At 37.3% G+C, this 57671-nt stretch carries 31 protein-coding genes (2 of these 31 only partly in view); all 31 read right to left on the bottom strand.

The features are described 5' to 3' along the window. On the bottom strand, positions 1–1468 hold the 5' portion of the coding sequence (locus CYTFE_RS0104125) for a sulfatase (protein ID WP_027470782.1). Its footprint begins 182 nt before the window's first position; 1468 of the gene's 1650 nt are visible here — the first part of the coding sequence; its start codon is at positions 1466–1468; the stop codon falls past the left edge of the window. 618 nt (positions 1469–2086) lie between these two features. Continuing rightward, positions 2087–2536 (bottom strand): hypothetical protein, encoded by a 450-nt coding sequence (locus CYTFE_RS0104120; RefSeq protein WP_027470781.1) that lies wholly within the window; start codon positions 2534–2536, stop codon positions 2087–2089. A 109-nt stretch (positions 2537–2645) separates the two neighbouring features. Further along, on the bottom strand, positions 2646–4307 hold the full coding sequence (locus tag CYTFE_RS0104115; protein ID WP_027470780.1) for a hypothetical protein: 1662 nt from the start codon (positions 4305–4307) through the stop codon (positions 2646–2648). Between the two features lie 22 nt (positions 4308–4329). Then, positions 4330–6081 (bottom strand): RagB/SusD family nutrient uptake outer membrane protein, encoded by a 1752-nt coding sequence (locus tag CYTFE_RS0104110; protein ID WP_044212230.1) that lies wholly within the window; start codon positions 6079–6081, stop codon positions 4330–4332. A gap of 11 nt (positions 6082–6092) precedes the next feature. Then, positions 6093–9233 (bottom strand): SusC/RagA family TonB-linked outer membrane protein, encoded by a 3141-nt coding sequence (locus CYTFE_RS0104105; RefSeq protein WP_200871228.1) that lies wholly within the window; start codon positions 9231–9233, stop codon positions 6093–6095. Positions 9234–9394: 161 nt separating this feature from the next. Next, positions 9395–11287: an alpha-1,3-galactosidase-related protein gene (locus CYTFE_RS0104100; RefSeq protein ID WP_027470777.1), complete on the bottom strand. Its 1893-nt coding sequence runs from the start codon at positions 11285–11287 to the stop codon at positions 9395–9397. Positions 11288–11643: 356 nt separating this feature from the next. Continuing rightward, complete coding sequence (locus tag CYTFE_RS0104095; RefSeq protein WP_027470776.1) at positions 11644–13929, bottom strand: beta-galactosidase; 2286 nt, start codon at positions 13927–13929, stop codon at positions 11644–11646. Between the two features lie 213 nt (positions 13930–14142). Beyond that, positions 14143–16068 (bottom strand): FAD-dependent oxidoreductase, encoded by a 1926-nt coding sequence (locus CYTFE_RS0104090; protein WP_027470775.1) that lies wholly within the window; start codon positions 16066–16068, stop codon positions 14143–14145. Positions 16069–16143: 75 nt separating this feature from the next. Beyond that, positions 16144–17790 (bottom strand): sulfatase, encoded by a 1647-nt coding sequence (locus tag CYTFE_RS0104085; protein WP_044212247.1) that lies wholly within the window; start codon positions 17788–17790, stop codon positions 16144–16146. A gap of 11 nt (positions 17791–17801) precedes the next feature. Continuing rightward, positions 17802–19811: a glycoside hydrolase family 127 protein gene (locus CYTFE_RS0104080; protein WP_027470773.1), complete on the bottom strand. Its 2010-nt coding sequence runs from the start codon at positions 19809–19811 to the stop codon at positions 17802–17804. Positions 19812–19860: 49 nt separating this feature from the next. Next, positions 19861–21879 (bottom strand): glycoside hydrolase family 127 protein, encoded by a 2019-nt coding sequence (locus CYTFE_RS0104075; protein WP_081735905.1) that lies wholly within the window; start codon positions 21877–21879, stop codon positions 19861–19863. Positions 21880–22556: 677 nt separating this feature from the next. Then, positions 22557–24272 carry a RagB/SusD family nutrient uptake outer membrane protein gene (locus tag CYTFE_RS0104070; protein WP_027470771.1) on the bottom strand — a complete coding sequence of 572 codons (1716 nt, stop codon included), beginning with the start codon at positions 24270–24272 and terminating at the stop codon, positions 22557–22559. Between the two features lie 28 nt (positions 24273–24300). Beyond that, complete coding sequence (locus tag CYTFE_RS0104065) at positions 24301–27387, bottom strand: SusC/RagA family TonB-linked outer membrane protein (protein WP_211238148.1); 3087 nt, start codon at positions 27385–27387, stop codon at positions 24301–24303. Between the two features lie 530 nt (positions 27388–27917). Then, the gene (locus CYTFE_RS0104060) at positions 27918–28775 is read right to left on the bottom strand and encodes an AraC family transcriptional regulator (RefSeq protein WP_027470769.1); all 858 of its coding nucleotides are present in this window, start codon (positions 28773–28775) and stop codon (positions 27918–27920) included. 372 nt (positions 28776–29147) lie between these two features. Further along, positions 29148–32372: a glycoside hydrolase family 2 TIM barrel-domain containing protein gene (locus CYTFE_RS0104055; RefSeq protein ID WP_027470768.1), complete on the bottom strand. Its 3225-nt coding sequence runs from the start codon at positions 32370–32372 to the stop codon at positions 29148–29150. A gap of 22 nt (positions 32373–32394) precedes the next feature. Beyond that, the gene (locus tag CYTFE_RS0104050; protein ID WP_027470767.1) at positions 32395–33486 is read right to left on the bottom strand and encodes a sugar kinase; all 1092 of its coding nucleotides are present in this window, start codon (positions 33484–33486) and stop codon (positions 32395–32397) included. A 242-nt stretch (positions 33487–33728) separates the two neighbouring features. Beyond that, positions 33729–34403 (bottom strand): bifunctional 4-hydroxy-2-oxoglutarate aldolase/2-dehydro-3-deoxy-phosphogluconate aldolase, encoded by a 675-nt coding sequence (locus tag CYTFE_RS24905; protein WP_200871227.1) that lies wholly within the window; start codon positions 34401–34403, stop codon positions 33729–33731. A 129-nt stretch (positions 34404–34532) separates the two neighbouring features. Then, positions 34533–35969, bottom strand: a complete 1437-nt coding sequence (locus CYTFE_RS0104035) for an aldehyde dehydrogenase family protein (protein ID WP_027470766.1) — start codon at positions 35967–35969, stop codon at positions 34533–34535. 4 nt (positions 35970–35973) lie between these two features. Beyond that, positions 35974–37107 (bottom strand): mandelate racemase/muconate lactonizing enzyme family protein, encoded by a 1134-nt coding sequence (locus CYTFE_RS0104030; RefSeq protein ID WP_027470765.1) that lies wholly within the window; start codon positions 37105–37107, stop codon positions 35974–35976. Positions 37108–37181: 74 nt separating this feature from the next. After that, positions 37182–38192 (bottom strand): L-rhamnose/proton symporter RhaT, encoded by a 1011-nt coding sequence (locus CYTFE_RS0104025; RefSeq protein WP_027470764.1) that lies wholly within the window; start codon positions 38190–38192, stop codon positions 37182–37184. Positions 38193–38326: 134 nt separating this feature from the next. After that, positions 38327–39217, bottom strand: coding sequence for a sialate O-acetylesterase (locus CYTFE_RS0104020; protein ID WP_161636221.1), 891 nt, complete (start codon positions 39215–39217; stop codon positions 38327–38329). Positions 39218–39332: 115 nt separating this feature from the next. Then, entirely contained in the window at positions 39333–40478 is a 1146-nt protein-coding gene (locus CYTFE_RS0104015) for a hypothetical protein (protein ID WP_154665617.1), read from the bottom strand. Further along, positions 40466–42382 (bottom strand): FAD-dependent oxidoreductase, encoded by a 1917-nt coding sequence (locus CYTFE_RS0104010; RefSeq protein ID WP_027470761.1) that lies wholly within the window; start codon positions 42380–42382, stop codon positions 40466–40468. The genes CYTFE_RS0104015 and CYTFE_RS0104010 overlap by 13 nt, the downstream gene beginning before the upstream one ends. A 592-nt stretch (positions 42383–42974) precedes the next feature. After that, complete coding sequence (locus CYTFE_RS0104005; RefSeq protein ID WP_027470760.1) at positions 42975–44288, bottom strand: family 16 glycosylhydrolase; 1314 nt, start codon at positions 44286–44288, stop codon at positions 42975–42977. A 489-nt stretch (positions 44289–44777) separates the two neighbouring features. Further along, entirely contained in the window at positions 44778–47810 is a 3033-nt protein-coding gene (locus CYTFE_RS0104000; RefSeq protein WP_027470759.1) for a glycoside hydrolase family 2 TIM barrel-domain containing protein, read from the bottom strand. Between the two features lie 37 nt (positions 47811–47847). Further along, positions 47848–49305, bottom strand: coding sequence for an arylsulfatase (locus CYTFE_RS0103995; protein ID WP_044212227.1), 1458 nt, complete (start codon positions 49303–49305; stop codon positions 47848–47850). 49 nt (positions 49306–49354) lie between these two features. After that, positions 49355–50632 carry a glycosyl hydrolase family 28-related protein gene (locus tag CYTFE_RS24900; RefSeq protein WP_052342978.1) on the bottom strand — a complete coding sequence of 426 codons (1278 nt, stop codon included), beginning with the start codon at positions 50630–50632 and terminating at the stop codon, positions 49355–49357. Positions 50633–50733: 101 nt separating this feature from the next. Further along, positions 50734–52182 (bottom strand): sulfatase family protein, encoded by a 1449-nt coding sequence (locus tag CYTFE_RS24895; protein ID WP_161636220.1) that lies wholly within the window; start codon positions 52180–52182, stop codon positions 50734–50736. A 73-nt stretch (positions 52183–52255) separates the two neighbouring features. Continuing rightward, complete coding sequence (gene galB / locus CYTFE_RS0103980) at positions 52256–54709, bottom strand: beta-galactosidase GalB (protein WP_027470757.1); 2454 nt, start codon at positions 54707–54709, stop codon at positions 52256–52258. A gap of 259 nt (positions 54710–54968) precedes the next feature. Next, positions 54969–56420, bottom strand: coding sequence for a sulfatase family protein (locus tag CYTFE_RS24890; protein WP_044212240.1), 1452 nt, complete (start codon positions 56418–56420; stop codon positions 54969–54971). Between the two features lie 60 nt (positions 56421–56480). Beyond that, a protein-coding gene (locus tag CYTFE_RS0103970; RefSeq protein WP_152541675.1) for a sialate O-acetylesterase crosses the window boundary here: on the bottom strand, positions 56481–57671 show its 3' portion. The gene runs 129 nt beyond the window's last position; only the last 1191 of its 1320 coding nucleotides appear in the window; its start codon lies off the right edge, out of view; the stop codon is at positions 56481–56483.

Below are 57671 nucleotides of genomic sequence, written 5' to 3'. Positions count from 1 at the left end.
GATATTTTTTTGTACGCATTCCATATCCCATCAAACGATTTTCAAATAGATTTCGATTCCATCTACTCCCTTGTTGAACAATAATACGATCTTCAACTTGATTTATTAATGGACCAAAATAAGTTTCGCGCATTCCTTTAGAAAGTGGATTTGCAGCCCATTCCCTTAGTGCGGGTGTAGGAAACTGACTAAATACAGCTTTCTTCCAATCGTGGGTAGGATTTGTCAATAGAGGAGCGAAGCTTTGTCCCTCCAGGTGACTTGGCTTATCTACGCCTGCTAACTCACAAAGCGTTGGATACATGTCCACCAACTCCACTAAGGCACCGGTTTTTACACCCCTAATTTCATCAGGCATATTAGGCGCAGAAATTATCATCGGTACACGTGTAGCAATTTCATAATTAGTGGCTTTTCCCCACACTCCCATTTCTCCAAGATGCCAACCATGATCGCCCCATAAAATAACAATTGTATTGTCTCTAACGCCAGCCTCCTCCAACGCCTGCATTACCTTACCAACCTGGGCATCGGCATAACTCACACAAGCTAAATAACCATGCTTTAATACACGAGCTAAAGAATCACTAATACTTCCGAACTTAGGAATACCTGCCCTAGCTCTCATTTCAAAAGAAGGGTGTAATCCCATGGCAGCACCATTAATTGGTGCCTCTGTATATGAAGACAATGAGATATCTTCACGATCATATAAATCCCAATATCTTTTAGGTGCCACAAAATTCAAATGGGGTTTTTTAATACCAAACCCAAGAAAAAAAGGTTTTTCTGGATTTTTAGCCAACATATCTTTTAGTGTTGCAATTGCGGCAACAGTATTATAACCATCTTCATAGGTCTCATCTGGCACATCAGCACATTCAAATGCAGGCCCTTGAGCTAAACCATTTTTAGTAGCATCTGGACCATATTTAGCCACCATTTTATCACGATCCCTTTTCCAAAACTCTTGATTTTCTTTCAATGCGAACCCCCCTTTAGTAGGTAGTCGCTTGATGCTTGGTTTAAGCGGCAACCTACTCCATGAAAAATCAGGGTCATTATATTTACCATGAAAAACTTTCCCCAAACAAACTGCTTCATAACCAAACTTAATAAACTGTTGAGGTAAAGTAACAATATCCGGGTTTACATCACGAAAGTCTGTGTAATTTTCAATCACTCCAATAGATTCAGGCCGGGCACCAGTCATTAAACTGGCACGTGAAGGACTACAAATAGCTTGTTGACAATAGGCGTTCTCAAACAGTAAGCCCTGCTCAGCCAATTGATCAATATTAGGCGTAATAGCAATGGGTGAACCATAACATCCTAACTCCGGTCGAAGATCGTCAATGGCAATAAAAAGTATATTAGGTTTCTTTCCTTTACTCTCATGTTGTACTGATTTAACATTGCAAGCAAATAGTGTCACTACTGCTAATAAAAATACAGGTATCCTTTTCATGTGTTTAAATTTAATTTTCAATGGCCACATGAAACTCGCCATATTATTCATAATTCTATGTGTGAAGTTTTTTATCATGGCTCGTTTCACATATCCTAATATTTCAACATATAAATACGTCATATGCAACGAACAAATTAACACTCTTTATACAGTTCCGACATCATCAAAATTAACCCATTATAATAAGATTTTAACTACTTTATTAATAGCATCACAACCAACATCATCTATGATGCAAAGAAGGAGTAATCCTATCTTTAGGTAACAAGCATAAATAGTGTCGATGAACCTTTTATTTCAACACGTAATAAAAAATAATATACCTTGCACAACACTTCGAACAAAAAAAAGACCGCCTACAGGCAGCCTCCTTTTAACCAGAAAAATGCATTAGAAAATCTATTATGAAGTTCTAATGCATCTTGCAGGGTTTAATAATTTTTTTTGTGTACACGCTAAATTAGTCATTGCCAGAAAAAACAGTCGTTTTCTAGCTTTGATAAGAAAGCTTCAAAGACAAGGCTTTCGATATTTTTGAAACCAAGGAGTTTACTGATGGTAAGCGACTGTTTCAAAAATGAGAATAACGCAGTATTTGGAGTTTTCTTGCAAAGACTAATTATAAACTTGTTTTTCTTCTATAGTAGTATAAAATTCACTATAGGTAGTATCCACAGAAATAGCCACTCCATACCAAAGGGTATCAGGTTTCAAATCATTTTTCAGACCAAATAACCTATAAACATTTGTTATTAAAGTATCCTTACCAGCATCTGTAATAGCTGGTCGTTGAATAGCATAGCTCAAGTCAAAACGAGTCGATGAAGATTTATCTACAAAATCGTAATAACTAAAACTATTGAGTATATTGGCATTAACATATTCAATCAACAATGGCTTTTCTTGATATATTTCTAAGGCGAAGGGCGCACCCTCACCATCTATATCCGTTGCTGAATACACAGGAACTAGTTTAACGCTAGATTCGGGCCATTCCGATTCATCACATCCTCCTAATAACATTACAAAACCAACCACGGTCAATATATTTAGTAAATTTTTCATACGTTATAATTTTCATTTGTTTATAATTTATTTTTAAGGCCATCTGAACCAAGCCAATAGCAAAGAGTATAAATAAACTACCAGCATCATTAAATCACTAATTTTTGAATTAAGGCCTCATTTCTAATTTAGTAAACTCAATATCATCAATATACATAATAGCGTTATCGCCAAGCACATCCGCCTTGTTAATTTGAAATATAAATTTACTATGATCCCCCAAAGAAATTTGCTGAGTTAGTCTTACCCATTTACCTTTTTCAATAGAAGATAAATCCCATGTCAAAGGTAACCAATCGGGAGTAGATAGGTTAGTACGTAAAAACGCAATATTTGAACTTTCTTCCATCCATACCTCGAGACTCATTAGATATTCACCTTCCTCTACACCAAAAACATTCGGTGCAGTGCTTTGAATTTTAGCATTATTTCCAGGACTACTAGCTGTGTCATAAACATATTTAAAACCATAACTCCCTGAAGAAGACTTTTCGGTATTAATAAACCATTGATTGGCATGCTGAATAAACCAACCATCACCTCCGGCTTCTGCTCCATAAAAATCAACATCCGCAAAATTTTGAGTATACATATCTACCCCAACTGGGCCAAAGTTCTCTAATATTTTATCATCAGCACGCAAAATAGCACCCTTCGTATTATCATAAGAAACATATACTTGATCAGAATTATAGATCGCCTCACTAAGCTTTAGTTTAATAGATGTAGCATCTTCGGGATTTACTTCTGCTTTAGCCGCTGCTATATTTTCTTCAAAGCCAGATGCAGCATTCAACACATGCACCGTAAAAGCATCTTCAACACCTGAAAAAGATTTCATTTCACCAGACACATTCATGATGATAGATTCATCTTCATTCTCCTTAATATTACCAGTATATACAAAAGGTTTAGCAGATGCTATCACATTAACATTAAAAGGTATCACTTTTACAGCTGAGGCACTTGGCAATTCATCATCACTCACCCTTTCTGCTTTAATAGATCCAACCCCCTTGGCTGTTGTATACCCCAATGTATTAAAATAAACAATTGCTACAGAGTCATTTGACGTAGTCGATTTTTGCTGGTTAAATACAGTCCAAATCCTACCTGTAGGTCTATCTTTAGTGGTTAAATCTACAAATTTAAGACGTCCTCCCATTTCCACATCTATACTTGGCCAAGTCTCAGCTTTATCTGCATCTGGCATATCCGTTTCAGTAATACTACAAACCTCTTTTTCCTCAATAATATTACCATCATAGTCTTCCACTAATTGATAAACTTTAAAAGCTGGCAAGACATCACCATATACATCAACCAAAAAAGTAGTATCAATCACCCAAACACCGTCTTTATTCACTACCTCAAAAGGTTCAGATCCGTTAAAAACAACTTTTTGATTAAAAGTATTATACAAACGCACCTTATTAATTCCCGCTTTATTAAAGAGAATATGAACAGTAGCATCGTCAGTAACAAATCCTTTTTCTTGATCAATAAACAAAGGCAAAGAATCATACTGACTAAAACCTGCCTTCAAAAAGTAGTTCCCAGTTTCAATACTCCATTCATGACTTTCATAACCTTGAGATAAATCCACAAAAGACATATAATCGCCCTGATTTAACTTATAATCTCCATTATTTTTTTCGCTGGTGTACCAAGCAACATCGGTAACCGTACCTGGTGCTACATAATCATCTTCATCGCATGCTACCACAAATAACAAGGCAAAAAGCGGTAATAATATGTTTAATTTTTTCATTGAATTATGCTTTAATTATCTATTATTTGTATAAATTCGGATTGCTCACTTCCTCAGTTGCAGGAATAGGTAACCAGGCATGTAATTCATAGTTGAAATTCATGGCTGCCTGCTCATAATCCTTATATACCTGTCTATTACTATCTCCTGGATCGATTGCGGTAAGCGTACTGTTCCATTTTGTTTTTGTTTGATCTTTAGGTGTATAATGATCAGACCAATATACTTCGTTTGCTTTCTTTTTAAAGTTTTCCTCTAATTTCCCCCATCGTCTAAGATCAAACCATCGGATGGCATGCCCTTCAACTGATGTTTCCAGCGGCTTTTCAATATTCATTAATCGCTCCATCAACGATTGCGCATCATAAGAAACCTCATTATATTCATGCTCCGTATCACCATTACTCAATCCTATAAGTTGAAGGCCCCACCTGCTACGTACAGCGTTTATCAAATCTAAAGCGCTTTTTACATCATCTTTTTTAATGTAACATTCGGCCAACATCAGATAAACATCTCCCAAACGGTTAACCGTTACGTTTTTCCCTGAGTGGTTTCGTCCTCCGGGATTATCATTTTCATCTGTTAACAGGTCATGATTCGTGTATTTTTTATAACGTGCGAATCCATTTTGTATGTTAAAAGTTGCTTTCTCCCATACTTTCTTGCCGTAATAAGACGACTGCTCATCTTGAATTAAAGCGATCATAGAAGAAGCTCTTAGTGGCACATCACGTAAAGTCTCACTAGCCGGATCTTCAGGATCGGAGAGATAATAATTCCGACTATCTTTACTGTCCATTGGTTCATTTAAATACTCCCACGTAATCCAACAAGAAGGAAAAAAAGAAGACGATGTATTTGCATAGCTATCGGCTGCCAGTCGGTTAGTAGTACGATCTTCCACCCAAGTATTATATTCTGGACTAAACTCATTAGAATAAGCTATTTCAAAAATAGACTCCTTATTAAATTCACCAGCAGTTGTAAATAAAAGCGAAGGGTCTTGAACCAATTCATATCCATATTTTGCAGACACATTATTCACCACATCCTCAAATTTAACGATCGCAGAGTCAATTTCATTTTCATATAAAAAACTAGTTCCCAAGATGGTTGCTGCGGCACCTTTGGTAGCTCTACCTATCTCTCCCTCATCTGCCCAACTCACTGGCAAATGTTCATATGCATAACGTAAATCAGACCTGAAAAATGCGATTACCTCGGCCGAAGCTGATACAGGAATATTATACTCAGCTGTGGTTTTCGGCACAAAGTCCCTGATAATTATATTTCCCTTATTAAATGACGAATGCAAGTAAAAATGGAAAAGCCCTCTTAAAAAGCGAGCTTGTGCCATTTGCTCCTCCCATTCCTCATTATCAACCGATCCCTCTAGTCCTTTTAGACCATCAATAACCTGATTAGCCCGAAAAATACCAAGGTAAAGCGATTCCCACTTTTTAGTGATATACGTATTGGTATTGGTATAAATTTGATTATACCAAACAACGCCATCACCACTATATGAGGGGCGTCCGTAGCCTGGAAAACCCATATCTGAACGCCAAGCTTCTTCACGAATATTTAACACTCCATGATTAAATAAACTACCATAAGTTGCAATTAAAGTACCATCTGTTTGTGTCAAATTTTTCCAGTACGAATCACTATCAGACTGATTCGGATTTGTTTCTTCTAACCAATCGTTGCACGACACTGTAAGAGCAAGAACAACAACGAGTGCTAAATATTTAAATAATTTATATGTCATGATAAATAGATTTAGAAGTTAAGATTTACGCCAACAGTATACAGAGAAGTAACCGGGTAGTTTCCTTTATCCACACCCCTACTCTTCACATTACCACCCACTTCCGGATCATACCCAGAATAATCAGTAAACGTAAGTGGATTTTGAGCCGTTACATAAAACCGACATTTATCAATTCCCCAGCCACGTGTTGATACTTGTGGCAAGGTATATCCCAGGGTAATTTCTTTAAGACGCAAATACGTTCCATCCTCCAGCCACAAATCGCTATGTCCTTCATAATTGAAATGTTTATTAGGCTCTCCCTTATAAGAAGGAATCGATGAGGTTGGGTTTGCTTCTGACCACTGATAAAGCAAATCTTTATGTCGTCCCCAACCATAAGCAGTAGCCTTGGCACCATTCATAATTTCATGCCCTATGGCCGAATACCACTGCATTGAGAAATCAAAACCTTTAAAGCTGGCCTGTGCATTCAAGCCCACCTCGTATTCTACCAATCCACTTCCGCTGTATACCCTATCTAAATCAGATATTAAGCCATCTCCATTGGTATCTTTATAAATTAAATCACCCATTCGCGCATCCGGTCTAATATTTTGATATTCAGCCAATTTCTCATGTGAATCTACGATTCCATTTGTTGGCCTTAAGAAAAAAGCACCCGCTTCATAACCTTCAGCAATAGCAGTTACCTGAGACACTGATTTTTTTCCAGAGATAAGTCCTCCATCATCCAGCAATGTAAACCCTCCCATACCATTAACCTTTGTTACTTCATTTTTGTTAGTACTGAAAGTTCCATTAACACCCCAGCTTACACGACCTGTTTTAGTTCGGTATCCCATCGCAAACTCTAAGCCTTGGTTGGTCATATCACCCACATTCAACACCACCACCGAAGATTTAGGATTGTGCATATTTACATTGGGAATATTACCTGTTGAACCCGGCAATTGAATCGGCATTAACATATCTTTTTTGTTGGTATTGTAGTATTCCGCAGTAAACGTGAGTTTATTATTAAAAAAAGCGATATCCATACCAATATTAGTCTGAATCGAGGTCTCCCATTTAACATCTCCATTGGCAAACTCAGTTTGCACATAACCATTAACTAAGCTATTATTTTGCCCTCCATCTGCATTTTGAGAGGTGAAAATATAATTGATTCCAGGTGTAATACCGGCCGAATAGGTATATGGATCAAAGCTTTGGTTACCAACAGTACCATAACTCGCTCTTAACTTAAAATTATTAGCCACCTCTTTTATACCTTGCCAAAAGCCTTCATCAGATACATTCCACCCCAATGAAGCAGATGGGAAAATACCCCAACGATTATCACTTCCAAATTTTGAAGATCCATCACGCCGAATACTTGCACTTAGCAAATATTTACTTTTATAATCATATTGAATTCTTCCGATAGAGCCGATTAACTTATTAACGTAATCATTATCCATCGAGCTTGCATAAGGATTAGATACCGCTCCATCCAAGCGATCTATTTCATTATTTGAAACAGCTGTTTTTTTTGCTTCAAAACTATCGTAAACATACTTTTCAACCGATTGACCTAAGAATACGGTTAATTTGTGCTTATCAAACTTTTTTTGATAAGTTAAACCCGCATCCAAAGTCAATGCGGTTCTTCTGCTACTAAGATCCCATACATAACTATTAGTAGAAGGATCTCCAACAAGCTCCCCATCTACATCGTACACTTCCTGATATGGACTAAATCTATGACGGTAATCATTGGTAAACGAGTTTCCAATACGTGTAGACAAATTAAGATCCTTAATTAGCTCTAAGTTGATATTAAAATTAGCAAAAGCTGATGTGCGATGATTTACATCTGTATTTCTAAAACTATCCATCACCCAATTCACACGATTGGATTCAAACGAATGACTGGTATTCAAAGCCTCATCGCTATCCACATCTATCATATTCATTGTAGGGTGATACTTAATTGTTTGGGTAATTATCCCACCAGGAGAACTCTTCTTTTTTTCTTGTGTTAGACCTACATTGGCATTAATACGCCATTTACCATGACGATAAGTTGTATTAGCCCGGGTATTAAATCGTTCAAAACCTGAATTAACAATTACACCTTCCTTATTAAAATAGCCAGCAATTACATTATAAGAAATATCCTTGGTTCCCCCCGAAACATTAATACTATGCTCCTGCACGGGTGCATAATCAATAAACACCAAAGATCCGAGATCTGTATTATTCTGAAAACTCTCTGAAGTACGCAGAGTACTTAGATTTATATCAGTATAGTTCGTTCCGTTCAGGTTTCGATGATATAGAAAGTCTGCATAAGTCTGTTCAACAGCATTCATCACAGGGGTACCCGATCTAATATCTTCAACTCCGTAACTACTATTAACACGCACTCTTAGGGATCCTGCCTCACCTTGTTTAGTAGTAATAAGAATAACTCCTGCTGCACCACGCGTACCATAAATAGCTGCCGAAGCCGCATCTTTAAGAATATCGATGGTTTCTATTTCATTGGTACTCAATCGAGGATCACCTTCCTGAGGAACGCCATCCACAACAAAAAGTGGGGTATTACTACCACTAATAGAGCTTACACCTCGAATAAGAATATTAGAATTTTCTCCTGGGGCACCAGAATTAGCGGTCACATTTACACCTGCCACTAACCCTTGCAGTGCAGCCCCAAAGTCAGAGGTAACCACACGCGAAATATCTTCAGATTTAACCTGCGCAACAGCACCTGTAAGCTCCTTCTTTTTTACACTTCCATAACCAATAGCAACCACCTCATCCAAGCTCACTACATCTGGTTTCATCGAAACATCCACTATTTTTCCCCTCACTTCTTTTTCGGTCGACTCCATACCAATAAAACTAAATTGGAACACATCTCCCATTTCTGCTTTGAGAGAATAATTTCCATCCATATCAGTAATTGTTCCCAACATTGTTCCTTTAATTACGACACTTACACCTGGTATCCCCAAACCATCGGCCGAAGATACGACAGTCCCGGTAACCATCATATTTTTTTCCTGTGCTTGAATACTCCAAGTCATCATCAATATTATAGTCAAAAACAGGTATCGAGCCATCGTTTGACTAAATTTCAACATCTTGTATTGTTTCATTATTAATTAGATTTTAGATTTAAAGTGCATTTTATTGTTCTCCATTTGATTTAAGTTTGCTCAACACTGTCTACATTCATCCTCACAACAGATAAAACTCTCCAATAAAAATGAGTTACCCACCTGTATCCCATTCTGATGAATCAAAACACCCTACTCATTCATTTAAATTCAATATCTCCAGACGATTCATCCGTTACAATCAATTGCTTTGCCTTGCCACCATAGGTATTATTTTCAAACACCACATTTTTAGACACATCAACCGTAAAAGCTGGTGCATCGGGAAATAACTGAGGAAATGTTCCTGAATTTGATATTGTATTTCCAATAAATTTAAAACCATCTACATTGGCTATCTGTACAATCATGTTGTCAAATTGATTAAAAATATTATTAGATATTTCAATATTCCGGAATGCCAGATTCGTATTGTCATCATCTGTATCTAAACGAATTACGCCACGTTTATAACCACTATGCTGACAATCTTGAAATGTATTATTCTGAATAAGTACATTTGAAGCACTACCGGACTCATACCAATGGCTGCTCTCTACAGGAATCAGTATGGCTTCCATCTCAGTACTGAAATAATTATCTTCAATAATTGTTTTTTTAGGTGTAGAAATAAGCAATCCGCGAGCTCGATTATTAGCTATATTACAATTTTGCACCCACACCTCAGGATAGGCGGATAGGTTTTCAATCAGATCACCTTTCTGTATACCTTGAGGTAACTTTTGATGAAAGGTAATAATCTGATATCGTCCATTGAGATACTGAATGTCTTTTACGGTAAGTTGGTCATATGGATCAAAAGAATCACTTAACCTGACCAAACCAATGGTATCAGAAGGAACACCAATAACAAAACCCTTTTGTTGATGATGTCCCATACGCACTCCTATACGATATTCATCTAATACATCCTCTACAATTTGATAAGTACCGTGTATATTTGCTGCATCGTCTAACTGATTATTAAAAGTACAATTTCTTAAAATCACTTTCCCTCGGCATCCAACAAAATGCGTAGCATCAGCCGTAGTAGAAACCATCCGACCTTTAGAAGGCGTGATATTAAAATTATCAAGTGTTAAGTTAGCTGAGTTTTCTGCAATAATACCCATTCCTCCTGCATGATGTACATTGACATTTTGAGCATTAAAACCATCTGTTGTTGTTACTCTAAAAGCAGGAGCTACCCTATTAAACCCTTGCTCCCCTTTCATGGTAAGAATTAATCCAACCTGAGGAAGTAACTTTCCATGATTATGCACACGCACAAGTCCCTTTTTAATTTCCTCGACAAACAACCTATCTTCTTTACCAAGCTTCTTATATTCCGGAGCCCTGAAATCAAAATCATACTTGTATTTTATATTAGAAAGATACCTACTTGTTTCTGCTTTTTTTATAGTGGTTAAGTTCGTATAAGCTTCTGTATTAAAAGCGATGGCAGAACGTTGAGGATCATACAAAATAGATTGTCCAATATTATGTTCATAATATTCCTTCACAAAATACAATTGATGATTTCGTATTTCATAAGGATACGCTTCGGATATTTGCATATCAAAAGTTCGATTTTTTTCATCACGAGCCACAATCAGTCCTTCACTATGGAATGGATTATACCAATCGATCGATAAATTCTTTACCGTTATATTATGACTTGCTTGCACTAAAAACGGCACCATGATGCCATGAAAAATAAATGTTGAACCCTGGCCGTCAATGGTTAAATTTTTAAAATTTTTAATGGGAAAAGCTGTACTTACCATTACATCACAATGATTAGAAATATGACAATATTCTTCTAATCCCTTATCTGGGTAAAAATGATATATTCCTTTTTCAAACTTGATTTTTGATATATTTTGATTCGAGTTTAATATTTGGGCTAACACATCTGGTGTAGCGTCGTCAGAAATTTCTGTACCAAAGCTGAGAATCATAGAATTATCAATCGTCTTTGAACAACCATATTGAAAAAAAACAAGCATTATCCATACAATCCATTGCCTATTAACTAGTATTGTTTTTACCATAAGTAATGTATCTTTTTATATTTCTTAATTTATTATTTACAAAATTTCACTTTTAAAAAATCTATATTTAACTTATGGGTAATAACGTTGTACTCATGGGTTAATATGTACAAATAAAAAGCAAGTTCAAAGACTAAAAAATACACAACAACACACTGATTAATAGCACATTGTTCATTATTTTTACAAAACATACTTAACCTAATTTAATTATGAATTGTAATAATAGGTAGCCCCAAAGTATATAGAAGAATCAAAACTGTTTAGGTTTGGAATCAATCATTAACGCATAAACCAGGTTCAACAAACACACCAATATACGATCATATTTTTATGCTAGATCGTTATACTCTGCACTATCTTGGCATCAATTGAGACTCTATTTGAATAAATGCAACACCATATTTTTCTAAAGAGATCTCCGACATCACCTTTCTGCCTGTGAATAAATCCGTACCAGTTACATCCGAACCATCTTTCCTGTAGGACACATGAATTTTAGTTTGATCTTTTCCTAAGTTTACTACAGATAAAAAAAGCTTACCATCTTTATCTTTCACACACTTCCATGCGCACACCTTCTTAGAGCTCTCCTTTAATTCTTTCACCTCAATTTCAGGAAGCCCACCATTATCATCTAATAGCGCAAACGCTTTATTTTTATATTCATCGATCGATGAAGCTTTTTGCACATGCTTACCTATTAATCCCGGCATAGCAATCCCATACTCATTCTTCTTCAAGCTTTCATCATCCACAATAACGGTTCCTCCTTGATCTGCATAAGCCTGAAGAGCATCTAATTCCGTTTGAGTAACAAATTCTGTGTTTCGAACAAGTATCATATCCCAATCGTTATGATTTTGTTTGTTAATAATATTTTCTGTAGCAAACCCTATGGGAACCCCTTCAAAAAAAACATGTTCATAAAGAGCAAATAGACCATCCATATAATCAGACTTATTAATAGCCGATGTTTCAGAATAAAAAATACGTATTGGCTTACGTTGGCGTTGCATAAGCACAATCTCTTCACTAAAAGAATTCAAATCCATTAAAGTGGAAGTTACTTCATTTAAAACACGAGGCTGTTGATTATTAGAACCGCCATAGCCTTTACCCGGGTTTCTATTCAATGATCCATCCGTTTTTCGAGGCCAATACCAAATTTGACTGGCACTAAGCCCCTGAACATGTGCTTGCCAAAATGTTGCTCGTGCATATTGAGGGTTCATATATAAATCTCTCGAACGTCCGGTTGATAAGTAATGTGCTTCAGAATTAAAAATAATTTTATCAGGACTAACAGACTTTAGAAAATCATAGCTCATACACATTTCACGCCAGTCAAATGAGTAATCATGTTCCCAATCCTGAGTTGGTCCCCACATTTTATTATAAGCAGCGCCTGCATCATTACCTATGATCTGACTCATATTAGTCAAGGCCTCCAAATCAATACCATGTCCACGTTTATTATCAGACCAGAGGTTAGGCATTATCTTAAGATGAACTTTTGCACTAGGATCATATCGAAGTATTTCAGACTTAAGCCAACTATACCATTGTGTAACACGATCATTATTAAATAAGATCCAGTCATACCATTGAGCCGTTCCTTGCAAACGGATATCTATTGGAATAGATATTTTAAGTTCATCAAACGAAGCAAAGTCTGTTTTCCAAAGTGAATTAAGAACCGCTATAGTTTGATGTTTTTTCTTCAACCATTTTTTAAACTTAGCAATGGTAAATTCGGATACTGGACCACTTGCCCAATCAAGTTTATCGCCATTTGTGGTTGTATAAAAATGAGGTTCATTGCAAAGCATATAGCCAAGTTCGCTATATTTTTTCCCTGCCATATAAGGTACCGTACCCTTTATCAAAGCACCCATCATTTTACGAGCACCAGGATTATCAATATCATAATTGGTATAAGTATCTTCACGCATCTTAAAACCCGGACCATAAGCTTTCTCTGCCCAGTCAGGCACATTTTTATTGTTAATAAAAATAAATCCCAGACGCCCATCAGGCTTATTTCTCAACTCAGTTAATTTTGCAGGATTTATATCACCTTTTTTATTGATGACATATGAAGGCGTCAGAAAAAAACCATCTTGTGCGCCATAATACTCCATCCAGTTACTATCCTCCTGTTTCCAGGTATAATCAGCTACAAAAACCGGGCGCCCATTGAAAGTAAGCAAATCTCCCTCATGCTTCACCCTGGCCCAATCGATCTTTGGTGTTTCTTTTCGTACAATTTCACCACGCAGTACCTTTTGAACAGTTATGATGGAGCTATCTAACATTTTAATCACATCATTACGCTCCCAATCCGCTAATTTCTGAGCCATTTCTTCAGCTTGATCCTTATAAATAGAAACAAGTTTAAAGTACTTCGTATTGGCAACCACGTTTTCCTCATCCCAATCGGCAAATGTTAAATAAGTTTGTGCCGTACAAAGCGTCATTTTTTCTCGCTCTACGGGCAAGCCTTTTTTTTCAGCCTTAGCAACTTGCTCTTTTAATAATTTTATTTTTTGCTCAGCTTGCGAATTTAGACTTTGGGAAAAAACACTCAAGCTAAAACAAAACACCATAGCTGTACTTAGTAACAATCTATAAACCTTCATGATTTTTTAGTAATAATTAGTTATGTAGAATATATATATTCTAAAGGCAATATTCATATATTCAGTTCCACATATGTGCCTCTCAATAAATTTCTTGGTTGCTGGAATAAAAAAAGGCGAGAGATTAAATAAATCCCTCACCTCTAGGTAATAAAAATGAAATAAATAAAACTATTTAGATTTTAGATTTTTTTTTTTAACACACAAGAACAATTAACGATAGCATCGAATCTCAAACAATTTGGCATTTCTTACTCCATAAGTATCATTTAATATAATTCGAACAGCAGTAACTTTTACTGTATCAAAATTAAATTTAATCAATCGTTTCATATTTTTATTGAGAGATCCAACACGTATCCATTCTCCACTAACTCGTACCACGAGTTCAAGCGATTTAATAAGTTCTTTGGGAATATCATTCCAAAAAGAATCGCTCACTTTAGAATCTTTACGCATCATTATATTACGTCTCAAATTGGTATCACATTTAATTTCTACAGTTGAAATAGTAACTGGATTTTTCCATTCCAATTGAACCTCTGCTGGTAGCCCATCAGATTGCCAGTGATGCACCTCATTATTAAAATCACGCGATATTCCATCCAATAATAAGCTCACATCTCCTGATGACGTAGAAGAAGCAAAAACTAGCGCAGATTTTTTGGCCAAATCATTAATATCTCTAGCAGGCCGATTGGGGATAAATGCATCCTCTCTTAATAGTTTTTCCTGTAGTTCATTCATATATTGGTGTGTTATATCGCGCGGAAAAATATTTTTTTGCACACACATAGCTGCTGCAATACCCACCGCATGCCCCATCAAAGCACAAGTAGCCATTACTCTTGTGGAAGATAAGGCAATATGTGTTTGACTGATATTTCTACCAGCAAAAAACAGGTTTGAAATATTTTTAGAATATAGGCTTCGGTAAGGAATCTCATATACTTCTGAAAACCTTTCATGAAAATAACTAGGAGGTTCCTTCAAGTTTTCAATTCCACCGGGATTATGTTCATCTAACGACCATCCCCCATAAGCCACTGCATCTGAAAAATGTGTATGCCCAAGCAAATCCTTTTCTGACAGAATATAATCACCAATAAACCTTCTGGATTCACGCATACCTGGGATGGAACCTACCCAATCCAATGCTAAATTCTCTGCTTCAGGAAACTTACCAGAATTTTTAATATAATCCCAAACGCCATACATATATCCCATTAATTTATGTCGAATAATTTCTCGCTCACCAATGATATCATCATCACTACCTACCTCTACCCACCATATTCCATCTTGATAAGCTTTAAAGTTACGCTTGGGGTGCGATTTTTCGGCATCATACTTTATAGTATAGGAAGGGGGGTCAAAAAAAACTGGTTTACCCATATCTTTTGATAACATCAGAAGAGTTGCCCCCATTTGCCAGCCGTCGGCCACTTTGGGAGCATATTTCTCCCCAAATTCAGAGGATGCCTCCCTACCTGTTCGATACAATGCTCCAGCCGAAGCTGCCAGCAAGCCATCCCCGGAACAATCAATAAATTGTTTCGCATGTATAATATATTCTGTTTCCGTGGTAATTTGCCAACAATGCGCCGACGCAATTTTATCACCTGACATAATGGCTCTTGTTGCTTGCGTATTCAGCATTAGATCAATATTATCTTCCTGATAAATAAAGTCATATAACACATGATCCCATACGGCAAAAGATTCCTGTGGATTAAAAAAACGATTATGAAGCAATATTTCCTCAATGATCCCGGTTTCACGTTCTGGGAAATTGTCTGGTTTTAAGTGAGTAACTCCATTAACATGTACCCTCATTTCACTAGATGCATTTCCTCCAAGCACTGGCCGATCTTGTACCAAGACAACTTTTGCTCCATTCCTAGCGGCTGCCACAGCTGCACACATTCCTGCTAATCCACCACCCAATACTGCCACACCATAAGTCACCTCTTTCTTTCTTGTGGGTTCTCTCATTTCTCCAGTACCCATACTCAGCCAATTATCAATTGTTCTATCAGGCTTTATAGGTCCAAGCCCTGCTGCATTCACAACGCTTGGCACAAGGCTAGCTCCCAAAGCACTAGCTGCACTTTTTCTGAAAAAATCTCTACGTTTCATCTTTTACTATTTTAGTTCCATCATTCAATCTACGATGGAATAATATGTAACAACCAGGTAATAGGCATAGAAAAGTCAATGGGACATTGCAGACTTCTCATTCCACCCTCCTTTAGATTCATTTATCAACCTTTGAACCAGTTGTGGTTCACGATCCGCAATATTTTTAGTTTCCAAAGGATCCTTGCAATGATCATATAATTCTACAAACACGGGTGGTGCATCCTGTTTTCTGCGATCTTTCCATAAAATCATACGATACCTATCAGTACGCATAGCATACCCCATCATATAATTTTCAAATAATTCACGATCCCACTGAACACCTACTTGTTCTTTTATGCGCTTTTCAACTTTAGAAATCAGGGGGCCAAAAAAGGTTTCTCTCATTCCAGGTCGTAACGGAATGGCTCCCCATTCTCGTAAAGCAGGCGTTGGAAACTGACTAAATACTGCATTTTTCCATTTCAGGTCTGGTTCCTTTAATAACGGAACATAACTCTGCCCATCCAGATGTGTAGGCAAATCCAGCCCTGCCAGCTCACAAAGAGTAGGGTAAACATCAACCAATTCTACAAGTGCATTCGTTGATTTACCACGTACTTTATCTGACATTTCAGGCACACATATAATCATAGGCACCCGGGTTGCTATTTCATAATTCGTTGCCTTACCCCAAATACCCATATCTCCCAAATGCCAACCATGATCTCCCCACAATATAATAATAGTATTTTCACGAACACCAGCCTCTTCAATGGCTTTGACCATACGACCAATCTGGGCATCTATATAACTAACACAGGCCAGATAAGCATGTGTACATTTACTAGACAAAGCAGCTCCTAGTTCCCCCTCTTTAGGAATACCAGATCGAACACGTAACTCAAAAGAAGCATGCAATCCCATAGCGGCACTTCCTTGGGGCGCTTTGGTTTGCATTGCATTAACAATATCCACCGTATCATACATGTCCCAATACTTTTGAGGAGCCACCCAATTTAAATGAGGTTTTTTCATTCCTAAACCTAAAAAAAAGGGTTTATCCGGATTTTTAGCCAACATATCCTTTAAAGTAGCTATAGCCAAATCAGTATTATACCCATCATGATAGGTTTGATCAGGCACATCTGCAGATTCGAAAGCCGGGCCACTTGCCAATCCATATTTGGCTTGCTCACCATACTTAGCAAACATTACTTTTCTGTCTGCCTTTTGTATTTCAATATCTTCCTTCAATGCAAAGGTAACCGGTTTAGGTAATTTTTTCACAGCCGGAGCATCTCTAGCTGGTTCTCTGCTCCACGACAAAGTATCCAAAGCATCATCACCATGAAAAATTTTCCCACAATAAACCGTTTCATAACCATTATTACGAAAATACTGTGGAAGAGTAATGACATTGGGCATATCACTCTGACGCAATAAGGTATAGTTATGCAAAACGCCTAATGATTCAGGACGCACTCCCGACATTAGACTGGCACGCGAAGGACCGCAAATAGCCTGTTGACAAAAGGCTCTTTTAAACAATAAACCTTCACTAGCCAATCTATCTATATTAGGAGACCGAGCAACAGGCGAACCATAACAACCTAGTTCTGGGCGTAAATCATCCACCGCCAAAAATAAAATATTAGGTTTTTTCTTATCTTCTTGCTTTACTTGAACGCATGCAAAAAGCACAAAAATTAAAAAAAGGCTTGCTATTTGTAACTTCATTACTCTTTTCTTTATTCCCAAATGATAGGTAACCATACAGACATTTCGGAAGTTCCACGATTACTCCAAGAAAAATAAGGAATTAACTGCGTTTTCACAGTCTCCCACTCAGGTGAGACCAACTGACGATACATTCCCTGTTTTTTATCCTTACGTAACTTTAAATGTGTTTGAATAGTGGTTAAACCCCCTAAGAAATCAGATTTATATTCTGGAACAAAATCATTATCCCGCGGCAAGTACACATCAAGAATTTCTGTATCTTCTGGTAAGTCGGGCGATTCAATACAATAGACCACGGGTCCACGTTTTACAGCAACCTGATTACGCACCTCTTCTATTCGTGGATTTCCCTCCATAAGTTGAACATTCATAGGCATCGAAACAGTTACAACATCACCTTTTTTCCAATTCCGTTCCAACTTTAAATAAGTACCTGGATTTACTTTCTTATCAATATACTTTCCGTTCACCTGTATTTTTGAACCTTTGGCCCATCCTGGTATCCTTAACAATATCTGAAAAGCTTCTTTTTTACATTGATCAACCGTTATCTTTACATCACCATTCCAAGGATATTGCGTTTCTTGCCTTAATTGAATTTTTGAACCATCTAGCAATCGAGTATTCAACCTATTACCTCCATAAAGATTAACAGCTAAACCATTATCACATAAACTATAGGCCCACCCCGATAGTTTAGCAATTGTACGAACAAGATTTGGAGGACAGCAAAAGCATTCGATATATGGCTCACGGTTCGCAGATTCTGTAGACGAATAATCTGTATGGTAATGCGTTTTTCGTAATGGATTCGTATAAAAATAATCTTTTCCCTCAATGCTAATACCAGAAAGAGCACTATTATACATAACTAGCTCCATAATATCCGCATACTTAGCCTGACCATGGACTCCCAGCATACGATAGCTAAACATGGCATTACAAATATTAGCACAAGTTTCGTTGTAAGCTGTAGCATTGGGCATCATATATTCATTAATAAAACCTTCATGCACCATGTCTACACGCGAAGACACTCCATGATGCGTTTGTCCGCATGCACCTGTTATATACATCTTTTTATTCACTACATTTTCCCATAATCGATCCAACGCATCAATCAATTCCCTCTCACCTGTCTCGGCATACACATCTGCAGCTCCAGCATAATAGTAAAGAGCTAAAACAGCATGTCCCACCGCTTCTGTTTCTTTTCGTAAGGGCCTTCGTTCCTGAACCATATCACCAATATGCTTATAATTAGCATGTTCATCAGGTTTTACTTTTGATTTACCCCTCATATTAATAAACAATTCCGCCAATTCGAGATACCTTTTATCATGTGTGGTGCGATACAACTCTACCAATCCCATGATTTGAGTTTGATTAAAACCAAAACGCTTTAAGCTATCTGGTTGCGGCATAAATAATTTATATAAATAGTCTGCATTTTTCACCGCAATATCCAAAAAGTTTGTTTGGCCTGTTACGCGATGATGAATACAAGCACTTGTATATAAATGTCCAGCATTGTATAATTCATGATATTGACGGTTACCGAATCTCTTCAAACCCTTTACTTCAACCTGAGTTTGTAGATAACCATCACTTTGTTGAGCCTTGCCTATTATGTCGATATATTCATCCAATTGTTTCAGAATAGCTGCATCCTTGTTATGGGCATAAATGTACATAGCAGCTTCCATCCATTTATAAAAATCCCCATCATGCCAGTTCATGCCCTGGTGGTCTCCGTCCAGTATTCCTGCAGCAATTTTAAAATTATTAAGAGCATGCCCTACATCTCCAGTCAAAATATCACCCATATGAGGAACCATGGTTTCCTCACAGACTTTAAATTTGTCGGCCCAAAAACCACTGGTCCATTGGCAATCGGATATATTGATGCTTTTAAATTGCACATAAGGACTGTCTCCATTATTTATGATGCCCTGCTTTTGAGCTATAGTGCTCCCCATAAAAATAAAAGCACCCATAGCCATCCATATTTTTTTCATTTTTAAGATTTTAACCATACTACAATGTATTCAAAAACTATATTAAATCTTACCATACAACAGGCATAAACACAGTCATTTCTGACCGTCCTCTATTGCTCCATGAAAAATAGGGTACCAGCCTTGTTTTATATGATTCAAAAACCGGTTTGCGAACTGTTTTGTACATCTTTTCTTTATTACTATCCTTTCTCAATAATAGCGCAGCTTCAACGGTTGTAACACCCCCAAGTAGATCACTATTAAAAACTGCTTTTTGAGGTACTTCACCATTTAAATAAACATCTACAATATCCGTTCCTTGGGGAAGGTCGGGAGATTCTATACAATAAACTATCGGTCCACGTTTAATAGCTACTTGATTGCGTACCTCTTCTATACGAGAGTGGCCTTCAACAAGGTTTATATTCATAGGCATATCGATTACTACCTCGTCGCCTTTTTTCCAAGCTCTATTGACAACAGCAAATTTTCCTTCTTTCACATCAATACCTGCATCCATATTATTTACCGTAATACGTGTTCCACGCGCCCAATTAGGAATTCGTAGCGTAATATCGAATGCACCTTTTTTACATTTATCAATCGTTAATTTAATACGACCTTCCCATGGATATTTAGTAACTTGTGTAATCTTTAATTCAGAACCATCTAATAACTTCGTATTCAACTTATTTCCTCCATATAAATTAACAGCAATACCATTGGCCGTTTTACTATAGGCCCAACCGGATAATTTACTTACAGTACGAACTAAATTTGGAGGGCAACAGAAACATTCTAAATAAGGCTGACGTTCAGGGAATTCAGTATTCATTTTACTATAATCTCTTGCTCCATCAATAACGCGTAAAGGGTTCGCATAATAATAATTTTTACCGTCAAGACTTATACCAGAAAGACCGCTATTATACATTACGAGTTCCATAATATCGGCATATTTTGACTCTCCATGAATATCCAACATACGCTTACTAAACATAGAATTACAAATATTAGCACACGTTTCATTGTAAGCTGTCATATTGGGCATCATATATTCATCAATAAAACCTTCCTCTATCATCTGTCGGTTTGTTGAGGCACCATAGTGAGTTTGTCCAACAGCACCAGTTACATACATTTTTTTATCTGTGACATTTTCCCATAAACGATCCAAAGCGTCTAGCAACGCTTTCTCACCTGTTTCGGAATAAACATCAGCAGCTCCGGCATAAAAGTACAAAGCCAAAACTGCGTGCCCTACTGCTTCATCCTCTTTGCGCAAAGGTGTATATTCCTGCACCATATCACCAATAGGATATCCTTCTGTAGCTGGTGTTTCTTCTACTCTATACTTACCTCGATTATTAATAAATTTTTCTGCTAATTTCAAATATCTTTGATCTCCCACCGTACGATACAACTCAACAAGTCCCATAATTTGCGTTTGATTAAAACCAAAACGACCATATTTCTTATCCTCAGGCATAAAAATAGTATATAGATAGTCAGCATGTTTTATGGCTATATCTAAGAAATTACGCTGACCAGTGACACGATAATGAATACAAGCACTTGTTAACAGATGCCCGGTATTATACATTTCATGATACTTACGATTATCGTAACGATCTACTTCGGGATTTAACTGAATCTGTGTCTGTAAATATCCATCCTCTTCCTGAGCCTTACCAATAATACGTATATATTCATCCAACTCCTTCAGTAATTTTTTATCTTTTGTTTGCGCATATACATACGACACCGCTTCCATATATTTATAAAAATCACCATCGTGCCATCGCATTCCATGGTGATGACCTTCTTTTTCACCAGCTGCAATTTTAAAATTATTTAAAGCATGTCCTGTATCTCCACACAATACTTCGCCCATATATGGAACCATACTTTCTGTTGCGGCTTTAAATTTATCTGCCCAAAAACCTTCGGTCCAGATACAATCGCCCATGTCAATACTTTTTAATTTTACATAAGGACTATTTGCATTATTAACAATCCCTTTTTGTTGCGCCGATGCAGCATGAAGAACAACTAGGCTTAACACCAATAACATTATTTTATCCATTATTCTAATTTAGATTAATTTACAAACTTATTTTAAACTATAAAGAAAATACCCACCAGCGATACATTAGTACTCCTATGTAAATAACGATATCACCTCAATACAAAAGATCATTTTATTGCGAAACCTCAAAACAAAGGATGCTCTTAGTATCTGTTAAAAAATTTAGGCATGAGTCTTATTCATCCATTTTAAAACACTTGATGCAAATATGAAGAAGTTACACCGTTTAGCATAAATAAATATTAACCTAATATTACAATATTTTACCTTGTTCGTGAAGTTGAATCACTATTATATGATCATCGCAAAATCGAGTAGGTAAAGGAATTACCCCCTCGCCCTGTTGAGACCACACGAAATAAGATAATATTCTTTCGTTGCGTACTGCCTGATTTACTTTATGGTATTACGGTTAATATTTGGGCGTTCCCATTCTATGGCTCGGTTGCCCCACCAAGTAAGCCTTATATCAGATTTCTGTGCGCCAATACTTCAACTTTACTAATGGCTTCTTTCAGATTTGTAGTGCTCACAACGCCCTAGCCAATCGCTAGCGCTTTCTTTCAACTCGGCGCACACAAAGACTTACATCTCGCCAGACTATTACCATGCCCAGCATACCAAAAAAGGCCGTTTCATAAGAAACAGCCTCCTTTAAGTATATCAGACTGATATTAATAATCGTAGTTCTGCAATAAAGAAGGAGCTTTTTCAAGCTCTACAGAGGGAATTGGTAAATAATAATGCTTGTTATACCATGGCCTTGTAACTACTGTTTCTTCAACAAAGGTCAAAGACCCATCATCAGTTTTCGTCCATTTTAAACCTTTTATATCAAATCCTAAGTGGTCGTCTTCCATCCACCGTCTTTCATCAAAAAAATTATGACCTTCAAAACAAAGCTCTACTCTTCTTTCTCTTTTAATAGCTTCCAGAAGCTCGTCCCCACTAGCTGTAATCTCAGGTTGCAGAGCTCTTGTAGAAACCTTATTAAGATACTCTCTGGCGACTACTTCCTGGCCTGGAATATGGTATAAAGCTTCAGCATAATTTAAATAAATTTCGGCCAAACGATATAAAATATATGGACGTTGAGGTGAAATACCTCCTGCTACATCAACACTTTCATCTTGAAATTTACGGATATTATAACCTGTTTTTGACGAGTGCGAGGTATTACCTATACCTTCAGGAGAGTCTAAGCCATGAGGGAATTTATTCACGTCATCTGATAAATAATACTGAACATCACGACCTCTAAATTGAGCTCCATTAAAAAGTAGGTTTGCGTAATACCTCATTTCACGATTTGCATTGGGATTTAATGGGTCAAACGCAGCACTCGTTGTTCCACTCCCATCCTGCATATTAAATTGCAAAGCAAAGTTATGTGTAGGTGAAGATAAGCCCCAACCACCGTAACCATTGGGTGATTGTGTTTGATCCCACAATGAATTTGCATCTGTACCAAAATCATAATATGCAGATCCATAAGGTCTAGCAAACAAAATGTCCTGGTTGGGAGATAAGAACAACTTCTGATATTCCTCTGCATCCGCTACAGCAATCAGATCACGTCCTTCCACTATGTCTACAATTTCTTTCGCAGCATCTGCAGCATCTTGCCATTTAGATGATTTTGTATAAACATATAAAGGATCATTTGCGGGTGCAGATGAAGGATCGTGCAGCTTACTGGCTGCATACAATAATATACGTGACTTCACTGCTAAAGCCGACAATTTAGTCGCTCTACCAAACTCTGTTTCGGGACGTGTTTCCGGAAGAATGGCAGCCACTTCATCTAATTCACTGACAATAAAGTCCACACATTCTTCATAACTATTACGCTCCAAATTAAAATCATCTTGTAAACCTAATGCCCGGTTCATAATAGGTACACCCCCATAATAATTTATTAATTTGGCATACAAATTTGCTCGCAAAAATTTCATTTCCGCTTTCAGCACATTGACTCTTTCAGCATCCACACTCATTGCCACACTGTTGTCTATTCTATCCAAGAATTCGTTACAAGAACGAACATAATCCCAATAATTACTCCATTTTTGCAACCACACGCCCATACTGCTGGGTGTAATCCCTACGCTCCGTAATTTAAAAAGATCCAAATTATTAAAATTAAATTTTGCTTCAAAAGAAGCTGCTTCAATATTAAATCTCCTACTCCACCACTGAAAACGGTTTACCCCCCAACCCTCGGTACTATTGTAAGCTGTATAAACTAAGCGTTCCACTTGGTCAGGGTCTTCGTATATTAAATCTTCGGCAAAAGCATCCTTTGCATTGGTTTCTAAAACGTCTTCGCAACTGTAACTTACCAGCAATACGAATAGTATCAATAAATATGTTAATTTTATATTTTTCATGTTTATTCCTTTTAAGTGCTCAAATAGATTAAAAATTAAAATTCAGCCCAACTGTATATGTTTTCAAAGAAGGATATTTACTTTTCCTAAAGTCAACATACCCTGTTGCTTCGGGATCAAGACCCAGATCATAAATATCAGAAAACATGGTAAGCAAGTTATTTCCTCTTACATATACCTTTAGAGTACCAATTTTAATTTTATCCTGTGCAAAAGTATACCCCAGCTCCAATTCCTTCAATCGTAAAAAAGAAGCATCACGCAACCATAAATCGGCTCCTTGAAAATTATCTGCTGTATTCAAATTACCACTATATGCATCTCCTTTAAGAAAGGCCCTTGGGTATCTCGAATTACGGTTTTCAGGTGTCCATCTATTCTTGTATATAAAGTCAGGCAAGGCCCCTTTTTCTTCAAAATATACGATCATCTTTGCCTTGGCTTGTCCTTGGAATAAGAAATTAAGGTTAAACCCTTTATACGCTGCACCTCCATAAATACCAAACTGAATTTCAGGTACGTCCGAGGCATACGAACGAATACGGTCATTTGAATCAATCTTTTTATTTCCATCGGTATCCAAATAGATGGGTTCACCTGCTACAGTACCTGGTAATTTCACCTCAGTGGCATCCACTTGTTCCTGATCATAAAAAATACCTGCCGTTGGATAAATGATATAAGAGTCCATTGGATGTCCTTCACGTTTACGCCACTCCGGGACATCAGCAGGCTCATCCAAATACACTACTTCATTTTTTGCCTGGGTAAGATTTGCGCCCAGGTTATAATTAAAATCATCCATTTTATCATTCCAGGCCAACTCAAATTCCCATCCAAAATTATCCACTTTTCCCAAGTTCTCCTGTGGCAAGGTTAACCCAGCAACATCTGGAATCGAAGCATTCCTTGTAATAAGTATGTCTTCACGTTTCTGATAAAAATAATTGATATCTCCCGACAATCTGTTATTGAGCATAACGAAGTTCAAGCCTAAATTTTTCATATCTGCAGTTTCCCAAGTAATATCAGGGTTAGGAACATTATCGCTCGAATAGCCATTGTATCTAGTAGCAGGTACACCAAACAAATAATAATTAGGCTGAGCCACATTGGTATTTCCACTATAATTATAGCGTGTCAAATACTGAAACGCACCAATACGATCATTACCCATAATGGCCCAAGATGATCTAATTTTTAGAACGTCCAACCAAGCATCCGACCAATCCATAAAAGACTCATTGCCCAGTGACCAAGATACAGCGGCTCCGGGAAAGGTTCCAAAGCGATTTCCAGGACCAAAATTACTGGAGCCATCATGACGTAATGTTAGGTCTATGAAATATTTTTTTCTATAATCATAACTGATGGAACCAAAATAATTAAGTCTTCCCCATTCGGCCGAAATTCCATTCGATTGTTGCGCATCATCACTTCCCGCAAATAACTCAGAATGGTCTTTTGTTGGAAAGTCCTTTTTTTCAGCCCAAAACTCACGTTGATCGGAACTCATTTGTTCTATCCCTGCAAACGCACCTAATGTATGTTTCTCATTAAATACTTTAGAATAATGCACTGTTGCATTTAACATCAATTCATTAAATTTCCAAAAAGACTCTCGCAAGATTCTTTTGTTACCACTTTGCGAATACCCTGTTGACGGCACATAGTCATTTGATCCTTCTTGAAATTGATACACAGTCCAAGGTGTGTACCACGATTTTTTATCATAACTCATTTTCCGAATTCCAGCAAAGCCTTTTGCTCTTAAACCACTAACAAATTCTGATAAATCCCAATCAAATGAAAATTTTGCACGAATATCATTATCTACTTTATTCACGAATCCTGACTCATTGCTAGACATAACATACGGATTCGAACCATTTTCTCCTCCCCAAGCTGCTAAACCATTGGGATAAATAGCCACTTCCGTAGGTTCATTTACGTAAATATGTTTATAAATGTAACTCTCTTCCACACCAGGTTCGTTAGCATCTCCAAATCGACCAGACAAATCAATACCCAATTTCAAATTTTTGCAAATATTTATATCCAAATTCGAACGGACTTGATATTGTTTAAAATTAAGATCGCCAGACTTATACATACCAACCTGGTCTAAATAATCTCCACTTACAAAATACTTAACGTTTTCATTTCCTCCAGAAATAGACAAAGAAGTTCTAGATTCTGGTGAATAATCAGCAAAAGTCACATCAGACCAATTGGTACTAGGATAATTTGGATCATTTCCAGCTGCATACTTGTCTATATCTTCTTGTGTAAAAGGCAAAGCCTCTCCTTTTCGCTCTGCAGCTTCATTTTGCCAAGTCGCAAACTGAGCAGAATTTAGCAAGTTAGGCTTAGCAGAAAAACTAGACACATTGTAAGAAGTGGATAAGTTGATGGAAGGTTTTCCTGATTTTCCGCGTTTAGTAGTAATCAAAATAACTCCATTCGCTGCTCTTGCTCCGTAGATAGCAGCTGCCCCATCTTTTAATACAGTCAATGACTCAATATCCTGTGCAGATAAGTGAGAGAAGCTTCCTGCGGTAATACCATCAATTAAGATGAGAGGTTCATTGTTATTTAATGTAGATTTACCTCGTATTAGAAGCGTTACATCACTAGAACCTGGGTAACCTCCCTTATCGCTTACAATTAATCCAGGAATTTTACCCGCTAACGATTTTTCAAGATCTTTACTGGAAGTTCTTTCGAGAGTTTCAGAATTTACCGAACTAATAGAGCCAGTAACCTCCCCTTTTTTACGTGTTGTATAACCAATAGCCACCACCTCTTCAAGGCCGATATAGCTGCTTTCTAAAACAACATTTACCATCGATTGATCAGTAATAACAATTTCCTTTGTCGTCATTCCTACAAAAGAAACCACCAACGTAGAGCCAACAGGAATATTTGTTAAGGAATAATTTCCATCGATATCCGTAATTGTACCTGTAGTTGTACCTTTAATAACAACCGTAACCCCAGGTAAAGGCACCCCCTCAGTATCCCGAACAGTACCAGAAATAGTTTTAGACTGAGCCATTGCGGAGGACACACCAAGCGATAAACACAAAAAAGCAATCATTAAAAATCTTAACATCAATAAAGATGTGCAACATCGAACAGAAAAGATAAATTTTAATCTTTGATTTTGGATTATTTTCATAGGTTTACATTTAGAAATGAATTATATAGTGATTTTTCATTTTTAACTTTTACAGGGAAGTAGTGCAGTACTTTCCTGTTTAGTTATTTTTATTCGCAAATACGCATTGTACTGCTGTTCTTGAATTTGCATCACAAAGATATATTTCAACTTAAATGGATAATCAATATAAATTAACCTTTAATGACATTATTTTACCCTATTTAAAATTTGACATAAAAAATAGCGACTAGGAAACTTTAGAGGAGGAAGAATAGAAAACTGCGCGTAATAAAAATAGAACTCCGCAACATGTACCCATAACATATAGTGCAAGAATAAACCCAACTAATATTTTTAAAGTTGCAATCATTGGGCACCAATGATGCGTGAAAATTAAAAGTGCAATCAATAAAGAACATATTGAGACCAGGCATAGCACAATTATGCCTCATTTCAACAAATAAAACACCACATGAAGATTCTTACAATTTAGTACGGTAAGTGTTAGGCGTGCAACCTACAATTTGCTTAAACTGCTTGTTAAAATTAGTAACAGACTTATATCCTACCCGATAACAAACATCTGATATTGTTATTTCTTCTTGAACCAATAAACGAGAAGCGTTACGAATACGAACTTCATTCAGAAATTGCACATATGATTTATTGGTCATTTTTTTAAAAAAACGACAAAATGAATTGGTAGTCATACAGGCTACATCAGATACATCTTTCAAGCTAATATCTTTAAAATAATTATTAGAGATATACTTGATAACCTCATCCAAACGAGGAGAATTCTCCGTGGTATATTGACGCATATCGGCTGAAGATAAAGTCCTTTTTTCTTCAGTAAGAGACAAGCGGCAAAGAATGTCTAAAAGTTTCACAGATTGTTCTGCCGGCGTCAAATCAATGATACACAGCAATTCGTTATGCAACATCCTACTCACATCTTTACCAAAACTCACTCCAAATTTAGATTTTTCCAACAATTGATTGATTTTGGAAAACTCAGGTAAATTAAATGTATTTTCTCCTATAAAATCTTTAGAAAACTTTATAATAATAGTTTTTACTTTATTCGTCTCTTCTTGTTTATAATACGACGAATCGTTACGCCATAGATGAGGTAGATAAGGTCCTACCAATACTAAATCACCCGGGAAAAAATGAGAAACACTATCACCCACAAAACGAATACCATTACTTTTAGAAATATATAACAGTTCAAACTGAGCATGATAATGCCACGAAGAATCTAAACATGGTATTTCTTTTTTGGTAATATCAATCCGCTCATTTTTAAAGCTATCGGTATTTTTCAGTATTAGTTTCATGTGTTTAAAATTATCATTCAATGGCCCCACGGAACTCACCAGTATTAATCATTCCCCTGTGTGCCAAACAATTCCCACGGCTCGTTTTATCTATCACAAATAATTAACATATAAAAGTATTATTCTCTTTTTTTTAAAATGCAATCATTTATCACCTACCCTTGGTAACTCAGGATCCACAAATATGCTAAAATACGGTAAACATTAACCTTACATATATTAACCTGTGTTTACAAAACATTCTCATTATCAGTTATGGGGTAAACAATACAAAACTAAAAAAATATACGTACTGCCATTGGGTGGATCCCAAAACATAAAACAACTTAGTTTTTCTCAAAAAAGAAAGCTTTTTTGAGAAAAACTATTGAATTACTTAGATACTTTCATTCTAAACTGAAAATTATAATTACCTGCTTTTAATCTTTGATGATCAAGCGGACTAGCACTCATTCCTCCCAATCCAGCCTGTCCCATATTTATATTTACCGTATAAAAACCCTGCTTCTGCAAGTCATAAGTATGTTGTGCCTTCTCAATATTTTCGGCTGAATAAGGCCATACAGAAAATCCAAACAAAGGCTCAGCCATAAACTCAATTCCCCCCTTGCCTTTTTCACTCATTTTCAACCAGCGTACATCTGTACGGTTACCGTTTTCTTGGGGCTTGGCATAATTATAAAAGAGATCACCGGTATTAAACTGATATTCATCAACCTGCGCATTGCGTTTGCGATCTATATACGTTTCATGTGGTCCGTTACCATAATAGGCTGTCTGCTTATATTTCGACGACACACCTAAAGTCACACCAAACTTAACCAAGTCGGGCAGAGATGATGCTGCATTCAAATGCATCTTTACATCAATAACTCCATCACTAAAAATAGTATAAATCGTTTTCAAAATAATGAGATCATCTAAATGTTGATTTACAACAATATCGAGCTCAGTATTCTTTTCCGAATTAACTTTAACAGAGGTTGTTTTAAGTTCAGCTTGGGCACGCTGCCATATTTTCGCCTTATTGTAAAGACGCCTAAACCTAGAGTCATTATCGGTCAAAGGGCGCCAAAAATTAGGTCGTAATGGTGATGACAGTTGTTCTTTACCTTTCACCACATAAGAAACTAAATGACCATTTAATTTGTCAACACTGGCAGAAAAATCTTTCCCTTTTACCTGAATAACATCAGAATTCTCTTCCCATTTCACGAGTGATTTAACGCTTGACATATACAAGTATTGATTAGACTTACCTCTCATCAGTATTTGATCCGTAGCTATTTCATACCCTTTTTTACACCAAAGACGATCCTCTAGCTCATGTACACTCAAACGCAGCCAGTATTCACACTCGTTTTTAAAAGCCATTGGCTTAAATGGAATATGGATAGAACCTACCGAACTAGGAGCAATATCTTGAGGGCTCAACACTCCTGATTGCAATTCTTTCCCATTTTCAGAAACAGACCAACGTAACTCATACTTATTTAGGTTTGTAAAAGCGAAACGATTGAATGCTCTTATATCGCCATGCAGCACATCCTCATCTTCAAACGAAAACGGTTGAAATACATATTTACATTCCCAAGCATGAGGATTTGGCGTTCTATCAGTAGCAAACACACCATTTAAGCAAAAATTTGAAGCATTGGGTTCGTCTCCAAAGTCGCCACCATAAGCAAAGTATGGCTGACCACTTTCATGGGTTTTCATGATGCCCTGATCAATCATATCCCATATAAAGCCACCAATTAAATTTGGTCGTACTCGAATAGTATCCCAAAATTCTCCCAATGTCCCTATTGAATTACCCATGGCATGAAGATATTCACACATAACAATAGGACGCTTAATATGTGGACTTCGAGACATATTATTAAGTTGATATAATTTAGGATACATACGACTCAATACGTCAACATATGAAGGATCGGTAGGATTAGACATATAAGGCCCACGGTAGGCATCTTTCACAAACGCTCCTTCCTTATAGTACGGACTTGTAGGATCACCTTGAGCTCCTTCGTAATGGATAAAACGCGAAGGATCAAAATCTTTAACCCACCCTGCAGCAGCCGCAAAGGCAGGACCAGTACCAGCTTCATTTCCCATAGACCAAGAGATAACACAGGGGTTATTTTTGTCTCGTTCTACCATGCGAATAATACGACTCAAAATAGGAGCTGCCCAAGAAGGTTGTTGAGGAATATAGCTTCCTAAATGATGGCACTCTACATTAGCTTCATCCATCACATATAAACCATACTCATTACATAGCTCATAAAAAAATGGATCATTGGGATAATGAGAAGTACGTACCGCATTAAAATTAAACTGCTTCAGCAACTCAACATCCTTACGCATATCATCACGAGTAAGTGCTTTCCCACGTACAGGGTGATGCTCATGACGATTCACACCCATTAACTTCACCTCTTTCCCATTTACTAACAAAGCATTATTACGTCCAAACTCGATTTTTCGAAAACCTATCGACTGGCTTCTAACTTCAACAAGCTGCTTATTCGGATCCCTTAGTTCGAACACCAATTTATACAAATAAGGTTCCTCTGCCGACCATTTACGAGGTGTTCTAACGTTGGCTTCCATCATTCCCCATTTTGTGATATCCCGTTGCGGCCAGCGCTCATTATAAACTGCACCCACTGAAACAGAAGACAAATCTACTACTTTGTTATGATCCGCATCATATAAGCTAGCTGATAATATCCAGTCGTCGAGGTGATCCGTTTCTTTTTTTACCCACACTTTAGGGCGTACTTCTAACTTTGCATCCTGTATATTGGCATCAAACTTTGTTCGCACATAAAAATCGTTCAACGAAATTTTAGGCTGAACCAAGAGCATTACTTCTCTATGAATACCACTCAAGCGCCACATATCCTGATCCTCAAGATAACTACCATCACTCCAACGAAATACTTGAACAGCCAATCTATTGGTTCCTTCCTGCAAATACTGGGTCACATCAAATTCGGCAGCCAGTCTACTACCCTGACTATACCCCACTTCCTTACCATTCACCCAAACATAAAAAGCAGAAGACACTCCCCCGAAATGTAAAATTACTGATAAATCTTTCCATTCCTTAGACACCTCAAAATCGCGATAATAACTCCCCACAGGGTTATTACGATATATTTTAGGTGGGCGAGGAGGCATAGGTCCCATGTAGTTTTGCTGACTCTTGGGTATATTTAAAATATCAGGTGTAAAAGGATAAATAATATTAGTATAAATAGGCTGTCCATAACCTTGTAATTCCCAATTGGAAGGCACAGGTATATCATTCCAATCGGCACCCATAAAATCTGCAGCCATAAAATCTCTTGGACGTTTCTCCACACTGGGAACAAACTTAAATTTCCAGGTTCCATTTAATGATTTCATACGTGCCTTTACCCTTTTACCAGAAAGAGCATCATCTACATTTATATAAGAATAAGTAGGTATCCGGGCATGCATCTTATTTTTTTCGTACATTAATTCGTTTTCCCAATCGTTTTGGGCATAAATCAACGGCACAGCAATAAATAACAGTAACCCAAGAGAAATAATAACTCGCTTCATATTTATTTCTTCATTTATAAGTTTATCTTACAACTCTACCAGAAGTAGATCCGTTCATCAATGTCTCCACTTCATCTCGAGATACATAATTAAAGTCACCATTAATAGAATGACACAAACAAGAAGAGGCAACTGCAAATCGAATAGCATGCTGTGGCTTGGCCAACTCAGGTGTATTAAGAGCAAAGACCAAAGCGGCACCAAAGGAATCACCCCCTCCTACACGGTCAATGATATTTTTTATTTGGTACGGTGAATATTTACCATCTTTTACAGGAGCTAAATGCATTTTTTTCGTTTTAGCATCAAATAACATAGCGCCCCAATTATTATGTGTAGCAGAGAAACTCTCGCGCAAAGTAATAGCTACCTTTCTTACATTAGGAAACTGTCGTACAATCTCCTTTGCTACCCCTTCGTATTTATTTACATCGAGTTTGGCTTCCTCTATATCGGTATTCTCAGCAGAGATACCTAGTACATCATGAGCATCTTCCTCGTTGGCAATAACTACATCCACATAGGGTAAAATTGATCGCATCGTTTTTTCGGCCAATTCTGTTGCTGTAGTACCATTTTGCCATTGCCACAATTTTTTACGGAAATTTAAATCACAAGATACCATTAAACCTTTCTCTTTAGCCGTGCGCACAGCCACTTCTGTTGCTTGTGCCGACACCTCTGAAAGGGCGGGTGTTATGCCTGTTGTATGCAACCACCCCGCATCTTTTAACAAAGAAGTCCAGTCATACGCATCACCCTTTGTCATAGAAACTGCAGAAAAGTCACGATCATACATCACTTTACTAGGACGCTGATTAGCTCCTCGCTCAACAAAATACAATCCAAAACGTCCGTAATTAGTCAATTTAATACCAGAAGTATCTACTCCAATACCCTTCAATACCGTTACACACGCTCCGGTCATTTCATTATCGGGGAGTGCAGTAACAAATCGAACATCACCTCCCAACATAGCAATAGATGCAGCTACATTAGCTTCGGCACCCGCAAAAGTCATGTCAAGTTTACCTGGCATACTTTGTCTAAAACGCTGAAAATTCTCGGGACAAATTCGTCCCATAATTTCACCAAATGTTATTATTGTTTTCATGTGTTTAAATTTTTCTTTCAATGGTCATATGAAACTTGCCAAAACGAATCATCCCCCTGTATGATAAATGCTTTATTATGGTCGTTTTATATGCACAAAAATCATTCACAATGGTCTTATACAATTTCCTATAAAAATTATTCATCTTTGGATGAAGGTTCTCTAACATACTTGTCTCACTAATTCAATAAATGGCACAAGACTTAGAATTTTTGTCAGAAACCAAACAAATCCACATGAGTCTAATTATTTCTAATTCTTATGATTAAATCCCTAATATTCTGTGCATTTAATTTGATAGCCTCCCAATTTTCTGCTTGAATAAGAGAACGTTTAGCCACCCATGAACCACCGATTGCAGTAATTAATGAAGATTTCAAATAAGAAGACGCATTATCAATATTACATCCACCCAAGGGGATAAAAGATAATCCTAAATATTGATAAGGAGCCACCATATTATTTAGATGCACCATACCGCCAGCCGTTTCTGCAGGAAAATATTTAAGCACTCTACATCCTTCCTCAACAGCTATTTCAATATCTGATGGGGTCGCAACTCCTGGCGCAAAAGATAAGCCTTGTTTATATGCTTCTGCAATAATTTTAGGATTACAACCAGGAGCTACGGCAAAATCGGCTCCTAGATCAGTAATAGCTTTCACTTGATCAACGGTTAAAACCGTTCCAAAACCTAAATTCATTTCTGGAACTTCCTTTTTTATTATACGAGCTGCGTCCATGGCAACAGATGTACGGAGTGTTAATTCAATAGCATTCACGCCCCCTTCAAGAAGAGCCTGGGCAACCGGAACTGCATGTTTCAGTTCATCCAATACCAATACCGCTATTATACCACAATCATGTATTTTTGTAATTATCTCAGGCGACATAGCCCTTTGTGCAATAGGTTGCATATATTAAATTTTTAAAAAATCGTTGAGTCAACCAACCTCGGGGCAAGCCCACGAGGCATGAAGTTGAAAACTAAATTCATTAACGAGGCAAGCCTCGAGGTATTATACCTTTTGGCGGCGCCAATAAAATTATAGCGCAATTGTTATTCTCTTTTTTATTAAGTAATCGTTTAAAGCCAGGTAAGAACAATCATGACCAATTCCACTTTCTTTAATACCGCCATGTGGCAAATAGATGGCATATTTAACGCCATTCACTTGTACTTCACCAAAGTCTAATTCTTCAGACATTCGACGAATTACTTTTTCGTTTTGGGAAAATACATACGACACCAAACCATACTCTGTTTGGTTTCCGATTTCAATAGCTTCTTCAACATCAGAGAATTTCATCATGGCTGCAACTGGGCCAAATATTTCTTCTTTAAAACATCTGCTATCTCGTGTAACACCAGTCAAAATAGTCGGCTCCAAGAAGAAGCCATTGGGTTTATCTTCCGGAATATTACCCCCTAAATGAATACTAGCCCCAGCAGCTACATCATCTTCAATCATCTTTAATATACGTTCTCTGTCACGCAATGTAACCAAAGGCCCCATATCAGGTTTCTCCTCAATACCAAAACCTACCTTTAATTGGTTTGCTTTTTTCGTAAACTTATCAAGAAACTCATCATATACATTTTCATGAATGATAAATCTATTGGGAGATACACATATTTGCCCACAATTGCCATATTTAAGGGCAATACCAATCTCCACAGCAGTATTAATATCAGCATCCTCACATACAATAAAAGGTGCATTTCCTCCTAATTCTAAACTAACATGCTTTACTGATGTTGCTGAATCAGCAATCACCCTCTTTCCTGATGCAGAAGAACCAATCATAGTCAGCACCTTTGGTATCTTACTCTTCGTCATGGTTGTTGCCACCTGTTCAACCGGCCCACTAATAATATTAATAACACCAGCCGGAAAATTTATTTTAAACAAAATTTCACCAAGTATATATGAAGACAGCGGAGATAATTCAGAAGGTTTTATAACGATGGAACAGCCAGCAGCCAAAGCAGGACCTACCTTATAACCTACATTGAGTAAAGGAAAATTCCAGGCCAGATAAGCCACAGCTACGCCGGCCGGTTGATGAACTATTTTATGTCTATGCGTATTTTCCACATCCGGAATAATTTCATCGTGCATATTTCGCATAGCTTGAGGATAAAATGCTAGCCCATCGGTCAATAACTGAACATCCTCAGCTGCCGCTTCGTACGATTTCCCCATCTCAAACATAATAGCTTTACGCAATATATCTTCATAGGCAAGCACTTCATCACGAAATCGTATCATCCACTTCGTTCGTTGCGCCAAAGAAAAACGCGACCACACTTTAAAACCCTTATCAGCTTCTTTCAATGCCCTCTCTGCATCACCCACTCCAGCTGAAGCAACCTCAGCCACTACTTCTTGGTTCGCAGGACAAACCACTTCTTTCTTATCTCCCGAAATGGCATCCCTAAGTTGGCCACCTATATACATTTTTTTATATCCGAAATTCATCACACTATTCTTTTAAAAGATATTTACATAACACATCTTCATTTAATTCAAATCCGAGTCCTGGATCATCAGAAACAATGATTTCACCATTTTTCTCAACCATTTTTGTTGTGGTAAGCTCTTCTCGGAGACCATTCTCTGTCCGATCATATTCTATCTGATTATACGGCATTTTCAAACGTCCTGGGATACTATCCAAATTACTTACAAAATGCAAGGCAGCAGAAATAGCGATACCTGTACCCCAGGTATGCGTAACAACCTCAACTCCATATACCGAAGCTAAAACAGCAATACGTTTGGCCTCTGTTAATCCTCCTGTTGCACAAATATCGGGTTGAATAATATCTACTGAATTTGATTTTAACAAGGTTTGAAAACCGTAACGCAAATATTCACATTCTCCTCCTGCAATTGGAATAGTAGTCTTACTACGCAATTCGGCATATTGCTCATAGTATTCGGGCGATATTGGCTCTTCAAACCAAGCTATATTGTATTTTTCTACGGCATTTGCCAGTTGAACAGCCTCTCGCAAACAATACGCATGGTTGGCATCAATCATAAGTGCCACATCGGGTCCAATGGCCTCACGAACCATCCTAACGTACTCAATATCCTCCTCTATTCCTAGTCCCACTTTCATTTTCATAGCCTTGTATCCTAAGTCTGCATATTCTTTTGCCTCATTGGCTAGTTTCTGTCCCAAATTATCGCAATTAGAATAGTACATACCTGTAGCATACGGCAAAATAACATCACGTTTTTTACCTCCCAACAACAAATGAACAGGTTGATCACATATTTTTCCTTTTAGATCCCAAAGAGCCACATCAATAGCACTCATGGCCGAAACCAAGATACCTCGACGCGCAAAATCCAAGGTTCTCCGATACATAATACTCCAAATCGTTTCGGTCTGCAAAGGATTTTGACCCAACACATAAGGAGTCAAGTGTTCAATTCCGGCTTTCACCAATTTCGCGGGACCATAACCTTCACCCCAGCCCACATGTCCATCATCACAAGTGATTTTTACAATACAAATTTGTCGTTCACAGTACTCCCATTGCGAGAAATAAAAGCTTTCCTTCAATGTGTCAGAAAGAATAAAACTTTCTATTGATGTAACTTTCATATGATTATATTTATTTTTCAAAAATTATACGGCAGGTATATAAGATCCTAGTATTTAAGTTTGGTATGAACCATTTAATTTACTCCATTTGCATATCCCAGCACCACGGTAGCAACAATCAGAATAAACAAACCAGCCAATAACCAAATAAAAGGTACTTTTGCTCCTTTCCATTCATTATTTATATAGGCCCACACATTACTCACTATTAATGATACACCCAGAAGAATAGGCCACCCAATAACAGGCCCCATTCCTCCCATTAGAGTAGCTCCCTGCCCATAAATCCCTAATGCACCAAACCACAATAGACCAGCCACTATAGACCAAACATAAGCTTTTGAGGAATGAGAAACAGCAAATGAACTCCATGTTTTATTTTTTGCAAGAAGAAAGATAGCATATCCTGCATTCATCAGGTAAGCTCCCATGAGAACAACTACCCATACAGCCAAACTACTATTACGAGGCAAAGCACCCACCGATTCAGCTATTATTCCTACGGATTGCGCATTGACAAAACCTACATTAAGAAAAGCAGATAACACCCCACTAACAAGCGCAATAGCGATACCTTTATTAAGGTTTATTTTTCCACCTGAAGTATCACCGATTAGTTTATCCCGTTTAATTCCTGCATATGCAGATACCGCTACACCGAACAACATAATGACTACCCCCACTATTACATAAGGAAAAGCAGGCAAACTAATAGCATTATCTATTTGAAAAAATGGGATTAAGCTTCCCACTGCAGAACAGGTACCCATTACGATACCATACGTTAATGAAATACCAATATAAGGAATACTTTTACCAAACATAATGCCCCCAATACCCCAAAGAAAACCAAATAACATTCCTATTATTATGGCTTGGGAAGGAGCCTTTGCTATCACTTGAAATAAATCAGGGACAACTATCAAAGCCCAAACGACAGGTACAATAATCATTGCCACTGTAGCATGGACAAACCACCAAGCTTCCCATTTCAAGGGAGACATAAATTTCATACCCAGACCAAACGAACCCTGGAAAATACTCGCAAATAAAACGAGTAACAATGGTATAAATGCAAATTCCATAATTGTATACTATTTATATTTTATACAAATGAAATGGAATTTTAAGAAATCAAATTCGCTTAATTTATCTAGCCATTACACTATTTTACCCTAAACGATACCAATTATATGAAAAATCAATTTTATTTAGCTTATCAATCCTCCATTTTGCAGGACAAATCAATTAGTATTTTTGCAAAGGCAATACCTAATCTTCTTTGGCCTTCTGTATTGTAATGTACATTATCAGTATGCTTAGGATAATCAAGCCATGGTGATTTTGGTACTGTGGTAATTATTCCCACATGAACATCACTCTGGGCAACATTCACCATTGCCTCTCTAACCATTTGAGGACCTTGTGCAAACCTTCCATAATTTGAATTAATCTGTCCCATTACAAACGGCATATCCGGGATCTTAAATTCTTTACGATAAGCTTCTATCAATTTATTTAGGTTCGTTTGATAACTACGCGCACTCACTTCACGGGCTGCATCATTTTCACCTTGCATCCATACCATACCTAATATACGATATAATCTACCATTGTTTTTGAGATGTAATAATTGTTCATGTATAATATCTACATGTTTTTTAAATAATTGCAGATTTTGTTTCATCTCTCCTCGCTCTAACTCCAAGGCTTTATCCCGCGACCATTCCGGATTCCATGCGCCATAAAGAGAAGTACCTCCTTGTGCTAATTTTATAAACAAAAATTCTTGTTTTGGATAGGCTTCTGCTAAAGTAACACCTAAAAGCAATTCAGGTCCAAAAACTGCACCAAACCCTCGTTTTCGTTTCTGAAAAGTAGAGTATGTATAACTCAAAGGTCTGGGTGGCAAGCCATCAACACTCAACTCAACCCTTTGAGATGCTACTTCAATACGTTCTCGAAGCGTACTGTCCAATTGATAATAATTGCCGGCTCCAGCCATATTAGATTGCCCACCAAGTAAAACAACATGAACAACATTTTGAGCAATACTATTTAATGAAATAATACTGATAACAACAATCAAATATAATATCTTTCTTTTCATTTTATTTTCCATTATGAAACTAAAAACTCTACTTTTACTACGTTCTATACTGTGATTGATTCTGGAATTGTGGTAATAAATAATTTAGGAATAAGCCAGAATAAATAAGCTCTTATTACAAAAAACTTTTATATTCTACATAATACTTCTGTACAACTCTATTTTGTTTTTGATTAAGCGTCTGATTCAATAAAAAATAATAGGCACGCCTCGAAACTATAATATCTTTCTCCAACAAAGACAAAGCTAATTCAATACTTGCTTTTGAGTTTATATTATTTTGATCAGCAATATTAAAGAGCAAGTTTAACTCCTTATAAACATCTGCACCTTTAAATAGAACAAAAACATCATCCATAAAACGGCCTTCAATTTGAGTCAAAGAACCCGACATAGATTTCAAAGCTGCTAATCTTATTTCCGAAACAGAGCTACCACACAACTCATATAAAACATTCTGGTATAACTTTACAGGTAACTGTTCCATATATGCAATACCTATTTTTATCAATTGCGGATAGAGTAACATTTCATTCAATACCATATCGGAAATGGCGGGCTTATAAACATGTTCCTTTGTAAACCACTCAATGGCAAAAATTTTAAATTCCAAGCTATCCATCAATAGATACTCCACGGCCTTTTCCTCTGTAGTTTTCTCAATAGCAACCCTCCTCATATAGCTCTTCACATCACCATAAACGTAATGCCACAAGGTATAGCATGTTAAGGCAGCACCTTTTACAGCTTCGCCATCATCAAAAGCAATGATAGTAGCTCCAGAATACCCATCTAATTCAAGTCCATGCTCAACATCATTTTTTTTAACGATATCGTTATATGATAATTTGTTAAAACGGGCATTTTCATCATTTAATATTTCATGCAGTAACTCATAATCTTGCTTCACAAAAGGCTTTCCATCATTTTTCTCCAATGTCACACCTTCAGGCAATTCATAACGCAAGTATTGTCCCATCACATTCCAAAATAAATGTACTGTATCCACACTACAAACATGCTCTGCACAATAAACGGACAACACATCCATATTAAATCCAACAAGTCGGTTTTGTTTATCATAAGTTTCACGCAATTCACAAATCAAACTATCCTCATAAGCAGGATGAGACAATACAATTCGGTGCATCTTTTTCTCACGACTTTTGGAAATACTATTTACTTTTTCGTATGAGAAACTAAACAAAAAAAAAGTCAAAAAAGCCCATATTATTTTACGCTGCACCATTACGAATAACATCTCACTTCAAATAACTTAGCATTTTCATACCCCCAAGTATCCAACAAGGTAATGCGAACAGCCGAAGTTTTCACCTGTGCAAAGGTTGTTTTAATAGAACGCGTAATATTCTCCTCTATGTTTGACACCTCAACCCATTTACCCTGATCACGAACTTCAATTCTAAGCTTTTTTATTAATTCGGGAGGAACATCTAATAGCTGTTTTTTTTGTATATATTTGTCTGGATTTTTATGCATCATCAAATGACGATGTACATTGGTATCACCTTTCATTTCTACTTTGGATATGTTCACTGGCACTTTCCATTCCAATTGCAACTGGGCAGGTAATCCATCTGTCTCCCAATGATGCACTTCGTTATCTCTATCACGAGACACACCATCTATCAACAACTGAACGTCACCTGAAAGCGTAGACGAACCCACCATTAAATCTGCGGTACGTGCCAAATCTCTTTTATCCATAGCCGGCCGCTTAGGTATAAATACATCGTCGCGCAATAACTGTTCTTGCAAGTCATCCATATATTTGGTACGTAATTCTCGCGGGTTAATTTCCTTTTTAACACAGATAGAAGCACCCGTTCCTACAGCCTGTCCCATTAAAGAGCAAGTAGCCATAACGCGCGTGGAAGAAAGAGCAATATGTGTTAAGCTTGCATTTCTTCCTGCAAAAGAAAGATTTGAGATATTCTTGGAATACAAAATACCATACGGTATCTCATAAACTTCAGCACTTCTTGCATGAAAATAACTTGCAGGTTCAGTCATATTTTCGACACCTCCAGGGTTATGCTCATCCAAAGACCACCCCCCAAAACCAATTGCATCTTTAAAGTGGCGACACTTTAAAATATCATTTTGTGTAAGCATATAGTCTCCCACAAAGCGACGTGACTCACGTCGTCCGGGGATAGATCCCACCCAATCTAGAGCAATATTTTCGGCTTCAGGATAATTACCCGAATTTTTTATATAATCCCAAACACCATAAAAATAAGCCATTAATTTATGTCTAATATCCTCACGATGACCAATAATATCAAAATCATCGCCCACTTCAATCCACCAAAATCCTTCTTTAACCTGCTTAATACGTCGGTGCTTGTCTTTAAACGCGGTTTCGTGGTCGAAAGGAATGGCATAATCAGGTGCTTTAAATGGCATGGGTCGCCCCATATCTTTCGTAATCATCATGATACAATCCCCCATAGTCCATCCATCCGGACGATCAGGCGCATATGACTCACCAAATTCATCCTTACCTTCACGTCCCGTTCGATATTCAGCACCCGTCATAGCTGCCATTAAACCATCCCCTGAGCAATCAATAAACTGTTTTGCATAAATGGTAGTCTCTGTTTCATTCGTCAAACCCCAACATTTAACTGCTTTTATTACATTATCATTCAAAAGCACATCAACAGCCTGTGTATTAAGTATTAATTGCAGATTCGGTTGACGCGTAACATAGTTATATAGCACATGATCCCACACTGGATAAGATTGCTGCTTGTTATGAACCCAATTTTCAATGAGAATTTCTTCAACAATACCTGTTTCCCTTTCTTGAGGAGCACCATTAACAGTAATACGCATTTCACTGGATGCATTACCTCCCAACACGGGCCGATCCTGAATTAATATCGTTTTAACTCCATTTCGTGCAGAAGATACGGCCGCTGAAATGCCAGCCATACCACCACCAACAACCAGCACATCGCATTTTACCGTTTGCTGTCTCTGCGGAATTCCCATATTACCAGTTGCCACCTGATACCAATTATCTTTTGATCGGTCATTTCTCCCTAAATCTCTTGCAGAAACAGGACCTGCAATAGAAAGTAAGCTAGCTCCAGCAACACCTTTGGCTCCCTTTCTAAAAAAATCTCTTCTTTTCATATACTCTAATTTATCTTTTCAAAGGTCACATAGAACTCGCCAAAATCAATCATACTCCTGTATGTGTGTGGAACACGTTCCCGTGGCTCGTTTCATATGTAGATTATTATAAAGTGATCGCTATTTTTTTAAGCATTGTATAAACACGGTTTGATTTCAACTAATAAATGTAGCTTACCTGGAAAAAGAATATATACCTGAGAGTAAATTAATTGTTTTTATGGGTACATAAAGACAAAAAGCATCAAGAACAAATAAAGTTAGTCGTTTTAAAACAGTCTCCTTCATGTGCGAAGGTGGTCAGTTTAAAAATGTTCAAGATTATAAAATTAACACCCTTAAAATGATAAAAACCTCCCTTATCCTCCAAAGAAGATAAGAGAGGTTTATTACAGTCATATTCACCCTATTTTTTATAAATAAGTCTAGAATTATATATCCACTTAGCAAGGGAATTTAGATTTGCCAGAACCACAATTCTTTTACATCCATTATTATTTATTGGTCTTTCACAATTGTACACAAAATACATACTATCATGTAACTTTACCCCAAAGGACAATGCCAATAAAAAAAGGAGTATATTTCTTTATTATTTAACAATCTTTTTAGTAACACTATTTACCTTATTAGCTACTTTAACTATATACAAACCTTGAGGTAGAAAATTAATATCTAACTCGATACATCCATTAAAAGATTTTGAAAGCATGACTTTACCATTTATGTCATAGATGTTTACATTAGTTTTGTCATCAGAAGTAATTATTAAAATATCATCCGCACTATTATGACTTACTTTTAACATACCAGTAGCTCCAGAATCTATATTCCGAGATGTTTCAGAATTCTTTTTTTGAATTTCAACATCGTTAGAAGGTTCATATACACTTGCACTTTTAAGTGTTGAACAAGCACCTAGATTTCTCCATCTGCCACAATTTCCAGGGGTACAGTTTCCGTCCGTTCTAGATTTCCACTTCCATTTAGTACCGTTATAAATTACTTCATCAGACAATGAATATGTTGCAGTTGATTTCCAAGTATCATCACAAGTATTAGTTCCCTCAGTAGACCTTTTCCAAGTTCTTACATATTCTACTTGCATTGTAGTTGGAAAACCTGCTGGTCTGCTTTCAGTTTTAATAGCTTTTCTTTGCCCGTTTATATATTCATAATAAGGCTCCCTCAATCCTAACGAAATAACCAAATGCTGCTGATGAAATTGATAAATAGATTCTGTAGGGTCGGCTGTAGCAACCAATGCACCATCAATATAAAACTCAATATTATCTTTTTCCCATAAACACCCATAAATATGATAACCACTTCTTGGATCAAAACTTGGTCCAACACCTCCTCCTGTCGTTTCTCTAACAGAAGTTCTTTTGCCTGTGGCATCAGCTCTTATGACATTCCAATCTATTAGTTTAACATTTCGTAAGCGTTGCTGTATTTCGGGAAAATCAATTTCGTTATATTTTATTGTTTGTCCGTTATAAACTATGGCAGGTTGCCCTATGCTATATGTCCAAAATGCAGGGCATACACCCGGGTGTTGAGGGGCACCCTTCATTTTCACTTCAAAATATCCATATTTAATGGATTGTTTACTCCTAATAATCCCAGAAGTAAAGTATAGTTGTTCTCCTCCTCGTATATGCTTGTCCCAATCTAGAGTTAATTTTAATTTTCCATTACTAACTTTTGTACGTTCTGGTTTCCATGACCATGGCCCCCAGTCAGCAGGATCATGTTCCCATTTACCAGTGTTTAATCCACCATTGAACTCATCCGAAAGAGCATTTTGCAACTCCCAATTTCCCGACAACCCAAAGGGTTGTTGTGCATAGGTCGAAATGCATAAAAGCATAATTAGGCATTGTAGTATAATTTTCTTTTTCATTTTTACCAAAGTTTAAATTATTGTTTATCAAAAATAAAAACGTTTGGTTCGGTAATTATCGTCAATATTACCTAACATTAGTCAAATATTATCTTTATTAACTTTTGATTCACACATATTTAGTCGTTTTTAAACAGTCTCTACCATATGCAAGAGCAGGTTAGTTTAAAAGTGCCCAGGATTATAAAAAAACACTATTATAAATGGTAAGCCCCTCGAACTTGGCTACCTCAAGGGTTACCATAATTTTATTTTGCAATAGTTTAACTATATTTTAAACTTAAACCCAACAGGCTTGTTTAGCCTCTAAAAATATAATATCATGGCGGCATTAAAAACATTTTGATTTGATGGTTAGCGAGGGCATGACCAACACATCGCACGGCGAACCTTACACCCTGTCGTATATTAATTTATGATGCAAGGCGCAGTAGCTTCCGAGGGGGTCGTTGATAACCACTATATTGATACTACCCATTGTTTACAAGTTTATTCCACTCGAAGCTCATCGATTCCCAAACCATCATCCTCAAGGGCTTCTAAACGAATTGTGTTTGCACCTACCCCAAAGTAGGCAAACGTTTCAAAGGTGTCCCATTGGGTTCTGAATTTATCAGTAGCAGGCATCCTTATTTCTTTCGACTTACCATTTACAGTTAGTTTAACTCTATAAACAGGTCTGATCTTTTTATTTGCACTATATCTGATTTTTAATGTAAACGCTCCTGCACTTCCGTCATTTTCCTGATACCATTCAACGTATCCACCACTATTACGACCAAAATCAAGATATCCAGTACCCTTAAAACCCATGCCTTGTGTAGATTTATAGGCTATATTAAATGTAGCATCCTCGGCCTGATCACCTCCAGGGTTTACTGCCTGTTGAACGGCATCCCAAACAAATCCTTCATCTTTAGCAAAGCGCTCTTCCATGATGTAAAGTGCTTTACCATTGAGAACTACCAATGCTTTTACGGTGGTACCCAATTCAACTTCAAAAGGAGATTGATAAAGTTTGGAATGAAAATTAGGTTCTGAACCATCAATGGTATAATAAACTTTAACATCAACTTTAGTAGCCTTACCTCGTAAGGTCAACATTTGGGTATCAATACTTACTTGCTTTGAGATAACCTGTTTCTTTTCGCCTAAAATACAGGTAGCTAAAAGTGAAATATCACCATTCTTTGCTACAGATTCTATGTAAGCACGTGTCAGTCCATAAAAAGCGATACGATCAGAAGCCTCAAAATGCTTCTCCACATCAATCGGACTACCATTATCCAACGCTCTTATTTTTCCATTTCCTATCACATGAAAATAAGTACGATTTTCACCATAGGGATAAAATTCACCATTAGCATCTGTAGTGGTCACACGCACCTGAACAATATCCTTTCCTTCATTAGCCAAAGGCTCCCCGTCGACTGATAGAGAAATTTTAGAAGGAGGACCAGCTGTACGAACTGTCTGTTGCGCTACCTCTTTCCCTTGGTTGAAGGCCACAGCCTTCAACTCCCCAGGTTGATAAGCAACCAACCATTCACGCTGCATCTCATTCCATTTACTACCTTTAGGTTTACGTCCCAAAGATTGTCCATTGAAAAATAATTCCACCTCATCGCAATTAGAATATACCCAAACAGGTATTTTTGTTCCTTCTTGAATAGTTGGATGCGTCCAGTGAGGTAAGATATGCACCATTGGTTTATCGGTCCACTGACTTTGATACAAGTAAAATAAATCCTTTTCAAAATTAGCTAAGTCAATCGCCCCACCCATAAAAGCTTTAAAGGGCCATCCTCCATGTACATAGGTCGCCTCTCCAATATAATCATAACCTGTCCATCGAAAAGAACCCGCATACTTGGGAATATCACGTAACTGCTCAATATTTTGCCGAGAAGTTAAACGCACCATCGCATTGTCATAACTGGAGTTAAAAACCTGTTTAAAATGTGACTTCCCAGCGGCATTGGTCCAATCATCTGAAAACACTTCCTCTTTGGTTAAATCAGGATACCAATAGGGCTTTTGTCGGTTATTAGGATAACCATCTCGATACCAAGTTTTGGTACGATAATATCCTCGCACCTGCCAAGTGTGCGTATTCTCAGTACCAATAAATACACGATCATCCTGCAACTCATCAAAAAATCCCATCTTCTCACTATGTCCATTCACGCCTAACACATCCATATACTCAGAACCTGAGTGACCAGAAGTAACCGGTCTGGTAGGATCTAAAAGATGGCACTGTTGAACAAGATCTTCCCCTACCTCTCCATGCGTTTCATTTCCTACACTATAAATAACTACACATGGATGATTACGATCTCGTTTTAACCAATCCCTTAGATCCTGTTTCCACCAATCCTTAAAAGCATGTGCTCCATAGTCATTCGCTGCTTTTTTCATCCAGCCATCAAAAATTTCATCCATGACTAACATCCCCATCTCATCACACATAGCGTAAAATTGAGGCGTTTGAGGATTATGGGCAGTACGAATGGCATTTACTCCCATCTCCTTTAACTGCTTGATTCGATAACGCAATATTTTATCGGGTACTGCAGCACCTAAAGCCCCTGCATCCTGATGATTACAAACCCCCTGAAGCTTGACATTTTGGCCATTCAACCACATACCTGTTTCAGGCTTCCATTCAATATCTCGGATTCCAAAACGAGTCTCTCTACGATCCCGTATCTTTCTTCCTGTTTTAACACGCGTAACCAAGGTATACAGATATGGAGCGTCAATATTCCATAAATTTGGATTATTCACAGTAATGGTCTGACGTATTTTATGGATAGTATCAGCCTGTAATCTTACCTTATCTTCAACTGATGCCACTTCATTTCCATTGGCGTCAAGTACCGAAGTCAGCAATCTGGCTCTAATATCTTGATTCCATTTATTTCTTACTTCAGTATCTATGGTGAGCACATTCTTATTCGTACGAACAAATATCCCATCTTGTGGCACATGTACATGATCTCTAATACGTATCCATGTATTGGCATAAATACCACTGCCCGTATACCACCGAGCCGAAGGCTGCTTTTCATTATCTACACGAACAGCAAAAATAATTTCATCCGATTGATTTACGATGGAACTTATATCGTAATAAAAGGATATCCAACCATAAGGTCGTGTCCCTAACTTTTTACCATTGGCATATACTGTACTATTCATAAAAACACCATCAAAAGCAATTTCAACATGCTTTCCTTTCCACTCTTCCGGCACATGCATAGTTTTACGATACCAAGCAATTCCGGCAGGCAAATAACCACATTGACCACCCATAGGTGCATCTGGGCTATATTCACCTTCAATGCTCCAATCGTGTGGTAATTCAAGAACTCTCCAATTAGCATCATCATATTGAACATCGGATACTTCCTTATGATCACCCAATTGAAACTTCCACTTGGAATTAAAACTTATGTTTTCTTGCGCCGATAAGTTCATTATCAACAACAACGACATGAATAAAACCGTATACCTCATATAAACCTCAAACTAATAGATAAGTAAATATTCTCATTTATTGTACTTCCTCCTTGAATAAAGGAAATAAGTTAGACGAAACATGCTGTTCTACAATCGTTTGCTTCATCTTTTCAACAACACCAGGATAATCAGCAGCAACGTCATTTGTTTCCTCCTTGTCCTCATTTAGGTTGTATAGTTCAAGCTTAGCATTCTTTGTTGAGTTTATTTTATTAATAACAGCCTTCCACTGTCCCATTCTCAAGGCTTGCTTTCCTCCCTTGTGGGCAAACTCCCAATATAAGAAATCATGTTTTTTTTGCACTCCTGCACCAGTTAGCGTAGGTAAAAACGAAATACCATCGATAGAATGATCAATGTTAACACCAGCAATATCTGCACAGGTTGGTAAAAAATCCCAAAAAGCAGACACGTGATCGCTTTGTGTCCCTGCCTTCACTTTAGCAGGCCACTTTACAATAAATGGAGTACGAATACCACCTTCATATAAATCACGTTTCATACCTCTAAAACCTGCAGCACTATTAAAATATACAGGATTAGCACCTCCAGCATCATGCGGACCATTATCACTAGCAAACATGATAATTGTATTATCGGCAATACCCAGTTCTTCAAGTTTAGCCATAATTTGCCCCACATACACATCCATACGGTAAATCATAGATACAAATGTTGCTTTGGGATATTTTTGGTAGCAATATTTTTCAAGTACAATATCCGATCCATAATCGGATCCATATCGTTGAATCTCTTTATAATTTTTAGGTTCTTCGAATTTACCTTTAAACTTTAAAAAAATAGAATCTTCTGGCACAAGCAACTCAGCATGAGGCTGTATAAGTGGTACATAAGCAAAAAAAGGTTTATTTTTATTATCTTCAATAAATGCTAATGTTTTCTCTTGAATCACATCTGGTGCATAAGTCACCGTATGCTTCCAGTCATTACCATCCAAAAAATCTTTTTCATCATTATCCCACAAGTAAGGAGGATAATAACGATGAGCCATACGCTGGCAATTATAACCATAAAAAACATCAAAACCCTGATTAATAGCATCACCTTCAGATCCAATAAAGCCAAGCCCCCACTTACCAAAGGCACCGGTAACATACCCCGCCTTTTTTAAAAGCTCAGCCACAGTCACATATTCTGCTGCCATAGGTAACTGTCCTTCACGATCCTTCAATTCCCTATTCCCACGAATAGCAGTATGACCGGTATGTAAACCTGTCATCAAAGTAGAACGAGAGGGTGCACAAACGCTAGCCCCACAGTAATGCTGTGTGAATTTCATACCTTGTTGGGCCAATTTATCTATGTTAGGAGTTTGAAACGCTGTTTGCCCATAACAACTAAAATCTCCATAACCTGCATCGTCAGCCAAGATATATATGATATTTGGCTTCTTCTGTTTTTTAATGCTTGTTTCAGAGCATGATGTGAATATGATTAATAATAGAAAAACTATTGCAACTAATACTTTCATTTTTATATAATTTATAGTTAAAAAAAAGAAGCTCACTTACCATTGCTTTTTAATTTTCAGAACAAAGGTATGTATCCTCTTCATACAAAATATCTTTTTGGTCTTCGGTAAATCCCGAGGAAGAAACATTACTAACTTTTACTAAAAACTTTCCTTTACCTTCACCTTCTGCTCCATTCAAAACAGCGGCAATAGACGGTCCGCTATATATTTTTTCGAGAGTGTGATTGGCATCCACGGTAATTAGATTTCTTAAATGACATCGCATATATTTAAAATGCTTTGATTTAAGTTGAGCTGAATTACCATAAATTGCAGTCACATTTTTTACTTCAGAAGGCTCATATATACCTGGCACAAGATTTAAAGACTTCAATCCTTTTTTAACATAACCTTTTTCTATCCGCACAGCAAAACCACAGTTTTTAGCATATACTCCATCCACATTAACGCTTCCATTATGCATCGAATGAGGAGATATCATTAAAGCAGCATTCCCATTTTCACAAGAAACATTTCTGGCCACCATATTAAAAACACCCCCTACCTGTAGTTTATTCATCTTATCATATCCTGTTTCAAACCGCAAGGTAACACCTCCTGATCCAGAAATATTTTCAAACAATATATCACGTGCAGCTTGGGTTTGAATAAGACCATATCCATAATTAGCATTCTTTATACTCGCATTTTTTATAACGCCCCTGGAAGCATAGTTATACCCACCTTTAAACGCTGAAACACCAAAAGTTACTGCTGAAAACTTAGTGTAATCATCCAGTACATGAAAATTTGCGATAAGAAAATTTTCAACATTACCACAGGAAAAGACGCCAACATTTTTATTCTTTAGATTTCTTAAATCTACTTTAAATGCGCCTCCCACTCCACGAATACTAACATTCTTTATAATTTCATTTTGTCCATCAAGCTGAAAAATTTTATAATTTTTTTGATTTTGACGTTGAACAGGGATTATTGTTGTTTCTCTATCAATCACAAGATGAACGTTAGATCGCAGCTGAATTTCAGCCAAATAATAAGTTCCTGAAGGAAAAATTATTTTTCCTCCATTTTTTAAAGATGAGAGTTCATCAATGGCCTCTTGAAGCTTTTCACTATCATCTAAGGCATCGTTTCCATTACCACCATAGTCATTCACAAAGTTTTTTACTACACCCAGGTGGTTCGTCTCGGTATAAAAATCAGATTCTTTTGTGTTTTGCGCTGTTATACCAACTAAAAGTATATAATTTAAAAAACACACTGCACAAAGACGCGCAGAACAAATGTATTTAGCTTTAAAATAATTGAATATGAAATTCATTTTGATATTTTTTTAAGTTTTAATGTGCCAAGACGATCATAGTTCTATGTTTTATTAGATACATTCTAACATACCTATGCCTACATTTTTCACGATCTCCTTTACTCTGTTATATAAGGCTGTGTTTTTAATCCGGGCTCATCAAATTTCTTCATCAAAACATACAACTCTTTTTGAAATAACTTTGCAATATCCTTATAATCTGAATGATAATAATAATTTGTGGTTTCAAATGGATCCTTATCTAAATCGATCAACCATGGTTTCTCTTTTTTGTCAAGTATCAATTTGTAATGACGATTCACCGCGCATACCCACCAACCACCATTTTTTGCAAAATATGTAATACGTTCACCAGACACTTCTCTATCATTGCTCAAAAAGTCTGTCGAAGTATCCGTACCATGACATTTCAAAGAGTTATTTACATGCATTAAACTCAAGATGGTTGGTGCAAAGTCTACATTTGTATAAGCTTTACGGATAACCTTACCAGGCACAATTTCGCGGGGATACCTTATGACAAATGGAATACGAGATGAAGCTTCGTAAGGCACGCCCTTGTTGAGTCGATTATGTTCAAAAAACATATCTCCATGATCGGCAGTAAAAACAACAATGGTATTATCTGTTAAATCATTATCATCCAAAAATTTAAGAATACGTCCCACGTTATCATCAATACACTTTACCATACCAAAATAATTACGAAGTGCATCCGGATTAAACTGTTTAACTTCATTTTTATCATCACGTCCCCCTCTACCCCATTGTGGTTTTTTTTCTGTATACTCCGGCGACATGGTAAAAGGTGCACGAACGGGCATCTCTTTATACATACTAACATAAGGTTCACGGGCAACATCTGGGGTATGCGGATCCGGAATAGATAACATTACACAAAAAGGTTTATCCTTATCTCGCTCCAGTATTTCCAATGTTTTGTCAGTAAAGAAATCGGTTACATACGTAATATCTTGTTCTCCATTACTCTGCATTCTTTGAGCTTGGCGTTGTCCTAAAGCAATTATTACCTCATTATTAATCTGAAAATAAGGCGCATGACCTCCAGTCATCATATACCTATTATCATCAAAACCTGCATTATACGCTATATCAAATTTATACTTACGATGACCATCAAGATGCCACTTACCCACATAAGATGTTGCATAACCCGCTTCAGACAATACTTGAGCAAATGTTTGAACATCTTGGCGAATACTCATTCCATTTTTAGGAGCTCCTGTTGCCTGAGGATATAAACCTGTGACCAATGATGCACGTGATGGCGTACAAACCGGAGAAGAGGCGTAATAATTCATACATATGGCCCCCTCATTAGCAATTCTGTCAATATATGGAGTTTGAACATTATTTCCCTTTCCCCATACAAAAGCCTGATTTTCTGGCATCAATTTTTGGTAACAGCTCAGGGTTCTAAAACTATGCTCATCGGTATGAATGATAAGTAAGTTAGGCTGCTTTTTCCTGGCATATATGGAGCTACAGGCGAAAAATAAAGCAAGAATATACATATACTTTTTCATAAAAAATCGTTTTAATAAATAATCCTCAACAGCCTTATGGTGCACATTATCATGTAACATCCAATACCTCTAGCTATTTTGCTCTGATTATTCGTTCAGCTTTTCTTAAACCATCAGATTCTGCGATCAACTTTATTTTACCCGATTCACCTTTCTTTGAACGTATAACAACCAATGCCATACCATTAAAAACCTTTCGTTGAGTTGCCTGAAATGATTCGTGACTGGTAGGATTTCCATTACCCACAGCGATAATTTCACCTGGTCCAGATAGGGTGTATTTAACCGAGTTATGCGTTCTTGGAACCATTAAACCCGATTTATCCAATACCCTTACTGTAACAAAAGACAAGTCTTGTCCATCGGCAGCTATCATTGTTCTATCTGCTTCAAGAGAAAGCTTAGCGGCATCTTGGGTTGTTTGAACCTTACTCTTCGCCCACAGCTTACCACCTTTGTAAGCAACCACTTCAAGCTCCCCTGGTTGATAAATGACATCATCCCAACGCAAACGATACTCAAAATTAGCTTTCTTTTTACGCCCCAAGGATTTTCCATTGAGAAACAATTCTGCCTCGTCACCAGAAGTATACACAAAAACAGGCGTCACTTTACCTACTCTCTCGGGCCAATTCCAATGGGGTAAGATATGTACCATTGGTACATCAGGCAACCACCGCGATTGATACAAATAATATCGATCTTTAGGAAAACCACACAGGTCTACTATACCAAAATACGAACTTCGCGGAGGAATTTGGTTTCCCATTTTTTTCAATTCAGCTTCCATTTTTGCTTTTTCGGCTGGATCGCTAAAATTCAGAAGATTTGTCTTGTCTTTATTATAAGGAGTAGGCTCCCCAATATAATCAAAACCCGTCCATACAAACTCACCCAAAACCCATGGATTTTTGTCTAATGACTCCCATTCTACTTCTGGTCGGTAAGCCCAGTTTGGTGCGGAAAAGTCATAACTGCTCACCTGGAAATATCCGCCGGAGCCTTTTCTTTTATCCTCAGAAACAGGAAAGAAATATTCACCTCTTGAACTAACTGTCGAAGCCGTTTCACTACCATAAATAGGAAGATCTGGTTTAGCATCGCGAAGTTCCTGGTATAAATGTGGTTTATAATTCAGGCCAAATACATCCGCTGTGTGTTCAAAGCCATTAGAAATAGCTTCGGGACGACTACAACCAAAAGTAGTAGGTCGTGTTGCATCTTCAGAACGAATAATATCAGCCAACCTTACAGCCATAGGTGCATCATTACCACTACGCAATTCAATCATTTCATTACCAGTACTCCACATCACTACACTGGGATGATTACGATCGCGTCGTACCATGGCTCTTAGATCGCGTTCATGCCATGCTCCGAACAGAGTAGAATAGTCATTCTCCACTTTTTGTTTTTGCCAAACATCAAAGGACTCTACTTGAACAAGTATACCCATACGATCGCACAAATCAAGAAACTCAGGTGCAGGAGGATTATGCGCAGTACGAATAGCATTTGTTCCAAAACTTTTTAGTATTTCAATTTGACGTTCCATAGCACGAACATTGACGGCTGTGCCCAAGGGCCCCAAGTCGTGATGCATGCAAACCCCATTCATGCGCACCTTCTCGCCATTCAAATAAAAACCTTGTGCAGTATACGCTATTGATCGAACCCCGAATGTATTGTCTAGCTCATCTATCACTTCCCCATCTTTTATCAATGATGTTTTAAGCACATATAAATTAGGGTTGTTAAGATCCCAAAGTTTGGGTTTTATGATGTCTACAGAACAAAGCTCTCCCTTGAAAGATTTTTTCTCAGCAACTTTAATAAGGGGGTCACCTGGGACAAAAATTTCCTGGTGAATAACCAATCCCTCGGTGTCTCCATCAATCTCGGTGGAAATATTTACGGTCGCTTTTTCCTTTGAAACATCAGGAGTGGTCACAAACACACCCCAATGTTCAATTTTTATAGGGTTTGTTTTCACCAAGCGTACATGGCGATATATCCCGCCTCCCGGATACCAACGAGATGAATGCTCCTTATTATCAAGACGCACAGCTATGGTATTCTTCTGTCCCACCTTAAGGTATTTTGTAAGCTCCATTTGAAAAGATGTATAACCATACGGCCATTCACCAACATAACATCCATTGAGCCAAATTTGCGTACCCGACATAGCACCATCAAACTCCACAAAAACACGTTTACCCTGATCAGATTCCGGGGATTCAAACACTTTGCGATACCAACCAATACCAGCCCAAGGCAGTTTACCCGTTTGGTTAGGCAGGTCGGAACGGAAAGGTCCTTCAATACCCCAATCATGAGGTACATCCAACACACGCCACGAAGAGTCATCATAATCTATTTCATCAATATCCTTGTGTTCTCTTTTAAACGAACCATCCGGCATGGAACCAAAACGGGCAAATTTCCAATTAGAATCGAAAGGAACCTTGTCGCGCGCCATCAGGCTTGTGCCAAGCATTATGGCAAGCATAAATAAATATTGTTTCATGTTCATATTTTTCTTTCAATAGTCATATGGAACTCGCCGATATTAATCATACTCCTGTGTATGAAATACTTTATCAAGGCACGTTTCATAATGATAAATATCGCTTACTTAAAATTTCAAATCACTCTGCCAACCTAAACATATATACTTTAGCAATGCACAGAATTAGTCAACCACATTCTTAATCATTTCTTTATTTATTCATAAACTGATGATACTCCGGATTAACATCAGCATTTTTAAACTGTGGTCGATCTTTCTACAAATCATAGGTAGCTTTCAACTGAACGGCATTTTCTTGATCTCCATTATCACCACATTCTTTCAACCAATTATTTAAAGCTATACGATGTTGTTTTAGAACATCCTGGTAAGCTGAATCCAATGCCAGATTATGCATTTCAAAAGGATCGGCTGCAATATCATACAGCTCTTCTTCCGGACGAACACCAAACCAAAATTTTTCCTGATAAGGAGTCAATTCTCCATTCTTATATGCATTTTTCAAATCCGTTACAATGGGTTTCAGATCGCGATATCCAGGTTGCATTAAAGGCCTTTCCGGAAAAAAATTACGTATATAACGATACTTCTCTGAACGAGCAGTACGAATACGGTCGATGGTAAAATCACAACGATCACGAGCTCCAAAAATATACTCAGGTGATTTAAAATTCTTATCCAATAAATTCTGTCCATCTAAATACGCTGGCATTTCTGCGCCTCCTAATGCCAATGTGGTTGCACTCACATCTAATAAAGAAACTAATTCGTCCCTAATGACACCTGCCTCAATACCCTTTCCTTTGATTATTAGTGGCACATGCATACCGTCTTCATAACAAAATTGCTTATGATGCAAGGATGTAGGACTACCATGATCAGAAAAAAAGAATATGATAGTATTTTCCATCTCGCCATCCAGCTCCAATTGTTTTAATATGGATTCTATTCTCACATCAGAACCTCGGTTGGCATTGTAATGATCAGCCCAGGCCTTACGTTGCGAAGGAATATTAGGAAAATAAGGAGGCAATGGCACCTCATCTGGCGCCAAACGTTCTCCTTCGCGCACATACTTATAATCAGCCTTACCCCCCATAATCTGAACCTGTCCGAACCATGCTTGATCTTTATCTTTACGAGCACTCCAAACTCCTTCCGTAACCGACATCATTGCTTTAGCATGATTGCCTTGCCATCCATTCATGCCGGGCTTGTAATCATCTTCGCTACCAACATCATATAAATCCAAACGATTATAGTGAAAGTTATAATCATCTTTACCACTATTGAAAGTAAAATACCCTGCGTCTTTCATTAATTGTGGTATGGTCTTCATCCCGTTTGGTAAGTTAATCCGTAGAGCCTCTGGTACCACTTCGCCATCTGTTGTGCGACTGGAACGATGATGATTGGTTCCTGTTTTTATTTGAGACACACCCGTAATAAAAGCAGAACGACAAGGTGAACAAACAGGAGCTGGAGCATACGCTTTTGTAAACAAGGTACCACTGGCTGCCAGCTTATCGATTACAGGGGTATGCCCCTCATTAATACTGTCGCCATAACATCCCATATATGGACTCAAATCTTCCGCAACAATCCACAATATGTTAGGTTTTTTAATCTGCTGCTTAGTGTCCTGACAGCTTGCAAAGCATAAACACAGCGGTAACAGCAAAAACAATTTAAATAATACAGATTTCATTTTTATATTTTATGATATTAAAAACTATAATTCATCACCAATACAGACTTAAGGTAAAGATTATTTTACACCGAACGAATCGGTTCTAAAAGAAGACGCAGGTAATCCGGCGGTATTAAAAAGACAGCCATCCACATAATCAGACCAAGCATACCGAACATTTACAGGTTCTTCCACATCATCACACCAAACCTTCAATTGCCCCTTGTCAATACGAGCCTCTGCCGGATGATAAATATTATCCAATCCAGCCACTTCAAAATATTTTAACTCCTTATACATACTTGTTACACCATTGGGTGCATAATCAAAATTTAAAAAGACTTCTTTACCCCTTATCTCCATGGATCGGTAAACAGGTCCGCTATATTGTAATTCAGTATATCCATAGGTCTTTGCCAGTGCCCAAAGTGCCAAACGTTGGCCCACCGCTTTCTTATGCGGTGGGTGAATACAAGTTGGCTCACCAATATCAAGAGTAACTACCATACCGCAATTATGCACCGCAAGCATACTCTTCAACTGTGCCTCTCTTATCAATGGCCATTGACCATCTCCCCATCCCAATGGAGCCACCTGTACAAAATAAAATGGGAAATCTCCCAACCTCCAAGCTTTTCTCCAACTCTCAATCATCGCAGGAAACAAACGTAAGTACTGCTCTGGGTTACTTCTATTTGCCTCTCCCTGATACCATATAGCTCCTTTTATTGTATAATTAATCAGCGGATGTATCATACTATTATACAATAGAGTAGGCGTCTTACTCGAATAAGACTTCACATCTTCAATACTATTTTCAAACTCTTTAAACCCTTCATCAATTACATAGCGAGGAGTCCATGCTTGCGCAGGAGTCCCACCCCATGCACTACAAATAAGACCAATAGGTACGTCGAGTTGACTTTGAAGCATCTTTCCATAAAAATAAGCCACGGCACTAAACTTAGATGCCGTTCTCGGATTAGACAATTTCCACTCTCCTTCACAATCATCAAGAGGAACCGAACTTGTTGTGCATGCTACGTCAAAAAAACGTAGATTCTTATTGGTACTATTTAATATTTCCAAATTACTATCAAAAACAGGTTGTCCATAATTACCTATTAATGGCATTTTCATATTAGACTGACCTGAGCATATCCAAACTTCACCCAATAAAACATCGTGTAATACAATCCTTTCCGAACCCACTATTTCTATCTCATAAGGTCCTCCTGCTTCAATGGTTTCAATATTTACTTTCCAATT

Origin of the sequence: Saccharicrinis fermentans DSM 9555 = JCM 21142, assembly GCF_000517085.1 — a bacterium.
GTDB classification, from domain to species: domain Bacteria; phylum Bacteroidota; class Bacteroidia; order Bacteroidales; family Marinilabiliaceae; genus Saccharicrinis; species Saccharicrinis fermentans.
Note: the sequence above shows the minus strand (reverse complement) of the source record. Positions and strands in the feature narration are given on the sequence as shown.

What these genes read in the sequence shown, in the direction of transcription:
- CYTFE_RS0104120 (WP_027470781.1), bottom strand. Translation starts at nt 2,536, where the DNA reads ATGAAAAATTTACTAAATATATTGACCGTGGTTGGTTTTGTAATGTTA.
- CYTFE_RS0104115 (WP_027470780.1), bottom strand. Translation starts at nt 4,307, where the DNA reads ATGAAAAAATTAAACATATTATTACCGCTTTTTGCCTTGTTATTTGTG.
- CYTFE_RS0104110 (WP_044212230.1), bottom strand. Translation starts at nt 6,081, where the DNA reads ATGACATATAAATTATTTAAATATTTAGCACTCGTTGTTGTTCTTGCT.
- CYTFE_RS0104105 (WP_200871228.1), bottom strand. Translation starts at nt 9,233, where the DNA reads ATGAAACAATACAAGATGTTGAAATTTAGTCAAACGATGGCTCGATAC.
- CYTFE_RS0104100 (WP_027470777.1), bottom strand. Translation starts at nt 11,287, where the DNA reads ATGGTAAAAACAATACTAGTTAATAGGCAATGGATTGTATGGATAATG.
- CYTFE_RS0104095 (WP_027470776.1), bottom strand. Translation starts at nt 13,929, where the DNA reads ATGAAGGTTTATAGATTGTTACTAAGTACAGCTATGGTGTTTTGTTTT.
- CYTFE_RS0104090 (WP_027470775.1), bottom strand. Translation starts at nt 16,068, where the DNA reads ATGAAACGTAGAGATTTTTTCAGAAAAAGTGCAGCTAGTGCTTTGGGA.
- CYTFE_RS0104085 (WP_044212247.1), bottom strand. Translation starts at nt 17,790, where the DNA reads ATGAAGTTACAAATAGCAAGCCTTTTTTTAATTTTTGTGCTTTTTGCA.
- CYTFE_RS0104080 (WP_027470773.1), bottom strand. Translation starts at nt 19,811, where the DNA reads ATGAAAAAAATATGGATGGCTATGGGTGCTTTTATTTTTATGGGGAGC.
- CYTFE_RS0104075 (WP_081735905.1), bottom strand. Translation starts at nt 21,879, where the DNA reads ATGGATAAAATAATGTTATTGGTGTTAAGCCTAGTTGTTCTTCATGCT.
- CYTFE_RS0104070 (WP_027470771.1), bottom strand. Translation starts at nt 24,272, where the DNA reads ATGAAAAATATAAAATTAACATATTTATTGATACTATTCGTATTGCTG.
- CYTFE_RS0104065 (WP_211238148.1), bottom strand. Translation starts at nt 27,387, where the DNA reads ATGTTAAGATTTTTAATGATTGCTTTTTTGTGTTTATCGCTTGGTGTG.
- CYTFE_RS0104060 (WP_027470769.1), bottom strand. Translation starts at nt 28,775, where the DNA reads ATGAAACTAATACTGAAAAATACCGATAGCTTTAAAAATGAGCGGATT.
- CYTFE_RS0104055 (WP_027470768.1), bottom strand. Translation starts at nt 32,372, where the DNA reads ATGAAGCGAGTTATTATTTCTCTTGGGTTACTGTTATTTATTGCTGTG.
- CYTFE_RS0104050 (WP_027470767.1), bottom strand. Translation starts at nt 33,486, where the DNA reads ATGAAAACAATAATAACATTTGGTGAAATTATGGGACGAATTTGTCCC.
- CYTFE_RS24905 (WP_200871227.1), bottom strand. Translation starts at nt 34,403, where the DNA reads ATGCAACCTATTGCACAAAGGGCTATGTCGCCTGAGATAATTACAAAA.
- CYTFE_RS0104035 (WP_027470766.1), bottom strand. Translation starts at nt 35,969, where the DNA reads ATGAATTTCGGATATAAAAAAATGTATATAGGTGGCCAACTTAGGGAT.
- CYTFE_RS0104030 (WP_027470765.1), bottom strand. Translation starts at nt 37,107, where the DNA reads ATGAAAGTTACATCAATAGAAAGTTTTATTCTTTCTGACACATTGAAG.
- CYTFE_RS0104025 (WP_027470764.1), bottom strand. Translation starts at nt 38,192, where the DNA reads ATGGAATTTGCATTTATACCATTGTTACTCGTTTTATTTGCGAGTATT.
- CYTFE_RS0104020 (WP_161636221.1), bottom strand. Translation starts at nt 39,217, where the DNA reads ATGAAAAGAAAGATATTATATTTGATTGTTGTTATCAGTATTATTTCA.
- CYTFE_RS0104015 (WP_154665617.1), bottom strand. Translation starts at nt 40,478, where the DNA reads ATGTTATTCGTAATGGTGCAGCGTAAAATAATATGGGCTTTTTTGACT.
- CYTFE_RS0104010 (WP_027470761.1), bottom strand. Translation starts at nt 42,382, where the DNA reads ATGAAAAGAAGAGATTTTTTTAGAAAGGGAGCCAAAGGTGTTGCTGGA.
- CYTFE_RS0104005 (WP_027470760.1), bottom strand. Translation starts at nt 44,288, where the DNA reads ATGAAAAAGAAAATTATACTACAATGCCTAATTATGCTTTTATGCATT.
- CYTFE_RS0104000 (WP_027470759.1), bottom strand. Translation starts at nt 47,810, where the DNA reads ATGAGGTATACGGTTTTATTCATGTCGTTGTTGTTGATAATGAACTTA.
- CYTFE_RS0103995 (WP_044212227.1), bottom strand. Translation starts at nt 49,305, where the DNA reads ATGAAAGTATTAGTTGCAATAGTTTTTCTATTATTAATCATATTCACA.
- CYTFE_RS24900 (WP_052342978.1), bottom strand. Translation starts at nt 50,632, where the DNA reads ATGAATTTCATATTCAATTATTTTAAAGCTAAATACATTTGTTCTGCG.
- CYTFE_RS24895 (WP_161636220.1), bottom strand. Translation starts at nt 52,182, where the DNA reads ATGAAAAAGTATATGTATATTCTTGCTTTATTTTTCGCCTGTAGCTCC.
- galB (WP_027470757.1), bottom strand. Translation starts at nt 54,709, where the DNA reads ATGAAACAATATTTATTTATGCTTGCCATAATGCTTGGCACAAGCCTG.
- CYTFE_RS24890 (WP_044212240.1), bottom strand. Translation starts at nt 56,420, where the DNA reads ATGAAATCTGTATTATTTAAATTGTTTTTGCTGTTACCGCTGTGTTTA.